This window comes from Paraperlucidibaca sp., from assembly GCF_982810325.1.
The window spans coordinates 1-57,671 of the sequence record NZ_CEYEMI010000013.1; the positions used below are offsets into that span (position 1 = coordinate 1).

Genomic DNA, 57,671 nt, shown 5'->3' on the forward strand with positions numbered 1-57,671 from the left:
TTTTTCAGCAAGACATAGGCATCTGTCAGGTTACATTTACCTGCGCGCAGCGATTTTACTTCCCATCCCAAAAGCACTAAGCCTGCCTCGAAGCGTTCTTCAACGAAGAATTCGTGGCGGGCGCGGCGGTTGAGGGCGATGGTGGACGATTTAGTTTGGCTCATAGGCGGCAATTATAGGCACAATGGTGGCCTTGTGTATCAGCGCGGCTATCCTGAAAATAGTCTTTTCGGCTAGAGCCGCCTTTTAGTGATTAAAAAAGAGAGTAATTCATGACCTCGGTGACCACTCCCCACTCAACTTCGATTGTCGCCAGCGAGTCTGCTGTCAGCAGCATTATCGTGGCAATGGCCGTACTCGCATGGGCAGGTCTTGTCGGCGCCGGCGTGCTTTGGGGCGAATTGCCCTATATGGCGCTGTCGGCAGTGTTCGCGGCATGGCCATTAGCCCTGGCCGAGCGCGCATTGGCAGTGCGCAGCAAGCGTTCATTGGTCGACGGCATGCAGCACCTAACCCGCGAAAGCGATGCCGCTCGCGGCTGGCGATTTATTGCCTATAGCGGCTTGTTTGCGGGCTTGTTAGCCATGGTGCTAACGGCTACATGGGCAGGAGTATTTACTACTGTCGCCGTGCAAAGCCTGATGCATGACCAGTCGGGCTGGCTGTCTTCAGCAATGTTGGTGCCGGCGCTAACAACCTTTGCCGTATTTCTTGGCCTATTGCGCTATGTCGGCCGCGCTAATCTCACGCATTGGCTACTGCCCATGTTGCTGTTAGCCGGCGTTAGCGCTTATAGCCTGAGTCATGAGCAGGTGTGGCCGCTAGATTCTAGCTTGGCGCTGCCAGGCGGTATCGGCTGGTCTGCGGCGCTACTCATCGGCGCGCTGCTTGGTGGCGCTGGCCTGATGGTGCGTTGGCCATGGCAACAGCATGTAACGCCGCAGCCGCTATTGCAGGGCGCTAGCGTAGTCTTCTCGATGGCCATGCTGATTTCCCTGATGTTGCCCGGCTTAGCAGCAGTGCTACTTGCCGCTGTCGCATGCTTGTTGATGCTGCTCGCTTTGGCGCGGCCATGGTTGGCGGTATTAAGTGCCCGCGGTTTAGCGATGTGGCCTGCACTATTTGTGGTGCTAGTCGTCGTCATTGGTTTGGCTGAAATCTTATGGTACACCGCAGGGCTAATTCGCCTGCAGCAGCTGAGCTTGGTGCTGTTGTTGTGGATGACCGTGAATGCGCTGGTGCTGGCGATATACGCTGGCTGGATAATGAAAATGAGCCATGCTCGCAAAGCCTTAAACCTGCCTAGTGAGGCGGCCTACAATGTCTGGCGAATAGCGATTCGCTGGGTGGCGCCCATTACACTGTTGGCCGGCGTGGGCTCATTAGTTGGGCTGATCTAATGCGTATCGAAATTGCTTATGCCGAAGTTGAGCGGCAGTGGCTGTGGCAGCGCGATGTGCCTGAGGGCAGCACACTGGCGCAGGCACTAAATGACGACGAAGTGCGAGCTGCCTGTCCGGCGCTGCAAAGTGCCGAGCTGCCTGTTGTGGGTGTGTGGAGCAAGGTGGTGGCTGAGCCGAGCACGCATATTTTGCAGGAAGGTGATCGCGTGGAGATTTATCGACCGTTGATCATCGACCCGAAAGCGGCACGAAAAGCCCGCGCTGAAAAAGCAAAACTCACGCGCTAAGAACTTATTGAAGTCGCCAATACGAAGCAAAAAAAGCGCCAACAGAAGGCGCTTTTTTTGTTTTCAACGTTATTTATTCTTCGGGGCGCTGAGACTCTAGGCCTGACTGCGTGGTGCGCACAGCGCCATCCTTGCTGCCAGGTAATGCAGGCGCTGAGCTTGGTAGCTGACCTTCGCGATCAATGCGCGCAACCACGCCATCGCTAAAGAATACGCTTAGGCGGCGATGCGGGACTTTATCAATGCCGGCTTCTTTAGCGTAGGTGCCAGGAATAAAGCGATATGCGTAATCCCAGCGAGTGGGGTTAAGCGTATCGGTGATCAGAGGCGAGCCCAGCACATAGCGAACTTGCGCAGGCGTCATGCCATTTTTGACTTTATCAGCCTGTTCGCTAGTGACTGCTTGCCCTTGCACCACATCGATGCGGTAGGCGCTAAATACATTTTTACAGCCCGCGGTGCTCAATACGGCAGCGGTGAGTGCGATTGCCAGCAGCTTCTTTTGCATGACCCGAGTGATCCTTGTAGCTTAATGGGTAACTTAATGATTCGATGGGCGCACCCAGCGACTCTTCGGGCTATCATACGGCAAACTATAGCTAAGAGACGAACCATGTCAGGAACTAGTTATGAGCTTCGCAAAGCGGGCTTAAAAGTAACCATGCCGCGAGTGAAGATTTTAGAGCTACTAGAAAGCTCTGATGTGCATCACATGAGCGCTGAAGATGTCTACAAAGCGTTATTGGCATCTGGGGAAGATGTTGGGCTTGCCACTGTTTATCGTGTACTGACGCAGTTTGAGTCAGCAGGCATGGTGGAGCGTCACAATTTCGAGGGTGGCCATTCGGTTTTTGAGCTGAGTCAGGGCGACCATCACGACCATATGGTGTGCGTCGATACTGGCGATGTAATCGAGTTTTTTGATCAAGAAATCGAGCGTCGCCAACGCGAGGTGGTGAAAGCTCGCGGCTACGAGATGGTTGATCATAGCCTCGTGCTTTATGTCCGCCGTATTAAGGAAGAGAAGGCCGATTAAGCGCCGATATGGCTGCTTAGTCGGCCATTAAGGTTCTGGCGTGCTCGCGTGTTTCCTCAGTAATGGTCACGCCGCCAGACATCCTCGCAATCTCCTCCACGCGCTCTTCTTGGTTTAACGCCACCACAGTGCTGTGCGTCGTGCCGTCGATAACGCGCTTTTCTACGCGTAAATGATGGTGTCCGCGCGCGGCAACTTGTGGCTGGTGTGTAATGCTGAAAACTTGAGCATGCTCACCGAGTGCGCGTAAAAGTCGGCCGACGACTTCAGCAATGCCACCACCAATGCCAACGTCGACTTCGTCAAAGACCATGACGGGAACGGGCGAATGGCGCGCGTGCACCACTTGTATGCCTAGTGAAAGCCGTGAAAGCTCGCCACCTGATGCGACCTTTGCCAATGCACGCAGTGGCTGACCTGGGTTGGCGCTAAATTGAAACTCGATGTCATCGAGGCCATAAGCGGCAGGTTTGGCTAGCGGCGTTAAGGTGAGCTCAAGGCGTGCGTTACTCATGCCAAGGCCGGCAAGAAATTGCTGAATATCTTCACAAAATTTTGTCGCGGCTTTGCTGCGCGCTAGTCGTAAGGCTTGTGCATGACTTCGATACGTCTCTTCAGCAGCCTGAGCCTGCTCGGCAAGCTGAGCCAAGTCTGCTGCTTCCAGCAGGGCGTCGCGCTCAGTGGCGAGTGTCTCTGCAATAGTCGGTAGTTCTTCAGGATTGGCGCGATGCTTTCGGGCTAGCTGATGACATTGGCTGAGGCGCTGCTCGAGCTCAGCAAGTTCATTTGGGCTGGCCTCTAGGTCATCTAAGAAATGCCGTAGCGACGGGCTAGCCTCTTCAATCTGAATCTGTGCACTGCGTAATAGATCGATGGCTTCCGCAAGTGCCGTAGCGCGCTGGGCGTGTGGCTCTAGGCTGCGAATGGCGCGCTGTAAGTAGCGGCTGGCGGTATCGTTCTCGCCCTCACTAATTAACGCTAAAGCCTGCTCGCCGTCGAGCTGCAAGGTGCCTATATGCGCGAGCGTGTCGTGGCGTTGCTCTAAGCGCGGATACTCATCTTTGCCAAGATTAAGTTGCGCCAGCTCAGTTAGTAAATGCTCAACAATCTCAAGTCTCGCCGCTTGTTCGGCGCCAGCGCGCTCGGCCTTGGCCAGCTTCGCGGCACTATTTTGCCAATGCGAAAAGTGACCTGCCAGCGCCTTCGACTCGGTCTGTAGCTTGGCGAAGCTATCGAGCATGCTGCGATGACTATCTTTGCGTAAAAGCGTTTGGTGCTCGTGTTGGCTATGAATATCAATCAGGCATTCGCCAATGGCGCGCAAGTCGCTGAGGTTGGCGGGCCGGCCATTAATATAGGCGCGCGAACGGCCATCGCGGCTGAAGGTGCGACGTAGCGTGCATTCGTCGCCTTCGTCGAGTTCGCGCTCCGCCAGCCAAGCCGATGCTTCAGGCAGGTAGCCGACTTGAAATAAGGCGCTGACATCGGCGCGCTCGGCGCCAGCGCGAACCACTGAGCCATCGGCGCGATCGCCCAAGCACAGGCCCAGGGCATCCATAAGGATGGATTTGCCCGCGCCGGTCTCACCTGTAATGACACTAAAGCCCGAGTTGAATTCCAGCTCGAGGTTTTCCACGATGGCAAATTGGCTGATTTTAAGCAGGCTCAGCATGGCGAGAAACTCTTGAGTCGATGACTTAATGATAGGCCAGCCATGCGCGACTTGCGATGCGGCGATGGTGAATTTTCACGCAGCCCTTGAAAAAAACAATACGTGACACCACTAGAGTAAGCATTCACGAAGTTGCCTAAGTAGGAGTTTTTATGAGCGAGCAAACGCCCCCAGAGCACGACGACATTCCAGAGCAGGCAGTAGATGCTCAGCCGCAAGCTATGGATATCCCTGAATTTGCCGACGACAGCGTAGATTTTCAAACTGCGCGCATAGCCGAACTGGAAGGCCAGCTGAAAGACTTGCAGCTGCGCACTCAGGCCGAAGTGCAAAACATTCAGCGTCGATCAGAGCGCGATGTCACTGCTGCGCATAAGTTTGCCTTAGAAAAGTTTGCCGGCAGCCTGCTCGATGTTGCCGATAATTTGGAGCGTGCGCTGCAAGCTACACCATCGGAAGAGTCAGCTCTAAAAGCCTTGCATGAAGGCGTAACGCTAACGCACAAGCTTTTTGTCGACACCATGAAACGCTTTGGTGTTGAGGCCGTTGATCCACTTGGCGAGCCGTTCAATCCCGAGCTGCATCAGGCGGTATCGACTCAGCCATCGACCACAGCGGAACCGAACTCGGTGACTGCGGTATTCCAAAAAGGCTACACCTTGTCGGGGCGTTTATTGCGGCCGGCCATGGTTGTTGTCGCGAGTGCTGGCTAAAACATATTTTTTGTCTGGGAATAGGTTCTGGGGCTTGAAAAAGTTTTCAGCAGCCTCATATCAGTAAACAGGGCGCGAGTAAGCGCAATCATTTTTGTCACAGCTCAGGCGACGCCGCCGGGCTAGTAGGAGAGCATCATGGGTAGAATTATTGGTATCGATTTGGGCACCACCAACAGCTGCGTAGCTATTTTGGATGGCGACAAAGTTAAAGTTATTGAGAACTCGGAAGGCGCGCGCACTACGCCATCGATTGTTGCTTACACAGACAACGAAGTGTTGGTTGGCGCCGGCGCAAAACGCCAAGCCGTGACGAACCCAAAAAACACGCTGTTCGCTGTTAAGCGTTTGATTGGTCGTAAGTTTAAAGATGACGTTGTGCAAAAAGACATCAAAATGGTGCCTTACAGCATCGTTGCTGCGGATAACGGCGATGCCTGGATTGATGTCAAAGGCGACAAAAAGGCGCCGCCACAAATCTCCGCCGAAGTGCTGAAGAAAATGAAGAAAACCGCTGAGGATTATCTCGGCGAAGCTGTGACTGAAGCGGTTATTACTGTGCCTGCTTACTTCAACGATTCGCAGCGCCAAGCAACCAAAGACGCTGGCCGTATTGCGGGCTTGGAAGTTAAGCGCATCATCAACGAACCTACTGCTGCGGCATTGGCGTTCGGCATGGACAAGAAAGAAGGCGATCGTAAAATTGCTGTTTATGACTTGGGCGGCGGCACATTCGACGTTTCAATCATTGAGATTGCCGAAGTAGACGGCGAGCATCAGTTTGAAGTGCTGTCGACCAACGGCGACACCTTCTTGGGTGGCGAAGATTTCGATTTGCGCTTGATCGATTACTTGTCTGATGAGTTCAAGAAAGAGACAGGCATCGATCTGCACAACGATCCATTGGCTTTGCAGCGTCTGAAAGAAGGTGCTGAAAAGGCAAAAATCGAGTTGTCATCGAGCACGCAAACCGATGTGAACTTGCCTTACATCACCGCCGATGCCACTGGCCCTAAGCATTTAAACGTGAAGGTCACGCGCGCTAAATTAGAAGCGCTAGTGGAAGACTTAGTGGCACGCACCATTGAGCCATGCCGTGTGGCTTTGGCTGATGCAGGCCTGAAAATTAGCGAAATCGGCGATGTGATTTTAGTCGGCGGCCAAACACGTATGCCTTTGGTGTTGGAGCGCGTCAAAGCCTTCTTCGGCCAAGACCCACGCCGTGATGTGAACCCCGATGAGGCAGTTGCCATTGGCGCGGCTTACCAAGGTGCCGTGTTGTCTGGTGATGTTAAAGATGTGTTATTGCTCGACGTAACGCCACTTAGCCTTGGTATTGAAACCATGGGCGGCGTGATGACAGCGTTGATCGAGAAAAACACCACCATCCCAACGAAAAAGCAGCAAGTGTTCTCGACTGCCGACGATAACCAAGCAGCTGTGACTATCCATGTTGTGCAGGGTGAGCGTAAGCAAGCCTCGCAAAACAAATCGCTGGGCCGTTTCGACTTGAGCGATATTCCACCCGCACCGCGTGGCATGCCGCAAATTGAAGTGACTTTTGATATCGATGCCAACGGTATTTTGAATGTCGGCGCTAAAGATAAAGCCACCGGTAAAGAGCAAAGCATCATCATTAAAGCCAACTCCGGTTTGAATGATGAGGAAATCGAGAAAATGGTGCGTGACGCCGAGGCCAACGCTGAGGAAGATAAAAAGTTCACTGAGCTTGTTGAGTCGCGCAACCAAGCTGACCAGTTAGTGCACTCAACGAAAAAAGCGCTGACTGATCTGGGTGATAAAGTAACGGCTGAAGAGAAAGCTACTGTCGATGCTGAAATCGAGAAAGTCGAAGCCGCGATTAAGGCCAACGACAAAGAGCAGATCGATACTGCGGTAGAAGCGTTGAGCAATGCTTCGATGCCGATCATGCAGAAAATGTATGCTGATCAAGCCGGTGCTGAAGGCGCTGCGGGCGGTGCTAGCGATGAGCCAGCAGCCGAGCCAAAGCGTGATGATGGCGCTGTCGATGCCGAATTTGAAGAAGTGAAAGACGAGAAAAAATAAGCTCTATTGATGAGTAGTGACGCACACGCGGGGATATCCCCGCGTTTGCATTTATAAGATGAAAGCGGCAGAGCTTGAGGGTTAACAAATGGCCAAGCGTGATTTTTACGAAGTATTGGGTGTACAAAAAAATGCTCCGGCAGATGAGCTGAAAAAAGCCTATCGGCGACTGGCAATGAAGCATCACCCAGACCGTAACCCTGATAGCGTCGAGGCCGAAGATAAGTTCAAAGAGGCCAACGAGGCCTATGAAGTGCTCTCCGATGCTGACAAGCGTGCGGCCTACGATCGTTATGGTCATGCCGGCATCGACCCGAATATGGGTGGCGGTGGCGGTGGTGCAGGCGGAGCTGGTTTTGGTGACATCTTTGGCGATGTCTTTGGCGATATTTTTGGTGGTGGCGGGCGTGGCGGTCAGCAGCGCAGCAATCGCGGCTCAGACTTGGGCTATACCTTAGAGCTGGATTTGGAAGAAGCTGTGCGCGGCGCGAAAGTAAAAATTAGCGTGCCAACCATGACTGAATGTGAGCCTTGCGATGGCTCAGGTGCGAAAAAAGGTACAAGTGCCAGTCAGTGCCGCAGCTGTAATGGCAGCGGCCAAGTGCGTGTGCAACAAGGCTTCTTTGTCATGAGCCAGACCTGCCCAAGCTGTCATGGTCGTGGCACAGTGATTACTGATCCTTGCGGCAGCTGTCGCGGTGAAGGTCGTGTGCGCAAGCAAAAAACATTGGAAGTGAAAATCCCGGCCGGTGTTGATACTGGCGACCGTATTCGTCTGACTGGCGAAGGCGAAGCCGGTGCGCAAGGCGGTCCAGCGGGCGATCTCTATGTGCAAATATCGGTGCGCGAGCATCGTATTTTCAAGCGTGATGGCGCCGATCTTTATTGCGAAGTGCCAATCGACTTTGCTGATGCCGCACTCGGTGGTGAGTTGGAAGTGCCAACGCTCGATGGCCGCGTGAAGCTGCGCATCCCTGAAGGTGCTCAAACGGGTAAGCTATTCCGTCTCAAGGGCAAGGGTGTGAAGCCGATTCGCTCGCATGCGCAAGGTGACATGCTGTGCCGCGTAGTCGTGGAAACGCCGGTGCATTTAAGTAGCGAGCAGAAAGAGTTGCTGCGTCAGTTCAAGCAATCAATGAGTGACGATGGCAATAAGCAGTCGCCTAATAAAGACTCATTCTTTAGCGCGGTGCGTAACTTTTTTGATGGGATGACAAAATGACACGTATTGCTATCTGTGGTGCTGCCGGCCGTATGGGTCGCGCCCTAATCGCTGCTGTGCAGGCCGCTGATGGCGCAGAGCTGAGCGCTGCGATTGAGCGCTCGGGCTCTGAGTTTCTTGGTCAGGATGCCGGCGAGCTTGCCGGCGTAGGTCGACTCAATATCGCCATTACTGATGATCTTGCTAAGGCCGATTTCGATGTCGCCATCGACTTCACTGCGCCAGCAGCAACGCTGATTCATGCCGGCATTTGCCAGCGCCTGGGGCGTGGTTTGGTTATTGGCACTACCGGGCTAAGTGCTGAACAAAAGGCTGAGCTGCAAGCATTAAGTGCGCAACAGGCTATGGTCTATTCGGGCAACTATTCAGTAGGCGTGAATGTCAGCTTGAAGATGCTTGAGCTGGCGGCGAAAGCCTTTGGCGACACTGTCGATATCGACGTGCTAGAAGCGCATCACCGCCACAAAGTAGATGCGCCCTCGGGCACAGCATTGATGATGGGTGAGGCCGTAGCTAGCGCATTGGGCCGTGATCTTAATGAGGTTGCGGTCTATGCTCGCCATGGCCACACCGGCGCACGCGAACGCCAGCAAATTGGCTTTCAAACTTTGCGTGGCGGCGACACTGTCGGTGATCACACGGTGTTTTTCTTTGGCGAAGGTGAGCGCGTTGAAGTTCGCCACGTTGCCACCAATCGCGCCAATTTCGCCACCGGTGCTGTGCGCTCTGCGCGCTGGCTTGCTTCAGATAAGGATGCGCAAGTGCCGGCGCTTTATTCCATGCAAGACGTGCTTGGCTTAGCGTAACTTGCCGCAACAGCCCACTGTATTCACACCCTAATTACGCAGTTTAAGGATGTGTTTGGTTGGACAGCGGGCATGCATCTGCGTAGAATGCCGCTTCAAATCGTGCCAGCGTGCAACCCCTATATGGATAGAACGAGAAGGATTGTCATCGCTTCTCGCTTTTTTGCACGCGCGCTTAACTAAAATCGCTGTGTGGAGGTCGGTTTGAGCAAAGTTGCCATTCTCGCGCTAGAAGACGGAAGTGTTTTCAAGGGCGTATCAATCGGAGCAGATGGTCAATCATCTGGCGAAGTCGTTTTTAATACCGCCATGACTGGTTATCAGGAAATTCTGACCGACCCATCGTATTGCCAGCAAATGGTCACCTTGACCTATCCGCACATTGGCAACACCGGCGTAAACAACGAAGACAACGAATCAACTCAGGTTTGGGCTGCGGGCTTAATCATCCGTGATAGCTCGATGATCGCTAGCAACTGGCGAATGACTGAGACGCTGCCAGACTATTTGGTGCGCAACAATGTTGTCGCTATTGCTGAAATCGACACGCGCCGCTTAACGCGCATCTTGCGCGAAAGCGGTACGCAAAATGGCGTTATTGTCGCCGGCGCCGCTGCAGAAGTAGAAGGTGCGGTTGAAGCGGCCATTGCTAGCGCGAAAAAAGTGCCTAGCTTGAAGGGCGCGGACTTAGCCAAAGTCGTCAGCACAAAAGAAGTTTATCGCTGGACAGAAGGTAGCTGGGATCTGGCGAAAGGTTATGTCACGCCAACTGAAGCGCCGCGCTTTAAAGTCGTGGCCTATGACTTCGGTGTTAAGCACAACATTCTGCGCCTGCTGGTTGATCGTGGTTGCGAGCTGATTGTGGTGCCGGCTCAAACTTCGGCGGCTGATGTACTGGCAATGAACCCCGATGGCGTCTTTCTCTCCAATGGTCCAGGCGATCCTGAGCCTTGCGACTACGCCATTGCGGCGATTAAGACCTTTTTAGATAAAGACTTACCAATTTTCGGCATCTGCTTAGGGCATCAGCTGTTAGCGCTCGCCTCAGGTGCGAAAACGCTGAAAATGAAATTTGGCCATCATGGTGCCAACCATCCAGTGCAGAATTTAGACACCGGCCGCGTCATGATTACCAGTCAGAACCACGGCTTCTCTGTAGATGGAGCGACACTGCCCGCGACATTGCGTGCAACTCACAAGTCACTATTCGATGATTCGTTGCAAGGCCTGCACCATACCGATAAGCCAGCGTTTAGTTTCCAGGGGCACCCTGAAGCTAGCCCTGGGCCAACAGATGTGCAGCCCTTGTTCGACCACTTTTTTGAATTGATGCAGGCTCGGAAGTAAGACATGCCAAAGCGTACTGATATCCAAAGCATTCTCATCATCGGCGCAGGTCCGATTGTCATTGGTCAAGCCTGCGAGTTCGATTACTCCGGCGCGCAAGCGTGTAAGGCGCTGCGTGAAGAGGGTTATCGCGTCATTCTGGTGAACTCGAACCCAGCCACCATCATGACCGACCCGTCGATGGCCGACTCGACTTATATCGAGCCGATCACGTGGCAAACCGTTGCGCAAATTATCGAGAAAGAGCGCCCCGATGCGCTGCTGCCGACCATGGGCGGCCAGACCGCGCTGAACTGCGCGCTCGAGTTAGATGCGAAAGGCGTGTTGGCGAAATTCAATGTTGAGCTGATTGGCGCTTCGAAAGAAGCTATCCGCATGGCGGAAGACCGCAAGCTGTTTGACCAGGCTATGCGCCGTATTGGCCTCGAATGCCCACGCGCTGGCATCGCCACCAATATGGACGAAGCCTTTGCTGTGCTCGAAACCACTGGCTTTCCATCGATTATTCGCCCGTCGTTCACCATGGGCGGCTCCGGCGGTGGTATTGCCTACAACCGTGAAGAATTCATCGAGATTTGCGAGCGCGGCCTAGACTTATCGCCAACCAATGAATTGCTCATCGATGAGTCATTAATTGGTTGGAAAGAATATGAGATGGAAGTCGTGCGCGATCGCAACGACAACTGCATCATCGTCTGCGCCATCGAAAACTTCGACGCCATGGGCGTGCACACCGGCGATTCGATCACGGTAGCACCTGCGCAAACGCTGACCGATAAAGAATATCAAATCATGCGCGACGCTTCTTGCGCCGTGCTGCGTGAAATCGGTGTTGAAACCGGCGGCTCCAACGTACAGTTTGGTATCAGTCCAGATGATGGCCGCATGGTCGTTATCGAGATGAACCCGCGTGTGTCGCGTTCATCGGCGCTGGCGTCAAAAGCCACTGGCTTCCCGATTGCTAAAGTCGCGGCCAAATTGGCAGTTGGTTACACCCTTGATGAGTTGAAAAATGACATCACCGGTGGTTTAACCCCGGCGTCATTTGAGCCTTCAATCGACTATATCGTCACTAAGATTCCTCGTTTCAACTTCGAGAAATTTGCCCAAGCAGAGCCACGCTTAACGACGCAGATGAAGTCGGTTGGCGAAGTCATGGCCATCGGCCGTACTTTCCAAGAGTCTTTACAGAAGGCTCTGCGCGGCCTTGAAGTTGGTGTCGATGGCTTCACGCCAATTCTCGATCCCAGCGCACCAAATGCCGAAGCCAAGCTTCGCAATGAATTGTCGAACCCAGGCCCCGAGCGTATTTGGTATATCGGTGATGCTTTCCGCATGGGGCTAAGCGTTAACGAAGTATTCCGCTTAACCGGTGTCGATCCTTGGTTCTTAGTGCAGATCGAAGATCTGATTAAAACTGAAGCCGGTGTGACTCAGCTCGGCTTTGCCAATCTTGACCGCGATGCCATGTGGAAACTCAAGCGCAAAGGCTTTGCCGACAGCCGCTTAGCCACGCTTATCGGTGTGTCAGAGCAAGAGCTGCGTAAGCGCCGCTGGAGCCAAGGCATTCGCCCGGTTTATAAGCGCGTCGATACCTGTGCTGCCGAGTTTGCGACTAGCACCGCCTATATGTACTCGACCTACGAAGAGACTTGCGAAGCTGAGCCAAGCAATCGCAACAAAATTATGGTGCTGGGCGGTGGTCCAAACCGTATCGGCCAGGGCATTGAGTTCGATTATTGCTGCGTCCACGCGGCATTGGCGATGCGCGAAGATGGTTATGAAACCATCATGATCAACTGCAACCCAGAAACAGTTTCTACCGACTACGATACTTCCGATCGCCTGTATTTCGAGCCGGTCACGCTAGAAGATGTGCTTGAGATTGCTGCGCTAGAAAAGCCCAAAGGTGTGATCGTGCAATACGGTGGCCAAACGCCACTAAAATTAGCGCGCGCACTCGAGGCTGCCGGCGTACCTATCATCGGCACATCGCCAGATGCTATTGATCGTGCTGAAGACCGTGAGCGCTTCCAGCAAATGGTTGAGCGTTTAAATCTTTTGCAGCCACCAAACCGTCTAGCGCGCTCGACAGAAGAGGGCTTGTTGCTAGCTTCGGAAGTTGGCTATCCCTTGGTTGTGCGCCCGAGCTATGTGCTTGGTGGCCGCGCCATGGAAATCGTTTTTAACGATGCTGAGCTGGCGCGTTATCTGCGCGAAGCTGTTAGCGCCTCAAATGAATCGCCGGTGCTGCTCGATCGCTTCTTAGATGATGCCATTGAGATCGATGTTGACTGCGTCAGCGACGGCACCACCGTGGTGATCGGCGGCATCATGCAGCACATCGAACAAGCCGGTATTCACTCCGGTGACTCGGCCTGTTCATTGCCGCCATATAACTTATCGGCTGAGCTACAAGATGTGATGCGTGAGCAAACCGTCGCTATGGCACGCGAGCTGGGTGTTATTGGCCTGATGAACGTGCAGTTTGCCGTCAAAGGCAGCGATGTCTATGTGCTGGAGGTTAACCCACGTGCATCGCGCACCGTGCCTTTTGTGTCGAAATGCATCGGTGTTTCGCTAGCCAAAGTAGCCGCGCGTTGCATGGCCGGTATGTCCTTGCAGGATCAAGGCTTTACCAAGGAAATCATTCCGAACTATTACAGCGTGAAAGAAGCGGTGTTCCCGTTCGCGAAGTTCCCTGGCGTCGATCCTATTCTTGGCCCAGAAATGAAATCCACCGGTGAGGTTATGGGCTCCGGCGCAACCTTCGCCGAAGCTTTCCACAAAGCGGTATTGGGCTCGAATGAGCGCCTGCCGACCGGTGGCCGTGTATTTTTATCAGTACGTGAATCTGACAAGCCGCATGTCTCGCGCGTCGCTGGCGAATTGGCTGAGCTGGGCTTCTCGCTCGTTGCCACCAGCGGAACACAAGCAATACTTGCTGCGGCAGGCATTGCTTGTGAGCGTGTGAATAAAGTGACCGAAGGTCGCCCACACATCGTCGACATGTTGAAGAATGGCGAAATCAACTTCATCATTAACACCACGGAAGGCAAGCAGGCGCAGGAAGACTCATTCTCCATTCGCCGTAGCGCATTGCAGGGTAAGGTCTACTACACGACCACGCTCAGCGGCGCCGAAGCGGTTAGCCAGTCACTGCGCTCCAAAGATGCATTGACGGTGCGTCGCTTGCAGGATCTCCACGAGGGACTTTGATATGCAACGTTATCCGATGACGGTTCAAGGCGCAGACGCGCTAAAGGCTGAGCTCAATAAGCTGAAATTCATCGATCGCCCTGCGGTTATTGCGGCGATCGCTGAGGCACGCGCCCACGGCGACTTGAAAGAGAACGCTGAGTATCACGCTGCGCGCGAGCAGCAGGGTTTCATTGAAGGTCGCCTGCAAGATATCGAGGGTAAGCTGTCAAATGCGCAAATTATCGATATTTTGCAGATGCCGAAAACTGGCAAGGTGATTTTTGGTGCGACAGTCGATATCGAAAACATCGATACCGGCGAAACCAAGACTTATCACATTGTTGGCGATGACGAAGCCGATTTTAAAATCGGTAAAATTTCAGTCAATTCACCCATTGCGCGTGGCTTGATTGGTAAGACTGAAGGCGATGAAGCGCTCATCGAGACGCCCGGCGGCACCGTCGAGTTTGAAGTCATGGCAGTTCGCTACGAATAACGAGTAACACTCCATGGCTGTTAAACGCGCACATATTCTGCAGCATGTAGTTTTTGAGGGGCCCGGCTATATTGCTGATTGGCTTTCTGCGCACGGCGCCGAAGTCAGCACAACCGCTTGGTATGACGGCAATCCTGAGCTGCCAGCACTGGACGGCATAGACTTGTTGGTCTGTCTCGGCGGGCCAATGAGTGTGCATGACAACGAACAGTATCCATGGCTTGCCGACGAGCGTGCTTTTTTGCGCGAAGCCATCACGCGTGGTGTGCCGACATTGGGCATCTGCTTAGGCGCTCAGCAAATGAGCTTGTGCTTGGGCGGTGAGGTTAACCCTAACCCTGTGCGCGAGATTGGCTGGTTTGGTCTGTCTGGGCATGCGTCGACATCATCAATACCCAATGTGCTCGATGAATTATGCGTGCTGCATTGGCATGGCGAATGCTTTTCGCTACCTGAAGGTGCTGAGCTGTTGGCAAGCAGCAAGGCGTGCGGCGTACAAGCTGCGTTGCTTGGCGATCGCGCGTTGGCTCTGCAGTGCCATTTGGAAATAAAGCCAGATGGGCTCGAAGACTTAGTTGCTCATTGTGGCGCTGAACTTGCTGCCGGTCCTGCCGTACAGTCAACGGAGACACTTCTGCAGTGGCCTAAGACGACATATGAAGAAATGCATAAGACGTTAACCAAGTTGCTCTCATGGCTAACTACCACGCGTACTAGCGGCAAATAAGCTCGCACTTAAAGTTTAAATGCGAGCTTATGGGCTCTTAGGTTAACGCGCGTAGCAAGTTCGAAAGTTTTGGGTCTGGACGCTTCGATGGGCGATAAAGCAAAACCAGCTTGCCAATGCTTTGAGCAATCTGCGACTGCGTAGCGCTAGCGATCTCGGTAATGACTTCGGTACGTGCTGCGCGGTCTTCACCGCCAACGCGAACTTTAATCAGCTCATGGTCTTCCAGGCGAGCATCAATCTCTGCAAGCACCGCCTCAGTTAAACCATTGCCGCCAAGTTGTACTAGCGGGTTTAGGTGATGGCCAATTTGGCGCAAACGTTTTTTCTCAGCGGTGGACAAGCTCACGATAACCTCAGCTCTAGGGCGGTTGCCTGCATTTAGCAGGGCAAAACTCGCCGAATTCTGGTAAAAAGAGTGCCTATTCTAGCGGGTTGTCGGCGCTAGTTCCTGTTTTTCTCGCATTGTCTGTAGTGTTGTCGGTGTTATGGCCACAAAAATCACAAATCGTAAGCTCTCTGGCCGTAGCAAAATCTGGATGCAAGAGCATCTCGACGACCATTATGTGCAAAAAGCTTGGCAGGATGGCTACCGTTCGCGCGCAAGCTATAAGCTTCTTGAGCTGCAGGAAAAAGATAAGCTAATTCGCCCGGGCATGAATATTTTAGACTTGGGTTCGGCGCCAGGAAGCTGGTGTCAGGTTGCGGGTCGGCTGATGGATGGTCGCGGTAAAGTAGTTGCTACTGACATTTTGCCGATGGATGCTTTGCCAGATGTAACCTTTGTTCAGGGCGATTTTCGTGAGCAAGAAGTTAACGATGCCATCATGGCTGAGCTTAATGGCGAGCTTATGGACCTTGTAATTTGTGATATGGCCCCCAATATGTCTGGTAACACTTCGGTGGACTTGCCGCGAGCCATGTACTTATGCGAATTGGCATTAGATATGGCAGTACAAGTTCTGCGCCCGAAAGGCACTTTTGTTGTAAAGGCCTTTCATGGCGAAGGTTACGAAGAATATCGGCGAGCGATCTTGCAACACTTTGCGGTGTTGAAAGCGCGTAAGCCAGACGCCTCGCGAGCGCGTTCGCGAGAAGTATATTTAGTGGCGAGCGGACTCCGCGAGCCTAAGTGATGGAATGTCCATCGCTCTCGGCAGCTTTAAGCTGCCACAACAAGGTCGGCTGACCTGGAGGTTGTCGCGTGAATGATTTCGGCAAAAACATCGTGGTGTGGTTACTGGTTGCAGGGGCACTAGCCTACGTTTTCGGTAGCTTCAATCAAAAAGCGCCTAGCGCCGCGATGAATTACAGTGACTTTGTCGCTGCAGTTGATGCAGGCGAGATTAAAAGCGTGCGCATCCAGCCTGACCTGATCACTGGGCAGCGTTCGGGTGGTGCCAAATTTGAAACTGTGCGCCCTCCCGCTGAAGACAAAGATCTGATTAATCAGCTACTACGTCAAAAAGTGACCGTAGAAGGCGCCGCTCCTGAACAGCAGGGCATGTTGTCGCAACTATTAGTTGCTGCATTCCCGATCTTGCTGATGGTCGCTTTATTTATTTTTCTATCTCGGAAAATGAGTGGCGGCATGGGTGGCGGCGGCGGTCGCGGTAACCCAATGAGCTTTGGTAAGTCACGCGCACGTCAGCTCACCGAAGATCAAATCAAAGTCACTTTTGCCGATGTTGCCGGCTGTGACGAAGCCAAAGAAGAAGTCAGCGAAGTAGTTGAGTTCTTACGCGATCCGGGCAAATTCCAAAACCTCGGTGGCCGTATTCCTCGCGGCATTCTCATGGTAGGTCAGCCGGGCACCGGTAAAACGCTGTTAGCGAAAGCTATTGCTGGCGAAGCGAAAGTGCCATTTTTCAGCATCTCAGGTTCAGATTTTGTCGAGATGTTTGTCGGCGTTGGCGCTAGCCGCGTGCGCGATATGTTTGAGCAGGCTAAAAAGCAGGCGCCATGCATTATTTTCATCGATGAAATCGATGCGGTCGGCCGCCATCGCGGCGCCGGCATGGGCGGTGGTCACGATGAGCGCGAACAAACCTTGAACCAGTTATTGGTTGAAATGGATGGTTTTGAGGGCAATGAAGGTGTCATCGTCATCGCCGCTACTAACCGCCCCGATGTGCTCGATACAGCCTTGCTGCGCCCCGGTCGTTTTGACCGTCAAGTGGTTGTTGGTTTGCCGGATGTACGTGGTCGTGAGCAAATTTTGGTTGTGCACATGCGCAAAATCCCGATGGGCAATGATGTCGTGCCCAACACATTGGCGCGCAGCACGCCGGGCTTCTCTGGCGCCGACTTGGCAAACTTAGTTAACGAGGCGGCGTTATTCGCCGCTCGTAGCAACCTCAAGCAAGTCAGCATGAATGAGTTTGAGAAAGCCAAAGATAAAATCATGATGGGCGCTGAGCGCAAATCCATGGTGATGTCAGAGAAAGAAAAACTGAACACGGCGTTTCACGAAGCGGGGCATGCCATTGTCGGGCGCCTCGTTCCTGAGCATGACCCGGTTTATAAAGTCTCAATTATTCCTCGTGGCCGCGCACTCGGCGTGACCATGTTCTTGCCGGAAGAAGACCGCTACTCGATGTCTAAGCGTGGCATTGAAGGCAATATCTGCTCCTTGTTTGGCGGGCGTATTGCCGAAGAGTTGACGCTAGGCTTTGAAGGTGTGACCACTGGCGCGAGCAACGATATTCAGCGCGCAACCGAGCTTGCTCGCAATATGGTCACAAAATGGGGCTTGTCGGAGAAGCTCGGCCCATTGCTCTATGAGGAAGATGAGGGCGAGGTGTTTTTGGGTCGCTCGGTTACTCAGCACAAAAGTGTTTCCAGCCAAACAGCCATCGACATTGATATTGAAGTGCGCTCGGTGATTGATCGCTGCTATGCCAGAGCACGCGAAATGCTCGTTGAAAATCGCGACATTCTCGACTCCATGTCTGAGGCTCTGATGAAGTACGAAACCATCGATGCGCCGCAAATCGATGACTTGATGGCGCGTCGCGAAGTGCGTCCACCAAAAGGTTGGACAGATGATGGCTCGACTGGTGGCGGCAATGCCACAGCGCCAACTGAAGCTAAAGATGACGTTGCCGACAGCGCTACACCTGCTCCGGATGCCGTCTGATTTAACGAGCGTAGCGCAGTGACGCAACTACACTGCGGCGGCCGTGACCTTGATCTGTCTCGGCCTGTGGTCATGGGGGTGCTCAATGTCACCCCCGATTCATTTTCAGATGGTGGTCGTTACGTCGCTATCGATGCCGCTTTACGTCTAGCTGAGAAAATGTGCCAAGACGGTGCCGGCATTATTGATGTCGGTGGTGAAAGTACACGCCCTGGCGCTGCCCCAGTCTCCAGCAATGAAGAGTTAGATCGGGTGATGCCAGTAGTTGAGGCCATCCATCAGCGCTTCGATGTCATTATCTCTCTCGATACCTCTACGCCGGCATTAATCACCGCAGGTGCATCTGCAGGCGCAGGCCTGATCAATGACGTGCGCGCATTGCAGCGACCTGGCGCACTGGCGGCAGCTGCAGCAACGTCACTACCTATCTGTCTTATGCATATGCAGGGCGAGCCCGACACCATGCAGCTAAGACCGCATTACGACAGTGTTTGTGATGAGGTCATGGCGTTTTTGCGGGAACGTGCAGAGGCATGCATAAATGCCGGTATAGCCGCTGAGCGCTTGCTATACGATCCCGGCTTTGGCTTCGGCAAAACATTAAGTCACAACCTCAGTCTGCTAAGGCATTTCGAGCGCTTGCATGCGCTGGGTGGGCCATTGCTTGTGGGCATGTCTCGCAAATCTATGCTTGGCCAGGTTCTTGGTGGCGCAGCAGTCGATGCGCGCGCCGCAGCTGGTTTAGCCGCAGCTGTATTGGCGGTTGAGCGTGGCGCCCGTATTATTCGTACACATGATGTTCGTGAAACAGCCGATGCCTTAGCGCTCTGGCAAGCACAATCACAGGAATGACAAGGAAAATCATGAGCAGAAAATATTTCGGCACCGATGGTGTGCGCGGCTTGGTAGGTCAATATCCAATCACTCCTGAGTTTGCCCTGAAGCTAGGCTGGGCTGCTGGTCGTGCCATGACTGCAAATGCCGCAGGCGCATCGGTCGTAGTGGGTAAAGACACACGACTAAGCGGTTATTTATTTGAAGCGGCATTAGAAGCAGGCCTTTCAGCGGCTGGTGTTAGCGTGCGTTTGCTCGGGCCAATCCCAACGCCGGCAGTAGCGCATTTAACGCGCGCTTTTCATGCCAGCGCAGGCATTGTGATTTCAGCGTCACACAATCCCTATCATGACAATGGCATCAAATTTTTCGGCCCCGATGGCCGCAAGCTAGACGACGCGGTTGAGCTCAGCATTGAGTCTTGGCTCGATAAAGAAATGACCATCGATAATCCTGACTTGCTCGGCAAGGTGACGCGCCAAGAAGATGCGCGCGGTCGCTACATCGAGTTTTGCAAATCCACATTTCCCTATCATTTAACGCTGCGTGGATTAAAAATCGTCATCGATGGTGCGCACGGCGCAACCTATCACGTCGGGCCGGCCGTTTTTGATGAGCTCGGCGCGACGGTGATTCGTCATGCCTGTGAGCCCAACGGTCAAAACATCAATGACGGTGTTGGCTCTACTCATCCTGAGTCGCTACAGCAGCGCGTATTGGCCGAAAAAGCCGATCTCGGCATTGCCTTTGATGGCGATGGCGATCGCATTGTCATGGTCGATCATCGCGGCGAAGTCATTGATGGCGATGAGTTGCTCTACATCATGGCTTGCGAGCGCCAGCGCAGCGGGCAAGATCTTGGCGGCGTTGTTGGCACTTTGATGAGTAATTTTGGACTTGAGAAAGCCATTACCGCCCTGGGCGTTGAGTTTGTTCGCGCCAATGTTGGCGACCGTTATGTCATGGCTGCTCTCAATGAGCGCGGCTGGACTTTGGGCGGCGAGGCATCTGGGCATATTGTCTGTCTCGATAAGACGAGCACCGGCGATGCGATCGTCGCCGCGCTGCAGGTGCTGAAAGCGATAGTTGAGAGTGGTAAGTCGTTGGCTGACTTGAAGTCTGGCATGAGCAAGTTTCCGCATCAGCTCATCAATGTGCGCTTGGCAGAGCGTGTTGATGTGATGAGCAAGGAGAGCGTGCAAAAAGCCATCGCCGATGCTGAGCAGCAGTTGGCTGGTCAGGGGCGTGTGTTGCTGCGCGCATCTGGCACCGAGCCGGTAATTCGGGTCATGGTGGAAGGCCAAAATGCACCATTAGTGCAGGCGCTTGCAGAATCTCTTGCTGAGACCGTGCGCAACTGCTTGTAAGCCGTCGTCGGCTTCGCTAGTATTGCCGACCTCGCGAGGCCGGCCTGCCAAGGAATATGTTTATGCGTCAGCCCTGGGTTGGTGGTAACTGGAAAATGAATGGTCTGCGCGAGTCCAATGCAGCATTGTTAGGCGCTTTAAAAGGCGCGGAGCAGTTAGCTGGTGTGGATGTTGCGATTGCTGTGCCTGCGCCTTATTGGCAGCAAGCTAGCGAGGCGATGAACGATTGCGCGATTAATGTCATGGCGCAAACCATCTCGCCACACGCCTCTGGCGCTTACACCGGCGATTGCTCGGTGGCCATGATGCAAGATTTCAAGCTCTCGGGTGCCTTAGTTGGTCACTCAGAGCGACGCCAAGGTGCCGGTGAATCCGATGCCTTGGTGGCGGCGCAGTTTGCTGCACTGCGTGGCGCAGGCTTGTCTGCGGTGCTTTGTGTGGGTGAGACGCTGGCTGAGCGCGAGGCAGGTGAAACGCTAGCAGTGGTATCGCGACAGTTAGTTGCAGTGCTAGAGCAGTACGGTGCCGAAGCATTGGCCACTGGCGTTTTGGCCTATGAGCCTGTGTGGGCAATTGGCACTGGCTTAACTGCCACGCCAGAGCAGGCGCAAGCTGTGCACGCTTCATTGCGGGCTGTAGTGGCTGCTTTCGATATTAATGCAGCAAATGCGTTGCGCATTGTTTACGGTGGCAGCGTAAAAGCAGATAATGCGGCCGGCTTATTTAGCATGCCGGATATTGATGGGGCGTTGGTCGGGGGGGCATCCTTGTCGGCGTCAGAATTTTTAGCGATTTGCCAAGCGGCTGGGCAGATCGCGCTATAGGATGAATGGTCATGGAAACACTGGTGTTGGTTGCGCACATCATCGTGGCAGTGGTCATGATAGGCCTGATTCTAGTTCAGCAAGGTAAGGGTGCCGAAATGGGCGCCTCCTTTGGCTCGGGCGCATCAGGTACAGTATTTGGCGGCTCAGGTTCGACTGGTTTTCTGACGAAGATGACCGCAGTTTTGGCTTTGGTTTTCTTCCTAACCAGCCTTGGCTTGGCAATTTATGCTAAAAACCATTCGCGTGCGTTGACTTCATCGCTCGCTCCAAATTCACAAGCAATTCCTGGCTTGCCAGAACTGCCCGTGAGAAAAGCGCCAGCAGCGCCGGCAAACCCTGATTTGCCAGTCGCACCAGCGCAGTAAAACGATCGCACTAATGTGCGTCCCGGTGGCGGGATTAAACACCAATGCGGGAGTGGTGAAATTGGTATACACGCAGCCTTGAGGTGGCTGTGCCTTCGGGTGTGGGGGTTCAAGTCCCCCCTTCCGCACCAATTTAGCTGAATTTCTGAGCAATCAGTGAATTCAGTGTAAATACTGGCAATGCCAGTAGCGAAAGGGTTTGACAAGTCCGTGTCATGTCCCTACAGTTCGCAACCTCTGATGCGGGGTGGAGCAGTCAGGTAGCTCGTCGGGCTCATAACCCGAAGGTCGTTGGTTCAAATCCAGCCCCCGCTACCACATTCGGACTTTGTAAAAAAGCCCACTTATAGTGGGCTTTTTTATAGGTCTCGCGGCAGGTGATACCCGGTGTCACCGGGCTGCCGTCAACGTGGGCATTGAGGCCCATTTTTTGTTTCTGAAATTTGTAAATCGCCAGAGTTAGGCGCTGGGAGAGACGGGCACAATGGCCATCTCGAAGAAGATTGAAGAGTTAACGCAACTGCTGCAGCCCGTAGTGGAGTCATGTGACTTCCAGCTTTGGGGTGTCGAGTTTTTTCAGCAGGGCAGGCATTCGGTATTACGCGTTTTTATCGATACCGATCGTGAAGCCGGTGTCGGCATTGATGACTGCTCAAGCATTAGTCATCAAATCAGCGGTGTGATGGATGTTGAAGATCCTATTGCCGGAGAGTACACGCTGGAAGTATCGTCGCCAGGCTGGGATCGGGGCTTATTCCATCCCGACCAATACGCCGCCTACGTTGGCGAAGAAATGAATATACGTCTTACTGCTCCGCTACAGGGTCGCCGCCGCTTCAAAGGCGCCATGCAGCGCTGCACAGAGGCTACGGTGACATTGTTGGTTGATGGCATCGAGTTTGATATTCCGTTTGTCAGTATCGATAAGGCAAATATCGTTCCGACCTTTTGATAGAACACGAAGAAGCAGGGCCCACATCATGAGCAAAGAAATCCTGTTGGTTGTGGATTCAGTCAGCAACGAAAAAGGCGTTAGCCGCGAAGTCATCTTCCAAGCACTGGAGGAGGCGCTAGCCGCTGCCACCGTTAAGCGCTTCGAAAACGACGAGATCAATATTCGCGTCGCTATCGATCGTCGTACCGGCGAGTACGAAACCTTCCGTTTTTGGGAAGTCGTTGCTGATGAAGATCACGAAATCCCCGCGATGCAGCTGGCAATTAGCGACGTAGAAGAAAAAGGCTTGAAGCTTGGCGATATCGTCGAAGAAAAAATTGAGTCCGAAGCTTTTGGTCGTATTGCAGCGCAAACCGCTAAGCAAGTTATCGTGCAACGAGTTCGTGAAGCTGAGCGTGCCTTGGTGGTCGATGCTTACCGTGACCGTGTCGGCGAAATTCTCTCCGGCATCGTTAAGAAAACTACGCGTGATGGCCTGATCGTTGATCTCGGCGGTAACGCCGAAGCGTATTTGGCGCGCGAAGAGATGTTGCCGCGCGAAAACTTCCGCATGGGTGATCGTCTGCGGGCCGTCTTGTTTGACGTCAATGCCGAAGGCCGTGGCGCACAACTGCTGATGTCGCGCTCACGCCCAGAAATGATCATTGAGCTATTCCGCATTGAAGTGCCGGAAATTGGCGAAGAAATTATCTCTATTCGTGCTGCTGCTCGCGACCCTGGTGTACGCGCCAAGCTCGCAGTGAAAAGCAATGATCACCGCATTGATCCGCAAGGCGCCTGTATCGGTATGCGCGGTTCGCGTGTGCAGGCCGTCTCTGGTGAGCTCGGCGGTGAGCGTGTCGATATCGTGCTTTGGGACGATAACCCCGCTCAGTTCGTTATTAACGCGCTGCAGCCAGCTGAAGTTGCCTCCATCGTTGTCGATGAAGACAGCCACACCATGGATGTAGCGGTAGAAGAAGATCAACTAGCCATGGCCATTGGTCGTGGTGGTCAAAACGTGCGACTAGCCTCTGAGCTTAGCGGCTGGCGCTTAAACGTGATGACCGTTGCTGATGCCCAAACCAAGCAAGAAGGTGAAGCACAGCACTTTGTCGACGCCTTTATGAAAGACTTGGGCATCGATGAAGACATCGCGATTATCTTGGTAAATGAAGGTTTCAGCTCACTTGAAGAAGTGGCTTATGTGCCGCTGGAAGAGCTGCAGGCTATCGAAGATTTTGATGATGAATTAGTAGACGCATTACGTCAGCGCGCAAAAGATGTGTTGCTGACCAAAGCGCTGGTGTCTGAAGAAGGCGCCAGTGAGCCAGCAGAAGATCTGCTTGGCATGGAAGGGATGGATCGCAAAGTGGCCTTTGCCTTGGCTGCACGCGGCATTGTCACCATGGAAGATTTGGCTGAGCAAGCCATTGATGACATTAATGATATCGACGGCATTAACGACGATATCGCAGCCCAATTGATCATGAAGGCGCGTGAGCCCTGGTTTCAATAAGCCGGGCCACCTTCTCAGAAGCGGAGTAAACGCCCCATGGCTGAAGTTACAGTTAAAGAATTAGCCGACACGGTCGGTCGTCCTGTTGAGAATCTGCTTGCGCAAATGAGCGAAGCCGGTCTCAGTCATAAAAGTGCCACAGATGCTGTTTCTGATAGCGAGAAGCAGCAGCTGTTGGCACACCTCAAGCGCGCTCATGGCGAGCAAGCGGGCGCGCCTCAAAAAATTACCTTGCAGCGCAAAACAGTAAGCACGCTGAAGGCGTCGCCGGCTGCAGGTGGCCGCGCCAAAACCGTCAACGTAGAAGTGCGCAAAACTCGCACCTATGTGAAGCGTTCTGATCTCGAAGTGCAGGAAGACCAGAGTCGCGAAGCCGAAGAAGCTTTGCGTTTGGCTATTGAAGCTGCTGCTCGTCAAGTTGAAGAAGCTAAGCAAGCCATTATTGATGCCGAGAAGCGTGCCACTGAAGACGCTCGTATTGCCGCTGCTGAAGAAGAGGCTCGTAAGGCCGCTGAAGATGCGCGCAAGCAATTAGGCAACGAATCAAAAGATGCGCGCAAACTGAGTGTGCCGAAAGTCGATATTAAGCGACTGGAAACCCCAGAAGAGAAAGCGCGTCGCGAAGAAGAGGCAGCGAAAACACGCGTTGCTGATGAAGCACGCAAGCGCCAAGAAGATATTGTCCGCCGCGAAGCTGAAGATAAAGCTCGTGAAAAAACCCTAGAGCAAGCGCGCTTAATCGCCGCTGATTTAGCTGGTCGTAAAGAGGTAGCGGCGCCTGCCGTAGATGCCCCATTGGCAAAAGGCTTGGTAGGCGTGGCCTATGAAGACTCATTTGCACGTGAAGACCGCGCAATTAAGCGAGGCAGTGCAACGCCATCGCGCGGTGGTAAAAGAGGCCCGAAAAAACGCGAAGAGCAGGCGTTCCGTCCTGTTAATCGCACCTTAACCAGCGCTCTGTCGAAAAAACATGGCTTTGAGAAGCCTGTGGAGAAGCAGGTGTACGAAGTTGCTATTGGTGAACAAATTGTCGTCAGTGATTTAGCACAAAAAATGGCTCGCAAATCGCGCGATGTCATTCGTGTGCTGATGAAAATGGGCGAAATGGTCACTGAGAGCCAAGCTATTGATCAAGCAACAGCGGCATTGGTTGTTGAAGAAATGGGCCATACGGCTGTATTCGTCAGCGACACAGCGCTAGAAGATTCGTTGATGGATTCAATCGTCGATCATGGTGATGACGCGCCACGTGCGCCAGTTGTAACCATCATGGGCCACGTTGATCACGGCAAAACCTCTTTGCTCGACTCGATTCGTCGCGCCAAAGTAGCTGCCGGTGAAGTTGGCGGCATTACTCAGCATATCGGTGCTTACCACGTGGAAACAGCACGCGGCATGATTACCTTCTTGGATACTCCGGGTCACGCGGCATTTACTGCCATGCGTTCACGCGGTGCCAAGGCTACCGATATCGTGGTTTTGGTTGTTGCTGCCGATGACGGTGTGATGCCACAAACGGCTGAAGCTATCGATCATGCGCGCGCTGCTAATGTGCCGCTGATTGTTGCCATCAACAAAATGGATAAAGAGTCTGCCGATCCTGATCGTGTGCAGAATGAACTGTCCGCGAAAGGCGTTGTGCCGGAAGAGTGGGGCGGCGATGCACAGATCATCAAGCTCTCCGCACACTCAGGTGAAGGCATAGATGATTTGCTCGATGCCATCCTGCTGCAAGCCGAAGTATTGGAGCTGCGCGCTTCGACTGAAGGCGCTGCGCAAGGTGTGGTCATTGAGTCGCGTATCGATAAGGGTCGCGGTGCTGTAGCCACGTTATTGGTACAAAAAGGCACGTTGAAAAAAGGCGACCTGGTTTTGGCCGGCACAATGTATGGCCGTGCCCGTGCGTTGACTGATGAAAATGGCAAACTGGTGAAATCCGTGGGTCCATCGATGCCGATTGAGATCTTGGGTCTGCCAGATGCACCAGCTGCTGGTGATGAGTTCTTAGTGGTTACCGACGAGCGTAAAGCCCGCGAAGTTGCTGAGTTCCGTATCGCTCGCGATCGCCAAGTGCGCATGGACTTACAGCAAGCCATGAAGCTGGAAAACGTTTTTGCCAATATGGGCAAAAAAGAAGCTGCCAGCGTCAATATCGTATTGAAAACCGATGTTCGTGGTTCGCTCGAAGCTCTCACCGCTGCGCTGCATGATTTGGGCACAGAAGAGGTGGTGGTGAAAATCGTCAGCTCAGGTGTTGGCGCGATTGCAGAATCTGATGTCAACTTGGCGGAATCGACTGGATCAGTCGTGCTTGGCTTCAACGTGCGTGCCGATAACGCCGCTCGCGCTAAGTGCCAAAATGATGGTATCGATCTGCGTTACTACAGCATCATTTATGAATTAATCGATGATGTAAAAGCGGCAATGTCTGGTCTATTGTCACCTGAGCGTCGTGAAAATATCGTGGGTATGGCTGAAGTTCGTGAAGTTTTCCACTCCTCGAAATTTGGTCATGCTGCCGGCTGTATGGTGCTCGAAGGTAGCCTGTTCCGTAACAAACCCATCCGCATTTTGCGTCAGGATGTGGTGGTGTTCCAGGGTGAGCTCGAGTCATTACGCCGCTTCAAAGATGACGTTGCTGACGTCCGCAATGGCATGGAATGTGGCCTAGCTATTAAAGGCTACAAAGACATCCAGGCGGGCGACAAAATCGAAGTCTATGAAGTTCAAATCATCAAGCGTAGCTTGTAAGGCGGGATGGATTAGTGAGTCAACGCACGCAACGCTTAGGCGACCAAATTCAGCGCGATATTTCGGGCCTGATCCGTCAGCGCTTGCGTGACCCTCGCTTAGGCATGGTCACCATATCGGCTGTTAAAGTTAGTCCCGATATGGGCTATGCCGACATCTACGTGACCATCTTGGGCAAAACCCTAGATGAGTCGCCAGATGAAGGTATCGCCATTCTCAATGCTGCCTCTGGCATTTTGCGTGGTGAATTAGGCCGTGGTCTGCGCACGCGCATCGTGCCGCATTTGCGCTTTCACCATGATGTGGTGACATCGCGCGGTAATCGCATGGCTGATCTCATCACGCAGGCAGTTGCTGCCGATGTGAAAAATGCTGAAGCGAATAATAGCGCTGAAGTTGATGCCACAAACCCCGATTCAACGCCTGCCGACGACAGTCGCGACTAAGCTCAGTAATAGATGAGTAAGCCGCGCCGTCCACGTCGCCCTATCGATGGCATTTTGCTGCTCGATAAGCCAATTGGTGTCACCTCCAATCAAATTCTGCAATGGGTTAAGCACCGTTATCAGGCTGATAAAGCTGGTCATACCGGTAGTCTTGACCCGCTTGCGACAGGCGTTTTACCTATTTGCTTAGGCGAAGCGACGAAGTACTCACACTACTTGCTCGATGCCGATAAAACCTATGTCACGCGGCTAAAGCTGGGTGAAAAAACCAACACCTCCGATGCCGAAGGCGAAGTCATTGCTCGTGCTGCTGTGCCAAACATTAGCGCCGATGAGCTTGAGCATGTGTTGGCACAATTTCGCGGTGACATCATGCAGGTGCCCTCGATGTTTTCAGCATTAAAACGCGATGGTCGTCCGCTCTATGAGCTGGCCCGCGCCGGCATCGAAGTTGAGCGCGCCGCACGACCCGTCACAATTTACGAACTCAGCTGCGTGTCCATAGATTTGCCATTTGTTGAGCTTAAAGTATCGTGCTCAAAAGGCACCTATGTGCGCAATCTGGTCGAAGATATTGGTGATGTCATCGGCTGTGGCGCGCATGTGGTGGCACTGCGACGCACTCAGGCAGGCCCCTTCAATTTATCGCAAAGCTTCACCCGCGAGCATGTAGCCGAAGCCGAGCCTTTGGGCTTTCCAGCGCTCGATGAAATGCTGCTGCCGAGCTGGGCAGGATTGGCCGATTGGCCGCGTGTGGAGTTGAGTGAGACTTCAGCGTATTATCTGCGCCACGGTAATCCGGTGCAGGCTAGTGGTCTGCCGCGAGATGGTCAGTCAGTGCTCATTTTTGAGTTACAAGATGACGGCCAACCGGCTCTTTTTTTAGGGATAGGCAGCCAAAATGATGATGGCTTGCTTGCCCCCAAACGCTTAGTGCGCGTAGCTGATAGCTCGCTCAACTAAGTCATCAAACATGCCCATTGGGCGTGTCAGCGCGGACTGTAGAAAGGCACGGTCTGTCGTTGTTTTATGGCCTTTCAAAGGAGAAAACCCATGGCCCTGACAGTTCAGGACAAGGCTGCCATCGTTGCGCAGCATGCTCGTGCCCCCGGCGACACCGGTTCATGCGAAGTCCAAGTGGCTTTGCTGTCCGCACAGATCAATGATCTGCAGCCGCACTTTAAAGAACACAAGCATGATCACCATTCGCGCCGCGGTCTCATCCGCATGGTGAACCAACGCCGTACACTGCTCGATTACCTAAAACGTAAAGACAGCAGCCGCTACGTTGCGTTGATCCAAGTACTGGGTCTACGCCGCTAAGCGAGTAAGAGATAGAGAGCGGTCCGCCGCTCTTTATTTTTATCTGAGCAAATAGCATCGTGCTACTCGCTCAGGCTACAAGGATGTGGCGTATTGGATGCCATCGGAGAGGCTTCTAACACCTGCGATGCCTACAGGCATGGCAACTGTTAGGGGCCTCCAATGGCGAATAAGTCGGAACGATGCGCATAGGGCGTATCGATTGGAGAATCTATGTTTAATATCGTCAGTAAAACCTTTCAGTTCGGCGCCCAAAGCGTCACTTTAGAAACTGGTCGCATTGCTCGCCAGGCCTCGTCAGTTGTCGTTACCATGGGTGGCGTGCAGGTGCTGGTTGCTGTTGTTGGCAATAAGAAAGCCAAATCCGGCCAGGATTTTTTCCCACTGACCGTGAACTACCAAGAAAAAACCTATGCTGCCGGTAAAATCCCCGGTGGTTACTTTAAGCGCGAAGGCCGTCCAACTGAAAAAGAAACGCTAACGTCGCGTTTGATCGACCGCCCAATCCGCCCATTATTTCCAGAAGGTTTTGTTAACGAAGTGCAGGTAACGGCTACCGTTATTTCTTCGGACAAACAGCAAGACTCAGACATTGCAGCATTGATCGGCACATCAGCGGCGCTAGCTATTTCAGGCCTGCCATTCAATGGCCCCATCGGTGCGGCTCGCGTTGGTTACATCAACGACGAATACGTACTGAACCCCAGCTTCGAGCAAATGAAAGTATCTGATCTTGACCTCGTGGTAGCCGGCACCAAAGCCGCTGTCTTGATGGTTGAGTCTGAAGCCAAAGAGCTTAGCGAAGACCAAATGCTTGGTGCCGTCTTGTTTGGCCATGATGAGCTACAAGCTGTTGTTGAAGCCATTACAGCTTTTGCAGCTGAAGTCGCCACTCCGAAGTGGGAAGTTGCTGCAGCCGTGGTGAACACAGAACTGAAAGCCGCAATGAAGGCAGCATTTGGCGCGCAAGTGTCTGAAGCCTATGCCATCAGCGTTAAGCAAGATCGCTACACGCGTTTGGGCGAAATTAAGCAAGCTGTATTGGCTCAGTTTGCGCCAGAAGGCAGTGAGCAGTGCGCCAGCGAAGTTGAAGATCTGTTTGAAGATCTGAAATATCGCTCCGTGCGCGACAACATCCTCAGTGGCAAGCCACGTATCGATGGTCGTGACACGAAAACAGTTCGCGCCTTGGATATCCAAGTTGACGTGCTTGCGCGTGCTCACGGTTCGGCATTGTTTACACGTGGCGAAACTCAGGCTTTGGTTACTACTACGCTCGGCGGCACGCGCGATTGCATGATGGTTGATGCGCTGGAAGGCACATATACCGATAACTTCATGCTGCATTACAACTTCCCATCCTACTCGGTGGGCGAAACTGGTCGTGAGTCTGGCCCTAAGCGTCGCGAAATCGGCCATGGCCGTTTGGCACGTCGCGGTGTGCACCCAATGCTGCCGTCAGCTGACAAGTTCCCGTACGCCATTCGTGTCGTATCGGATATCACTGAGTCAAATGGTTCGTCATCTATGGCGTCAATCTGCGGTGCCTCATTAGCACTGATGGCTGCTGGTGTACCAATGAAAGCGCCAGTGGCCGGCATCGCCATGGGCTTGGTAAAAGAGGGCGATCGTTTCGCCGTGCTTACCGACATCTTGGGCGACGAAGATCATCTCGGCGACATGGACTTTAAAGTAGCTGGTTCTGCCAAAGGCGTGACCGCACTGCAAATGGACATCAAGATCGAAGGCATTACTGAAGAGATCATGGAAGTGGCTTTAGGCCAGGCCCACGAAGCTCGCCAGATCATCTTGGATCAGATGAACCAAGTGTTGTCAGCCTCGCGCGCTGAAGTCAGCCTATATGCGCCGACTTACACGACGATCCAAATCAGCACCGACAAAATCCGTGATGTTATCGGTAAAGGCGGCGCCACCATTCGCGGCATTTGTGAGCAAACCAAAGCCACCATCGATATTGATGACTCTGGCCTAGTGCGCATCTACGGCGAAACTAAAGCGGCAACGCAAGCGGCATTAGCCCGCGTGCAAGAAGTTACTGCTGAAGTAGAAGTTGGTACTGTTTATGAAGGTACGGTTGCTCGTATCGTCGATTTCGGCGCTTTCGTAAATATCCTGCCAGGTACCGATGGCCTTGTGCACATCTCGCAAATTGCGCATGAGCGTGTTGAAAATGTTGGTGACCATTTGACCGAAGGCCAAGTGGTCAAAGTCAAAGTGTTGGATGTTGATCAGCGCGGTCGCATTAAGCTGTCGATTAAGGAATTGATCGAAGTTTAAGGAAGATATGGCCGTCGGGTGCCTAAACCCGACGGCCGTAGGTTTGTGTGGCGATGTAAGGTGAAAAAAACGATCAGAGGCCACATTCTGGGCTTTAACGCTAACAGCCCATAGTGTTATCTTCTCTGAGCCTTGCTGGCTTGGGCCAGTACACCCGTGTTGCACTACAACAATAATGCGCGCGCGTGATAATAATAATCTTCATAAGGAGAATGACATGGGTGGCTTCCGCCAACTCCGTCTTGGTTTTGTAAGTGTTATCCTTGGTTCCTCAGTGCTACTTTCGGCCTGTGACCCAATCGCTTTCATTAGCAACCAATCACTTCGCTTCGTTGAGCGAAATCTAGTTCCCCCTCTGCTGCGCGATAACGACGTACTTATGGCTTGTAAGTCCGGAGTAGCTCTTGCGCCACTAATCGTTGCAACTGAAAATATTGGTGCCGACGCTAATCAGCTTGGGACTTTGCTTTATACGACAGCAGGCCTATGCGCTGAAGTCGATGCCACCGAAGCAGAGCTTCGCTACTTACGTGCCGCTCGTGCGGGTAATGTTGAGGAAGCGCAGGATGCTCGCATTCAGCAAAAACGCTTTGCTGAGCTTGCCGCACGTCGTCAGTTAATATCGTACCAGCGCTTCGTGACTTACTACGAAAAACGCTACGACATCAAGATTGGCGAGCAATGCACAGACTTCCATAAAGATTTTGACGAATTCGTCTACATGCTGGGCCTTATAACTGGCTTGCAAGCAGTTTTAAACGATATCGTTGCTGGTCAAACAGTAGGTGTTCCACTTGATATCGCGGCAAAAGCTGAACGCGCATTTAGCTGCCTAGATAACAAAAAATGGTGGGGCGTACCATTGGCCGCTCGTGCTGTCGTGTGGAACGTGCTGCCTGGCGCTGATGAAGGTAAAGACCCATGGGGTGCAATGAACGCATCGATGGCTATTGGTGAAGCCGCAGGTGTGCGCTTGCCATTTGCTATGTATGCCTTGTCGGCATCGGGTAAAGATGATCAGGTGCGTCTGCGTGACGCAATTCGCCGCTTCGCTGATGTGAAACAGGGCTTCAAGCAAAACCCAGACTACCGTCTGGCGGATAGCATGGCAGGCTTGATCATAACTACTCTCTCAGACCGCCTGTGGACTGAGGGTGCTGGCACTCGCACACCCCTTGGCATGCTGGGTAAATTCTGGGATGAGAAGGCAGAGCGCGCTGAAGGCGTCGACATCTCCGACCTCCTGTGAACTTTGTAGGCAGCCAAACGTTATTCGTTTGGCTGCCTAGTCAATCTATTTCTTCTTACAATTTGAGGTTTTTTCATGAGAAAAATTAAAACTTTAGCCGTGGCGGCAGTGACGGTACTGGCTGCATCAGTATCGGTTCAAGCTAATGCTGCGAACAAAATTTGCGTATTCGATATTCTTGGTGCACAAGGCGATGCCTATGGTCTGATGAAGGACTACGCATTGGCTGCAACCAAAATGGGTGCTGCGGTTGAGCTGAAAGCCTATACCGATGAGCGCACCGCCGCTGAAGACTTCAAAGCTGGCCAGTGTGATGGCGTTTTGCTGACAGGTCTGCGTGGTCGTCAGTTTAACAACTTCACCGGATCTTTAGATTCCATTGGCGCTATTCCTTCATATGCGGTGATGGCAAAAGCAATTTCAACGTTAGCTAACCCAGCCTTGGCTTCCAAGATGGTTGAAGGCAAGTTTGAGGTTGCGGGCGTGGCGCCAGCGGGTGCTGCCTATTTATTCGTTAAAAGCCGCTCAATCAATCATGTCGACAAGCTGGCAGGTAAGAAAATTGCCATTTTTGACTACGACAAATCACAAGCCAAAATGGTGCAAAAGATTGGTGCTCAGCCTGTCTCTTCTGACATCAGTAACTTTGGTGCCAAGTTCAATAATGGCGCTGTCGATATCATCGCTGCTCCAGCCATGGCCTATAAGCCACTCGAGCTTTACAAAGGCTTAGGAAAAGACGGTGCTATTGTTCGCTTCCCTATCATTCAGCTGACCTTCCAGCTATTTATCGACAAAACCAAGTTTCCTGCTGGTTTTGGTCAGGCATCGCGCAAATACTGGGATTCGCAGTATAACCGCTCGATTAGCATGATTAATAAAGCTGAGAAAGGTGTTCCAGCTGCTACTTGGTTGGATCTGCCTCCCGATGATAAAGAAGGCTATGTAGTGCTATTGCGAGATGCGCGTATTAGCCTGACCAAAGACGGTATTTACGACGCGTTCATGATGAAAATGTTGAAGAAAATTCGCTGCTCGGTCGAAAGCGCCAATGCTGAATGCTCCACAAACTTAGAATAAGTTACTCGTAAGAAATGAATGGCGGCGAGCATTGGTGCTCGCCGCCATTTTCTACCAAGGAAGTATAAAATGAATAATAAGCCTGTCTTCCTGAACCGCAGCTTATCGGAATGGTTTTCCAGTCTGCCGGTTTTAGCTCTACTGTTGCTGACGTTGGTGATTGGTACGGGCGAAATGCTCCATGGCCAGTTACTGCGTATGGGCGAGCGCATGTTCGGCGACCCCACAACAAACGTCCAATATTTCATGTTGCGTGCAGACCCAGTACGTCCTGCATGTGACCCTAATCGAGATGTTGATGCCGCGGTCCAGGCAAAGTTAAACGCTCCCGTATCTGATGATCCATTGGATATGCTGTTTGCTGATGCGGTTCAAGATCCCGAAGCAATTCGTTCGTCTCTAGAAGCTGCGAAAGCGCTGTGTGTTGAGAAAAACGACATTTATGAGCGTGTGGTTGATCACATCACACCTAAGCTAAAGGCGTTCCGAGCGGTTGAGACGGGCTTCTTTGGTATCTTTAAGTTCGGAACCGAAAACCGTTCGTTGATTTTGCTGGCTATGTTTTCCATTGCTGCAATTACTACAACGTTAAGCATTCATCACATTAACTTGCGGCCACCAAAAACGCAGCGCGACTTCTTCGTCTACAACATGGCGATGGTCATTGCGAACAGTATTTTGGCGTTCACTTCTTGGTTCTACTACAACAAAGTATTGCTCGCGTCGGGCATACCAGTAGACAAACCACTAGTTAACTATATTTTTATCGGTCTATTCTCGGTGCTGGCAATAATCAGCGCTGTTCGTGTAGTTCGTCCGCCGAAAGATGCGCCTGCTGGCGGCAACTTTGGTATGAGTCTGCTGACTATTCCGTTGTTTGCTTTCATGGCAATGACATCGGCTAGTGTGTTCTTTGCCGAACAGCATTGGGCTGGTATTGCCATTTACTTAGGCCAGCTGCTGGAATACTCCGGCATCTTCTTGAACCTCGCGCTGTATATTTGGGCCGGTATGTTGCTCAAGCAAACACGCGTAGTGACTTTGTTCTTAGACATTGTGCGCCCTTGGAAGCTAAGCCCTGAGGCATTGACCTGGGTTATCTTGCTAGCTGCCGCGGTTCCAACGGCTTATACCGGCGCTTCAGGTATTTTCGTTATCGCTGCAGGTGCCATCGTTTATAAAGAAGTCTACTCGGCCGGCGGTCGTCGCCAAATGGCATTGGCAGCAGCTGCAATGTCAGGCTCGATGGGTGTTGTGTTACGCCCATGCTTGCTGATCGTGCTGATTGCCGCATTGAACAAGCAAGTTACTACCAACGAGCTGTACGGTTGGGGTGTTGGCGTGTTTATGGTCACATCGACGCTGTTCTTGCTTTTTGCCATGATGGTGAAAGAAGACTCAACAGGTCGCGAGCGGGCTGTGTTCTCAACAGCATTACGTGACTCTGCACGTGCCTTGGTGCCTGTATCGCCTTATATCGTTATCACCTTGTTGGTGGTCTACGGTTATAAGTACCTACTTGATGCACAGCTCGATGAGTTCACTGCACCTGTGATGCTGCCGGTCATCATGTTGTTTATCGTGATTTTCGATAAAATTCGTCGCGAGCCCAAAGCTCAGGCTGTGCAGGTTAATCCAGAAGCCGAACGTCGCTTAAGTCTTGAGCAAGCTGTCCGCTTTGCCACTAATGAAACGATTGGCCACATTGGTGCGTTGATTATGCTGATGGCATTGTCTGTGTCGGTCGGTGGTGTGATCGAGCATTCTGGCATCATGGCAAGCGTCCCAGCCGATCTTGGAAACATATGGCTAACGTTGACTATTCTCATGTTTATGATGGTATTCATCGGCATGATTATGGATCCGTTCGGTGCGGTGATCTTGGTGTCCGCGACAGTCGCTCCAATTGCCTACTCAAATGGCATCAACCCGGTCCACTTCTGGATGGTTGTGTTGGCTGCTTTCGAGCTTGGTTATCTGTCTCCTCCAGTGGCACTGAACCAGTTACTTACTCGTATGGTGGTTGGTGAGGAAGAAATGGATGCAGCGGATGCTGAGGTCCGTCATAAGTCCTTCTACTACCGCTACGAGCGCTGGATTTTGCCAGTTGTCGTGATGTTCACAGGTCTACTCATCGTTGTGTATGGCGGTCAGAACCTCGTGATGCATGGTACTGAATGGCAAGAGTCACTTAACGGGATGTTGCTAAGCCTGTTCGGCTAAGCAGCACCCACAAAAAAGCCGGCGATTGCCGGCTTTTTTGTATCTGCGATTTAATGAATTAAACGCTACAGATTGAAGTTTTCTAGTGTGTTAAGCGACTTGCACTGGAATAGCGTTAGCGCTGTGACTAACGGTGTTGTCGATATTGCAATACACCAAGCGAGGCTTAAAAGCAGCAAGCTCTTCTTCAGCAAATTGGGCGTATGTGCAAATAATGACACGATCACCAGGCTGTGCTTTGTGTGCCGCAGCGCCATTAACCGAAATCATGCCTGAGCCAGATTCGGCACGAATAGCATAGGTCGTGAAGCGTTGGCCGTTACCGACGTTATAAATCTGAATTTGTTCGTATTCGCGAATGCCAGAAAGGTCAAGCAAGTCGCCATCGATAGCGCAGGAGCCTTCGTAGTCTAATTCGGCATGTGTGACACAGGCACGATGTAACTTGGCTTTCAGCATGATGCATTGCATGGGCGTTTACCTCCGCTCAGCAGCAAAAAAACAAGCACAGGGCGGTTTTGGGACCGACCTACATGTTGGGCGCGCCATTTTGCCGCAAGATGCGCGCGCGATCAATCACTCTTCGCTGTCAAATAAGGGATATCTATCAGTTTTACTGTAGGTCAAAAACAAGGTTATCAATAAGTCTGGTCTTACCTAAATGCGCAGCGACTAAAACAACCGCCTGAGGCTGGCTGGCATCAAAGTCATTCAGGTCTAAGCTATGAACGCTGAGATAGTCAATCTTGAAGCCACCTTGCTTAAGCGTGGATTTCGCTCGCGCAATGATCTCATCAGCGACGCTATCTGGCTTCTGCAGGGCGTCTCGAATATTGCACAGCGTTTGATAGAGCAATGGGGCTTTGCTGCGCTGTAGCTCAGTCATGTATTGATTGCGTGAGCTAAGCGCCAAGCCGTCAGTATCGCGCACTGTGGCAATACCAATAATATTGACGGGCAAGAATAAGTCGTGAACCAACTGCTTAATGACAGCGAGCTGCTGATAGTCTTTTTGGCCAAATAGGGCCATATCAGGCGAGACAATATTGAGTAGCTTGGTGACGATGGTGGCCACGCCGGTAAAATGGCCAGGGCGTGAGGCGCCACAGAGCTGTTCGGTCACTTCGCTGACATGAATGCTGGTTAACTGATTCAGGCCGTTGCTATAGATCTCGGTAGCCGCAGGAGCAAACAGCAAGTCACAGTCGGCTTCAGCCAACAGCGTGCCATCACGATCGAGTGTGCGCGGATAGCTGCCGAAATCTTCATTGGCGCCGAACTGCGTTGGATTGACAAAAATGCTGCAAACGACAAAGTCGGCACGGCGCTTTGCCTCATTAATTAGATGAATATGGCCAGCGTGCAAATTGCCCATTGTTGGTACGAAAGCAATGGATTTGCCGCTAGCTTTGGCCGAACGTAAAGCAGCGCGAACGCCTTGGATAGTGTGTTCAATCTTCATGGTGGCTCTACTTATTCCGCAAACGCATGTTCAGGTGCGGGGTATTCGCCAGACTTAACCTGTTCAATATAGCTGCGGAAAGCACCTTCAATTGAGCCATCGCCGCAACTAAGGAAGTTTTTCACAAATCGTGCGGGTTTGCCGCTATGAATGCCTAGCATATCGTGAACGACCAAAACTTGGCCGTCACAATGCGGACCTGCACCAATGCCAATGACTGGAACATCTACAGTTTCTTGTACGCGCTTGGCGAGATCAGTTGGGACGCATTCAAGCAGTATCATGGCGGCACCAGCAGCCACGACATTGCGCGCATCTTCTAATAGTTTAGTGCTGCTCGCCTCGTCACGGCCCTGTACTCGATAGCCGCCAAAGACATTGACCGACTGTGGGGTTAGGCCTAAATGTACGCAGCATGGAATGCCGCCTTGAGTCATTAGGCGAACGCTTTCACTTAACCACGAGCCACCCTCGAGCTTGACCATGTGTGCGCCAGCTCGCATCAGTGCTGCGGCATTGGCTAGAGTGTCCTCAATAGTCGCGTAGGACATAAACGGTAAGTCAGCCATGATTAACGATTGCTGATTTCCGCGCGCGACCGCTGTCGTGTGATAGGCCATGTCGGCAACCGTGACTGGCAGCGTTGAGTTATGACCTTGCAGAACCATGCCTAAAGAATCGCCAATTAATAAGACTTCGACGCCTGCGCGTGCCATTGCCGCTGAAAAACTAGCGTCGTAGCAGGTTAGGCAGCTGATGGCTTCGCCGCGTGCTTTCATGTCGCGCAAGGTGCGTAGCGTGATGGGTTTCATGGGCTTACTCCGCGCAATCGATAGTGCCAATCATGGCTGCGCATATTCACTTGAGGGAGGGTCAAGGTCAAGACTGCTGTGGCGTTATTCTACTGTGCTAGGCCAGCGTAAATCTGGCCATAGCGCTAAGCCGTCTCGGCTACAGCTTGCCGCTAATTCATCGGCTCGATGGCCATTGGGTAGAACACGCGCGGCGGCAATATCAGCCAGTGGAACTAAAACGAATGGCCGATGATATAGCTCAATGTGCGGAATGGTTAATCGCTCACTCTGCATTGCTATCTCGCCATATAGCAATATGTCGAGGTCAAGCGTGCGCGCACCCCAGCGTAGTAGGCGCTCGCGCCCGGCCATAAGCTCGATAGCTTGCAGGGCATCGAGCAAGGCGATAGGCGATAGGCTGGTGCTAATGCTGATAACGGCATTAGCGTAGTCGGGCTGGCCCTCAGGGCCTATGGCTGCGCTGCGGTATAGGTGAGAGATGGCAATAATGTGTATCTGCGCATGCGCTGCAAGTTGCTCTAGCGCAAAGCATAAGGTTTTAGGCGCATCGCCCAAATTGCCACCAAGGCCTATCGCAGCAAATTGCGACTCTACGTCAGTGTTAATGCTCATGGTTATTGCGACGGCGAAGCAGCTTTTTTAGGGCGACGGCGACGCTTTTTCGGCGCTGCGGCAGCTTCAGGTTTTGCTAATGCGCGTTGCATTTCGGCTTGTAAGCCTGGGTCGGCAGCTTGCCAACGTGTCCACCACGCCGCCATCTTGCCTGTGGCTTCACCAACGCTTTCGCGCATCAGCAGGAAGTCGTAGCCAGCACGAAAGCGCTCATTTGTGGCCATGATCTCGACTTGGCGTGGGCGTGGCGATTCGAGGCGCATCTGCATTTCCCAGATATCGCGCATGACTTGTGAGACGTGTTTGGGAATGGCTGTACGCGCTAATTGGCGGCTAACGGCATGTGTGCCAGCTTGTTGCCATGCGGGCACTGGTGGCACGCCATCATTGATTAGTGCTTGTGCTCGCGCCTGCACATCACCCCAGAGCAGGGCGGCAAAGAAGAATGCAGGATTGATGTGCTTGCCTTCCGCTAAACGCGCATCGGTACTTTGTGCAGTTTTCAGCCACAGTTGCTCGCAGGGATGCTCAGCGGGGCCAGGAAATAGCGGAGCGAATAAGCCATAGCCTTGCATTAGTGGCAGTAGTGGTGCGGCATGACCACTGGCAAATAGTTTTTGGCACTCGTCGTAGAGGCGATGCGACGACATTTCTTCAAGCAAGTGCGCCAAAGCTGGAATCGGCTTGGCGGTCGCCGGAGCAATAGTGAAGTTGAGCTTGGCGGCGAAGCGCACGGCACGCAGCATGCGCACAGGGTCTTCGCGATAACGTGTTTCAGGATCGCCTATGAGGCGAATAACGCGCTGCTTCAGGTCGGCTGCACCATTGGCGAAATCCCACAATGAGAAATCGGCAATGCGGTAATAAACAGCGTTGATAGTGAAGTCACGGCGGGCGGCATCTTCTTCGATGCTGCCCCAGACGTTATCGCGCAAGATGCGACCATCGGCATTGGTGCGAGCGCTTTGATCATCGCCATCGGCATGATTGGCGCGAAACGTGGCAACTTCAATGACTTCGCGGCCCCAGCGGACATGGGCTAAGCGAAAGCGGCGACCAATAATCTGACACTGGCTGCCAAACACTTGCTTCACATCTTCCGGCTTAGCGTTGGTGGCAATATCGAAATCTTTAGGAGATAAGCCAAGCAAAACGTCGCGTACGCCGCCACCAATAAGATAGGCATCGAAGCCACAATCTTGTAGGCGATACAGTGTTTTGACTGCTGCGGGACTGAGGTTCTTTCGAGAGATTGAGTGCTGGTCGCGTGGGATTACTACCGGCTTGAGCCGTGTCAGGTGTTTGCCCTGATTTCGCCAGCGATTTAGCCACTTCAACATACTTGCATCTCGAGCCTTGTAAATAAGGTGCGCATGATAGCAGGTTGATATCCGACTGTATGTTAGGGCTTGGTTTAGAACGCAAGGCGGGAGGGGTTACCTCCCGCGTACGCTGAACGGTGTGCGGTTTATGACCGTCTTATTATTTGGGCTTCTTTTATTATTTTTGCCCGAGCATCCTTGGCTTTTGCAGTCTCACATCCTGGCGAGCGCTTTTTTTATAGTGCCGGTTACCCGACAAGCGGCTTATTTTTATTGTTCCGCAATTACATAAAGCAGGTACTGTGCCAACTTTCAATAATTCTAGTTATTTCAGATAAATCATCGACTTGTAAATTTGTTGGATATGATTGTGTGTGTGGCATCAGACTAAAGTGTTACTTACTGACTTAGTTTGTGTAGATAGGTAACGTAACATGCGCGACTATTTTGTGATCAACGGCGTCGAGGAATGCCTAAGCGCTGGCGTCGTTCCCAGAGCGTCTTGCGACTAATGCCAAGCTTTTGTGCTAACTCTGTTTCAGACATTTGGTCCTGATGTTCTAAGACGAAGTGCTGAAAATAGTCCTCGAGGGATAGCCCTGTAGGTGGGTCATCATCGACCTGTACTGTTTGAGTTTGCCGGGTGGGATAAGCGGACTCAATGGCTAGTAAGCTGGGCGTAATAACCTCAGTTTCGGTCAAAATAACGGCTCGCTCGATGGCATTTTCCAGCTCACGAATATTGCCTGGCCAATGATAATGCGCCATTGCCTCCCGAGCCTCAGGGGTGAACGTTAGGGGTTTCGAGCCAACTCGCTCAATGGTTCTCACTAATAACTGATCAGCAATGGTGAGAATGTCGTCGCCCCGATCGCGCAGCGGAGGCAGTGACAGCTCCATCACATTGAGGCGAAAAAATAAGTCTTCGCGAAACAGGCCTTCGCTGGCGAGCTGCTTTAGGTTGCGATGCGTGGCGGCAATCAGGCGCACATCGACCTTGCGCGTTTGTGTAGCACCAAGGCGGCGGACTTCTTTCTCTTGCAGCAGGCGCAATAAGCGCGCTTGTGCTTCTAATGGCAATTCGCCGATTTCATCGAGAAATAACGAGCCACCATCAGCGGCCTCGACCAAGCCTTTGCGTAAGCCTTGAGCGCCGGTGAACGCGCCTTTTTCATGGCCAAATAATTCAGACTCAATCAATGACTCTGGAATGGCCGCGCAGTTTACCGAGATCAACGGTGCATCACGACGTGGACTTTGCTCATGCAATGCGCGCGCGACTAGCTCTTTACCGGTGCCAGACTCGCCTAAAATTAATACAGTGGTGTTAAGCGGGGCGACACGACTGATGCGTCGATGCATTTCTATCATCCCAGGGCAGTTGCCAATGATGCCGCTATCGGGCTTGGCTAACGCTTGCTCGGCACGCAGGGCGCGATTTTGTCGGCGCAAACGCTGCTCGCGCAAAATGCGATCGATAGTGATCAGCATGTCATCGTGATCAAACGGCTTGGCAATGTAGTCAGCTGCGCCCGCTTTCACGGCATCGACGGCTGAGCGAATGCTGGCGAAGCTAGTCATGATCAGCACGGGCGTTTCACCTGCACGCTCGATTAGTGCTGTGCCTGGCAGGCCAGGCAGCCGTAAATCAGAAATGATCAGGTCGTATAAATCCGGAGAAGACTGCGCCAAGGCCTCGTCGACACTGCCGGCTTCGGCAACTTCGTAGCCATTACGCTGCAATAGGCGCTTCAGGCCGCTGCGAATTACCTGTTCATCATCGACGACTAAAATACTGCTCACGCGTTCATATCCTCATTGCGTTTGGCGGCCGGTAGCGTGATTTGCACAATCACACCGGTGCCTTGATCGTAATCGCGCTTATCGATTAATTGGATGCGACCATCATGTGCCTCAATGATGCCATGAACTAGCGCTAAACCTAGCCCTGTGCCGTCACCGAGCGCCTTAGTTGTTACAAAGGGCTCAAATAAGCGTTCGCGCAAATCGCCATCGGGCAGGCCGTGCCCGAAGTCTTCAATCTCAATACGCAGTGATGGCCCGTGCTGACGAGCGCGAACCAAGATTCGGCCTGACTGCGTGCTGGCATCGCGGGCATTGCCGAGAAGATTGATGAAGACTTGGCACAGGCGCTGGGCATCACCATAGACGCCTAGGCTGCTATCGATATGCACTCGAAAATCAACTTGGCGCGCTTCCGGTGCGAGTTTTAGTAGATGCAGCGATTCATTGACCACGGCGAGCAAGGGCACATTGTCGAACTCGCCGCCGACATGATGCTCAGTGCGAGCAAAGCCCACTAAAGACTGCACAATGCTGGTGACGCGCTTGGTTTGATCGAGAATGTCTTGCGCGGTCGCATGCACTTCATGGTCGATCGCATGCTCAGCTTTAAGGTTTTGCGCTAAGCAGGCAATGCCCGTAATTGGGTTGCCGATTTCATGGGCGACACCAGCCGCTAGGCGACCAACTGCTGCTAAGCGCTCGCTATGGTGCAGGCGTGACTCAAGCTGTTGCAGGGCGGTTATTTCCTCCATAACCAGCACTACACTGCCATCGGCGTCGCCAATCATGGCGCGATGAAGGTTAATCCAGCGAGTTTGGCCATCGACATTTAGGCGGTGGCGCGATTCTAGCGCGCCTGGCTGGTTAAGAAATTGCGTCAGCGTGTGGTTCCATGGCTCGGGAAGGCTACTTAGTCGCGAGCCAATAACTTCGATATCGGCGCAGCCAGTAATATCCATGATGGCGCGATTCCAGCTCAGCACTTCAAGATCGCCCGCCAGCGTACATACGCCTAATGGCAGGTCGTGCAGAGTTTGGCGATGAAAACGGCGCAAGGTATCAAGCTCAGCAGCCAGCCCTGAAAGTTTGTCGCGATATTCCTCCAGGCGTGACTCAATAAAGTGAATATCTTCGCCGGGGCTTTGCGGCACGATTTGTTGAGGTAGATGTTTGTCGAGCAACTCCATGGCCAAGCTTGGCCCCAATAAGCCAGACAGGTTGGCGCCGAGCTGATCGCGTAGGCGGCGCAGTGCATAGGGGCGGCGTTCAGTGCTGGCCATATTGAGATCATTGCGCGCCATGCCAACTTCGCGCTCAGCGGTTAGCGGTCCGAGCGCTGGCGTTAGTGCTTTGACAAAAGCGTCCACTGAGTCGGCGGCCAAGCTCCAACGCACGGGGCTGCTGAGGTTATCGACTGAGCAGGCTTCGGCAACTTCACGATCGGCAGCAGATTGAGGCTGTAATAGCGAGACAACGACGAGGACGATGCCATTGCCCAGGGTGGCGATGATGCCCATGGCCTGCCAATGATCGAGTCGCGATGTGGTGATAATGCCGAGTAGCTTGCCGCTATCAAAGTTGGCTAAAAATAGTGACGGAATCGCCAGCATGACTATCCAAATTGCCATGCCAAAGCTCAAGCCTGTGAGCATGCCCGAGCGTGTCGCGCGCGGCCAAAACAGTAGAGCCAGCACACTAGGTGCTAACTGCAAAATGGCAACGAATGACAGCATCGACATTTCAGTGCTGTCGGGACGTAAACCAGGCAGCCAAGACAGCATAAAGGCTGCGAGCAAAATGAAGCCGATGAGAAAGCGGCGCTGGCGCTGAGTTTCTAGATAAAGTGCGTCGTCGGTAGGCCAGCCGCGTAAAGGCAAGATGACATGGTTTAGCGTCATATTGGCCAGTGCCAGTGTGGTGACAATTAAGATGCCGCTTGATGATGCTAGTGCGCCAATAAACAGCAGCAAAACTAGGGCGGGTGAGCGCGATTCGATAGCAACGCCGAGGCTGTAGAACTCGGGTAAGTCTGCTAGGCCGATGGCCTGTCCGGCCCATAAAATAATGGGAATGCCCAATGCCATCACCAGCAGATACAGCGGAAAGGCCCAGGTGGCGGTGAGCAAGTTGCGCGGCTCGCGGTTTTCCGTAAAAGCCATGTGATAGAGGCAGGGCATAACCACTGAGGCGAAGAAAAATACCAACAGAAGGCTGTGCCAGTAACCTGCCTTTAACGGTTGAAATAGGTTGCGCAAGGCTTCGGGGTGATGACTCAGCCAATCATTAACGCCTGCGCTGCCACCAAGCACGCCGAAGTAGGCGTAGAGGCCAACGGCCGAAATGGCAATGAGCTTAATCACGGACTCGAGCGCGATCGCCACCACAAGGCCATCATTTTCCTGATGGCGACTCGACTTTGCTCCAGCGCCAAACAGCGACGTAAAGCCGATGAGCATCACGCAAAATACTAAGCCCATGAGCTTGGTATTTGTGCCGCCGGTGAGTATGCGTGCGACCTCGCCGACGGTTTGCATTTGCGTGGTGAGCAATGGCATGACGCCAATTAACATGGCGATAGTTGCTAGCGTGCCGGCGGCTTGGCTGCGGTAGCGGAATGCGAGCAAGTCCGGTAAGGAGGTGAGCTGATGACTACGTGCAAGCCGAAAAAGTGGCTGCAAAAATACCGGAGCTAAGAGAAATGCGCCGGCTAGACCAATATAAAAAGTGAGAAAGTTGAAGCCGCTTTCGCGCGCGAATTGCACGGCACCAAATAGGCCCCAGGTGCTGACAAAAACGCCCAATGACAAAACAAACACTGCCGGATGGCGCACCCAGCGTAAAGGAATCCAGCCGTGCTCACTGGCGTAAGCGGCAAAAAATAAGAGCCCCAAATACGCGGTGGTTAGCGCAAATAGCAGGGTAGGACTAAAGATCATTTAAATCGCGGCTCCGTGCTACCCAATAGCCCAAGGCAATCAGTAGTGCCCAAATAGTGTAGGGGCGATACCACGCACTGCCGCCCTCACTCCACCAATCAATGATCACGGGTGAGAGTAAATAAGCGCCAGCAACAAATAGCAAAATTAGGCGGTCAATATACACGCGAGGGCTCCGAAACGCAGCGATTGTGCGTGTTGGCACGGTATCAGCTTTAGCTCATTGGGCAAAGTCAGGGCTGCTTAATGTCGCCTATTGGCAGCGCTGACTCACTCCAATGCGCCACGGCCCAGGTGATGATTTCGTCGATAAAGGCTTGGCGAAGCTCAGCTGGCGGCTGCTGCGCCAATAGTTGCAGCGCTAAAAAGACATTCTCTGCGGCATGATTATTGTTTAACGCGAGTGCATGGCTTTGCTTCGATAGCTTTTGGCCAGTGCTGTTAATAAGCATCGGGATGTGTAAAAACTGCGGTCGTGCCCAGCCTAGGCTATCGGCGAGATGACACTGGCGTGCCGTGTTGTCGAGCAAGTCAGTGCCGCGAACCACTTCGCTAATGCTCATGTCATGATCATCAACAACGGTGGCGAGCTGATAAGCCGGTAAGTCATCGCGCCGCCAAAGTATGGCATCGCCGCAGCTGCGGCTTAGTAGCTCAGACAGTTCACCGTGTAGGCGGTCATGATAGGTGCTTGCAGTGGCAGGCGATCGCAGACGCCAAGCGGCATCGCTAGCATTAGGGTGATGCTCGCCATGCCGGCACGGGCCTAAGCAGTCGAGCACGCCGGCTTCAGCGCGAGCGCTACGTGAGCAATCGCAGGCATAGACTAAGTTTTTGGCAATGAGCTCGGCCAATACTTCTCGGTAGCGCGCAATGCGTTGATGCTGCCAAACGATATCGCCGTCCCAGTGCAGGCCATGCGCCTCGAGCGTGCTAATAAAACTGTCAGCTGCGCCAGCTTGTTCACGAGGTGGGTCGATGGTGTCGATGCGAAGTCGCCAGAGGCCGCCCTGATGTTTGGCGCTGGCATAGCTGCTGATTGCAGCAAGAAGAGATCCGAAGTGTAGCGGGCCGGTTGGCGAGGGCGCGAACCGGCCGATAACGCGGTTAACCACCAACCAGCTGCTTTTCCTTGATTTCTTGCAGGCTCTTACAGTCGATGCACAGGGTTGCAGTAGGGCGGGCTTCTAGGCGGCGAATGCCGATTTCGATGCCGCAATCATCGCAGTAGCCGTAGTCATCTTTTTCGATGCGATCGAGCATTTGATCGATTTTCTTGATCAGTTTGCGCTCACGATCACGCGTGCGGAGCTCAAGAGAGAACTCTTCTTCTTGCGTGGCGCGATCGTTGGGGTCGGGCAGGCTGCCAGACTCATCCTTCATGTGGTGCACAGTACGGTCCACTTCCTGCATTAACTCGCGTTTCCATGAAATTAAAATTTCACGAAAATGCTTACGCTGAGGCGCACCTAAATAATCTTCACCTTTGGTTTCTTTATACGGTTCAACACCGTGAATGAGGACGATACCAATTGGTTTTTTCTTAGTTTTGGTGGCCGCAGTAGCCTTTTTTTCAGTAGTGCGGGTAGGCATTGTTCTTTCTCACGCAGATAATCGCTCTCTATAGCAGAGCATTGACAGGGGCGCAAACAAAACAGCGTTATTTGCGCGTTAACAAACTATTGTTCGATTAATTCGATGAATCCGTCCTGTATTTGGATGGGAACGCTGAGTAAGGACTCTCCTTGGCAGGGGCCGCTAACACAGAGGCCATCTTCAACTTGAAACAACGCGCCATGGTTGCTGCAAATGAGAAAATAGTTCTCGCTGTCCATGAATTCGTCGGGATTAAACTCGAGATTAATCCCTAAGTGTGGGCAGCTATTTTGATAAGCGTAGGTTTGGCCATCGCGGTTTACCACGATGACTTCACCAGCTGGAGAACGAAAGGCGCGGGCCTCATTTTCAACTAAATCGGCGTTGGCGCATAAACGAAAACCCATTGCTCCTCCTAATCAGCGCTGAGCAGCGCGCGATATTGTTCAATACTCAAGCGTGGGCCAAACTGCGACACCACTTGAGCGGCAGTGCGCATGGCTAAGCGTGCGCAATCTTCAAACGTCCAGCGTTGGCTTAAACCATACAGCACCGCACCAGCAAAGCTATCGCCAGCGCCTAGTGTATCCACCGGCGTGGCGGGACAGGCAGGCAGTTCTAGCACGCTAGTTTGGGTCCAGACCCAAGCGCCGTTTTTGCCACAGGTGATGATGCCGCGCTCAGCCACGCCGCGCAGGGTAATGAGGGCTTGATCAAGGTCATCGCAACCGGCAAAGCCACGAGCTTCATCTTCGTTGCAAAATAGTAAATCGACGCCATCGGCTAGCAGTGTCTTAAGCTGAGGCAGGAAGTATTGCACCATGGCGGGGTCAGAAAACGTCAGTGCGCGTTTAACGCCGGCCGCTTTCGCCAGCTCGTGTGCGTGCGCGACGGCATCGCGAGCCGAATCTGAGGTGCACAGATAGCCTTCGATATACAGCCATTTGCTGTCTTGCAGCGCTTCTGGGTCGAGCTCGGCGCGCGAGACTTCGGCGGTAATGCCCAAGTAAGTATTCATGGTGCGATCGGTGTCTGGCGTGACCATGACTACGCAGGTGCCGGTGACGCCTTCGGGACGTACTTCCTTCAGATTGGTGCTGACATCGGCGGCGAGTAGATCATCGCGATAGAGTGTGCCGAGCGCGTCATTTGCGACTTTGCAGTGATAGAAGCAGCGAGCACCCATGGCGCTGGCGGCAATGATGCTATTGGCGGCCGAGCCACCGCTGGCCTGCTTTAGGCGCGGTGCATTAGCATCAAGTGCGTTCAATAGCGCGGCTTGAGCATCGGCTTCAGCCAAGGTCATCACGCCCTTTTCAATGCCGTGCTGGCTCAAGAAGTCTTCATCAACAGCGTATTCGAGGTCGACTAGGGCGTTGCCAATGGCATAAATATCGAAGCGGCGGCTCATGGCGATCTCATTAGTTCAGTGAATTTCAGCGCGCATTATAGAGATGCTCACGCTTTCTGCCAGATGACAGTGTTTCCGCTACCGCATTGGCATGAGTACAATGCGACCTATTCTCTTTTTGTGGATGTTCTGCGTGGCCAAAACTCCAGCTTCTAGCGGTCGTTTAAAAACAGCGGCTGTCTTAGTTTTTATGTTGATCGCCTTGATCGGTGTCGTTGGTGGCGGCGCCTATATCATGCATTTAGATAGCATCGTGCGTGAGAAGTTTGAAGGCAAGCGCTGGGCGATTCCGGCCCGCGTTTATGCGCGGCCATTGGTGCTTACTAAGGGTGAGCAGCTGTCACAGCAAAGCGTTGAGGATGAGCTGCGCCTGTTGAATTATAGGCGCCTCGCCGGTGCGCCTTCTTCTGGCACTTACGATGTTGATGGCAATACGCTGTTTATTCATAGCCGTGGCTTTGCCTTTGGCGACGGTCGCGAACCTAGTCAGTTATTACGTATTCGTTTTCAGCAAAATCGTTTGGTGGAGCTGGCCAGCACACGCGTTGGTCAGCGCGGCAGTGTGCGTCTGGAGCCTTTAGTGATTGGCGGTATTTATCCTAGCCAAAACGAAGACCGCATTCTGATTCAGTTAAAAGAAGCGCCGCCGCATCTAGTCGATTCATTATTGGCCACTGAAGATCAGCGCTTTTATCAGCATATTGGCATTTCGCTGCGCGGTATTATGCGCGCAGTCTGGGTCAACATTACTAGCGGTCAGGTACGCCAAGGTGGCAGTACGCTGACGCAGCAGCTGGTGAAAAACTTCTACCTAAGCGATGAGCGTTCACTCACACGTAAAGTCAATGAAGCCCTGATGGCGTTGCTGCTTGAGGCGCATTACAGCAAGTCTGAAATTTTAGAAACCTATCTCAATGAAGTGAATCTTGGTCAGCAAGGCACTCGCTCAATTAATGGTTTTGGCTTGGCTGCGGAGTTTTATTTTGGCCAGCCATTGTCTGAGTTGTCTTTGCCGCAAGTGGCGTTACTCGTTGGCATGGTAAAAGGCCCCTCGTATTACAATCCGCGCCGTAACCAAGAGCGTGCCCTGCAGCGCCGCAACATCGTGCTCGATAACTTATATCGTGAAGATAAGCTCAGTGCGCCCGATCGTGATGTCGCGATGAATAAGCCCTTGGGCGTAATCGCTAAGCCATCGGCATCGAACAATCTTTATCCCGACTTTCTCGATGTTGTGCGCCGACAGCTGCGCGAAAGCTATAAATCAGATGATCTCACCAGCCAAGGGCTGAGCATTTACACCACGCTCGATCCACGGGTGCAAAATGCCGCTGATGCTGCCCTGCGCGATACCGTCGCACGTCTTCGCAAGCAAGGCCGCAAGCTAGATAAACTCGAAGGTGCTGTGCTAGCGGCTGATCTGCGCAGCGGCGAACTGCGTGCCTTAATTGGCGGTACGGGTGTTTTTACTGGCTATAACCGCGCCATCGATGCCTCGCGCCAAGTTGGCTCACTACTGAAGCCGGCTATATATTTAACAGCATTGAGCACGGGTCAATACACCTGGCAAACCCCGATTAGTGACGACCCAGTAGAAGTTGTGAGTGACTCAGGTAAGCGCTGGGAGCCGCAAAACTACGATAAGCAAAGCCACGGCTCGGTACCATTACGAACGGCTTTGGCTAGCTCGTATAACCAAGCCGCTGTGCGCTTGGGCATGACCGTTGGCTTGCCTGCTTTCATCAATACATTGCGTCAGCTCGGTGTTGAGGGTGACCTGCAAAGCTACCCATCGTTACTACTAGGTGCTTTGAATCAATCGCCAATACAGGTTTTACATTTGTATCAGGTCTTGTTAACTGGTGTGCGCTCACCGATTCAGAGCATTCGTGAAGTCGTTGATTCTGACGGCCAGACTTTGCAACGCTTTGCCGGTGAGCGTCGACAAGTCGTTGACCCCGCCGATACCTATGTTCTGCATTATGGCCTTGAGCAGGTCGCGCGCGCTGGTACAGCCGCGTCGGCGTATCGGCGCTTGCCGAGCAGCACAGTAGTTGCCGGCAAGACAGGCACAACGAATGATTTGCGCGATAGCTGGTTTGCTGGCTCGGCTGGCGACCTGTTAGGTGTGGTCTGGTTGGGTCGTGATGACAATAGCTCCACTGGCCTGTCAGGTGGCACAGGCGCATTGCCGGTATGGACCGATATGATGGCGCGTTTATCGCCAAGTTATCATGCGCCTGATATGCCTGCCGATGTGGCGTGGGAATGGCTAGATCCATCAACAGGTCGTCTAAGTAATGCTGAGTGTGGCGGTGTGCGCATCCCCGTGGCGGCTAAATCGCGGCCACAAGAAATGACGCCATGTGCCACTGGCGGCATCCCCGGCTTCATCGACTCCATGGTCGATGGCGTGATGAATCTATTCCGCTGAGTCGTCGCTAGCTGCGGGCGTCTTATTGCCTATTAAGGCGTCCTCTGCAGTGGGTTCGGGCACTGGTGGCGACTCGGTAGTGCTTGGTTCCGGCAGTGCATTAGTGTTGCCAATGATCTCAGGCAACATACTCTCCGGCAGCGCATCCTCGCTTGCCGAGGTGGGTTCAAACACTACATCTTTGCCAAACACGGCCTTGCCATCGAACATCAGAGTCATCACTGCCATTTCTAGGATATTGCCCTTGCTATCGGGGCCGCGAAACTTCACTGGGAAATTACGCAGGCCTGGCGCTAGCCAGATGTCGTAACCGCTTTGGCGTGTGCCATCGCTGCGAATGCGTGAACCAGTGAGATGAATGGTGCGCAGTACGCCGCCAGGCAGCTTAAGTTGATCTTCAGAAATGATATTAAGTGCAATTTCATACACGGAGCTACCCGTGGTGACCATGAGGCGTTTTTCAGCCTCGCCGCTATAGCTCACAGCCACGTGGTAGGGCAGGCTTGCCATGTCTTGAAAGTCGGGAGTTATTGGCGCCGTCTCTCGATGTCCAGCCTTGCCATGTATTACCACACCGGCGTCGCGATCAAAGTCTGCGTACTGCTTCAGGTCGTTATTCAGTAGGAGGCGGTAATGCTCGGGGTGTAAACCTTCTGGCGAAACCTGACCCTCACTGCTGAGCGTAGCGGTGAAGCCGAATTTGCTAGCATTGTTGATGATGGCGTAGCGAAAGCCTTCCATAAACCATTGCTGGGTGAGCTTGAGTTGGAAGCCGTAATAGCTCGCACGCTGCAGAGCGGTGACTTGCACTGGAAAGCTTGGTGCTGGCTCAATGATTTCAGGCGCCGGAGCATCAGCAACGATCTCATTGAGTAAGTCGTCACTGATGGTGGGCTCGGTAGCTTTGACGATAATTTCAGGCTTGGGAGTCGTCTTTGGCTTGGCCGCTACAGGCTTGGCTTGCTCAACGATTACCGGCGCATCTGGCTTGAGTAAATACACCACCGGCCATTCGCTTTCTGGCTTAGGTTTGGCGAAGGCAAGTTTGACGCGCTTGAGCTCTTCGGCAGGTTTTTTCGACAATACTTCATCGCTGCTTTCGTCCTGCCACGGCCATGACCATTCGATATCGGTGAATGTCAGCACATGCGCCAGCGCCGATAGCACAATAGCTATGCAGAGACGCTGGCGGCCTGTCATGACTTAGCGACGAGTCGCCATCAGCGCGCGTTCAGCTGCGGCGATGGTATTGCTAATGTCAGACTCGGTGTGCGCGATAGAGACAAAACCCGCCTCGAAAGCCGACGGTGCCAAATACACGCCCTCAGCCAACATGGCGTGGAAGAATGCCTTGAAATACTCGGTGTCGCCCTGCGTTGCCTCGGCAAATGACCACGCCGGCGTTTCGCTGAAAAAGAAGCCAAACATGCCGCCAATATGATGCGTGCTGATGGGTACGCCAGCCTTACGACCTGCAGCCTCGAGACCTTCGCAAAGCGCTTTCGTGCGCGCGCTTAGTTGCTCATGAAAGCCGGGCTGGCGTATGAGCGACAGTGTTTTTAAGCCAGCACGCATGGCAATTGGGTTGCCCGAGAGCGTGCCAGCTTGATAAACCGGGCCTAATGGCGCGATACATTCCATGATGTCGCGACGGCCACCGAAAGCGCCTACTGGCATGCCGCCACCAATGATTTTGCCCAGCGTGGTGATGTCGGGTTTAACGCCATAAAGCGCTTGCGCACCGCCGAGAGCAACGCGGAAACCAGTCATCACTTCATCAAAAATAAGCACGCTGCCGGATTGATCGCAGACTTCGCGCAGGCCTTGCAAGAAGCCAGGACGCGGCGGAATCAAATTCATATTGCCGGCGACAGGTTCAACGATGATGCAGGCAACCTTGTCGCCATGCTCGCGGAAATAATCACGCACGGCATCGAGGTCGTTGTAGGGCAGAGTAATGGTGTGTTGCGCAATGCTGGCGGGCACGCCGGCAGAGCTTGGCACGCCTAAAGTTAGTGCGCCTGAGCCGGCCTTCACCAGCAGCGAGTCGGAGTGGCCGTGATAGCAGCCTTCAAATTTCACCAAGACATCGCGGCCGGTAAAGCCGCGCGCTAGGCGAATGGCGCTCATGGTGGCCTCGGTGCCAGAGCTGACCATGCGCACTAAATCCATCGATGGCATGAGTTCACAGACGATGTCCGCCATTTCCACTTCAACTTCCGTTGGCGCGCCAAACGATAAACCTAATGTTGCCGCTTCTTGAACTTCGCGAATCACATCGGGATGAGCATGACCCAAAATCGCTGGACCCCATGAGCAGATATAGTCGATATAGCAATTGTCATCGGCGTCAAAAAGGTAGGCACCTTGAGCGCGCGAGAAAAATATCGGGTTACCGCCGACGCCACGAAAAGCGCGCACGGGCGAATTCACGCCACCGGGAATGTGTTTGCAGGCGGCGGCAAAAAGCGCTTCGGATCGATTGCTGCTCATTGGGTGTAAATCTCCTGGGTCAGGCGCTGGCTGCGCGTGATGGTGTCATCGCTGCGCCAGAGCTCGCTAATAACTGCGATGGCATCGGCGCCAGCATTGCGGATAGGCGCGATAGTATCGACGCTAATGCCGCCAATCGCTACCAGCGGCAGGGAAAATTCTGCGCGTGCGGCGCGTAAAATATCGAGGCTGCAAAGTTGCGCCTGAGGCTTCGTGGGTGATGCGAACATGGCGCCAAACGCAAGATAGTCTGCGCCGGCGGCGACAGCATTTCGGGCAAGGCTTAAATCATTGTGGCAAGTAACGCCGATAATGGCGGCTCGCCCCAATACAGCACGCGCATGCGCCACTTGGCCATCACTTTGGCCAAGATGGACACCGTCGGCGGCGGTAGCTTGAGCTAGCGCAATGTCATCATTGACGATAAACATAGCGCCGAATTCGCGACATATCACGGCCAATGCCGAAGCTTCGCGCAAGCGCTTAGCCTGATCTGAGCTTTTATCGCGATATTGCAGCACACGAACGCCGCCGATCAGCGCTAAACGCGCCTTCGTCAGCAGCTCATCGCCAAGGCTGGCATCGGTAATGGCATAGATGCCGTGAATACGCATAGGTTTTTGCGTTAGAGCAGCCAAGCGGTTTGGAATGAATTGGCCAGTATCGCGAGGCCGGTCGGCGTGCAGCAGAGCTTGGCGCACAAAGCTTTCGGTCAATGGTACGGCGTCGCGCACAGAAAGCCCGCGTGCCATCGCCGCACTTAATGTTGCCGCCAGTGTGCAGCCCGAGCCGTGAAACTCACCATCGAGCCGAGCTTGTGATGTCTCTAGTGTCAGCTCACCATCTATATAAAGTCGATTGACTAGCTGATTGCCGGGCTCGTGACCGCCAGTTACCCAAATAGCCGATGCGCCAGCTTGGCTTAATACACGGATCGCCTCGGCATCATCTTCGCAGGCAGCGAGGCGGCGTAGCTCCAATGTATTCGGCGTGATCACCGCTGTTTGTGGCAGCACGGCGACCAATGCGGCGCGTAAATCATCGTGCGCTAAGTTGCCGCCGGCGTTGGCTGAGAGCACAGGGTCGAGCACCACCGGAATGTGCGGATGCTTGGTCAGAAGCGCGAAAATAGCCTCAACCACAGCTCGCGAGCCCAGCATGCCAATTTTTACCGACACCACATTCAGGTCAGCCAGCACCGCTTCAGCTTGAGCAATGAGTAGCTTGGTATCGACCAATGAGAAGTCATAAACGCTTTGGCTGTCCTGCACAGTGAGTGCGGTGCACACCACGGCCGCATGGCCACCAAGGCCAGCAATCGCTTCAATGTCTGCTTGCAGGCCGGCGCCGCCGGAAGGGTCTAGGCCAGAAAAGCATAAAGTCACTGGGCGCATGGAATTCATATGGGTTTCACCACCACCAAGATCACAATGACGACCAAGGCCAGCACCGGCAATTCATTGAAAATACGAAAATAGCGACTGCTGTGCTGGCTACGCCGCTCCGCCAAAGCAATGCGCAAGCGGTTGCAATAGAGGTGATAGGCCAAGAGCAGGAGCACCAACGCAAGCTTTGCGTGCAGCCAAGCTTGATGGCCATATGCCGGCCATACCAACACCAATAGCCAGAGGCCGAGCACGACGCTGGCAATCATCGAGGGCATCATAATGCCGTTGTATAGACGCCGCGCCATGATGACGAAACGATCATGGCTGATCTCATCCTGACTTTCGCTGTGATAGACAAATAGTCGCGGCAAATAAAATAGGCCAGCAAACCAGCACACCACAGCGATGATATGAAAGGCTTTAATCCACAGCATGAACGTCTCCTAGCAAGGCCCGCAGTCTGCCAATAATGGCGGCGCTAGGCTAGTTGGCAAGAAAAAACACTAGGAACGTTTGCCCTATGGCCGTGGTTTCCCGATAATCCTTGGCCTGTCTGAAGTTTTTCAAGCCAGCAAGCGAGGAGCAGTCGTGATAAAGGTCGGAATTGTAGGTGGCACGGGTTATACCGGTGTTGAATTACTGCGCTTATTAGCGCTGCATCCTGAAGTTGAGCTGACGGCGATTACGTCGCGTGGCGAGGCGGGTCAGGCTGTATCGGCGCTTTATCCGAACCTACGCGGCTATGTCGACATCGCTTTCTCGGAACCATCCACTGCTGTTTTGTCGACATGCGACGTAGTCTTTTTTGCCACGCCCAATGGCATTGCCATGAAGCAAGTGCCCGAGTTGCTGGCCGCCGGCGTGCGTGTCATCGACTTGGCCGCCGACTTTCGCATTAAAGATCCTGTGGAATGGGCGAAATGGTATGGCATGGAGCACAGCTGCCCACACCTGCTCACCGAGGCCGTCTACGGTCTGCCTGAAGTCAATCGCGAGGCCATTAAAGGTGCGCGCCTGGTTGCGAACCCTGGCTGCTACCCAACGTCAGTGCAACTTGGTTTTCTGCCTTTGATCAATGCTGGTGTCATTGCTACAGATGCGCTCGTGGCCGATGTGAAGTCGGGTGCTTCCGGCGCTGGCCGTAAAGCTGAGATTGGCACGCTGATGGCCGAGGCCGGCGAGAGCTTCAAGGCTTATGGCGTTGCTGGTCACCGCCACTTGCCCGAAATTAAGCAAGGCTTGGCGCTAGCACATGGTGCTCCGGTTGGCTTGACGTTTGTGCCACATTTATTACCAATGATTCGCGGAATTCACTCTACGCTTTATGCGCGCTTGATCAAGCCTGTGGACGACTTGCAGGCACTGTTTGAGGCGGCCTATGCAGATGAGCCTTTTGTCGATGTCATGCCAGCCGGCAGCCTGCCAGAAACTCGTAGCGTTCGTGGCGCCAATACTTGCCGTTTGGCGGTCTATCAGCCTCAAGGTGGCGACACCGTCGTCATACTTTCGGTCATCGACAACCTAGTTAAAGGTGCTGCCGGCCAAGCCGTACAAAACATGAACCTGATGTTTGGCTTTGATGAACGTATGGGCCTAGCGCACATTGGCTTGTTACCCTGATGGCTAAGCGAGATGCCATCAGGCGTTATATGCCAACAGTACGCGGGCCAGTCATTGCTTTTTTCACTAGTGCTTGGGGTATGCTCACTATTGCTATAGTTGCGGCGGCCGTTGGTTTTTTTGCCAGCCAGTTAGTGAATCAATCACTAGGCGCCGATCATGAGAGCAGTTTGCAGAAGCTGCGCGACAGTTACGAGAAGCGCTTGTCTAATGAGCGTGAGCGCGTCGCTGTAAAGGCCAAAGAGTACGATATTATCGATGCCGCTTCGCAACGCTTGCAGGAAGATAACCAAGAGTTGCTGGCTGGCATGTCAGCGCTGGAGAGTCGCGTTACGTTTTATAAGCGCATGACATCGCAGAAAGCTGCCAATGTGCCGCTGGCCATCGAGCTGTTTGAGTTGCTGCCGACCAAAGATCCGAAGGTCGTGCGCTACCGATTATTGATTGTGCGTAGCAACGCATCCGGCAATGCGACTGAAGGGCGTGTTAAGGTGAAAGTCAGTGCCGGCAGCCGTCAAATTGAGCTGCCTGTCGATCAGCCGCGATTTACATTGCGTTATTACCAGCAATTTAGTGGCGAATGGCGTCTACCCGATGGCTTCAACCCGGAGCGTGTAGACGTACAAGTTCGCAGTGGCGCCAACAGTTTAGATCGGCGCTACAAATGGGAAATTAAGACTCGTTAAGGTGTGAGCTATGTTTAAGAAGAGTAAAAATGATCCAGCTGCCTATAAAGACCATAGCTTTATTAGCAGCCAATCAACCATCCAAGGAAATATTAGCTTTGTTGGCGGCCTTCATGTTGAAGGGCGTATAGAGGGCAATATCAACTCTAAAGAAGGTTGCTTAATGGTTCATGGCCATGTCGCAGGCGACATCGACGTGCCTAATGCCATTATTAGCGGTACGGTACATGGCAATATTACTTGCTCGGGCCATCTTGAATTGGCCAAAGGCGCCCGTGTTCATGGCGTAGTAACGTATCAGAATATGGAAATGCAATTGGGTGCAGAGGTGGTTGGTCGCCTTTGCGTGCTATCTGCTGAGCAGTCCTCGCCGAAAAATGCATCATCTAAGGCTGAGTCAAAAGCTGATGCAGAGCAGGCTCGCCCAGTGACAAATGTTCGCGCAGTATAATGCGCAGCCTGCAACAGGCTTTTTTGCACTATCTAGGTGAAAGTCATGAGTGAACAAACTGCCGCTTTAGCGCTTTCTGACAAAGCAGCGGACAAGGTACGTAAATTACGCGAGGGCGAAAATAACCCAGCGTTGCGACTTCGCGTCTATATCACGGGCGGTGGCTGCGCGGGCTTCTCTTACGGCTTCACTTTCGATGACGAAGTAAAAGACGGCGACTCCAGCTTTGCCAATGGTGATGTCGAGATGCTCGTCGATCCTATGAGTTATCAATATCTCGTGGGGTCTGAAGTTGACTATGTCGAGGGCTTGAATGGCTCGCAATTTGTCATCCACAATCCCAACGCGCAATCGACTTGCGGTTGCGGCTCGTCGTTTTCAATCTAGCGATAGCTCCAGCCTAGTGTCTGTCTAGGCTGGAAAGTATCCGCCCAGCACGCGAGCGCCTCGTGCGCCGGTTACTTCGGGCACATTGCCGCTTAAGCCTTGGGTAAAGCGCATCGCCAACCACGCAAAAGCCATCGCCTCAATAGCTTGCGCCGGATAGCCATAAGCCTCGCTGCGTTTGCACTGCCAGTGTGTAAGTTTTGCCGCAATGGCTTGGCAGAGCGCGGTGTTATTGGCGCCGCCACCACATAAAATGAGCTCGCCACTTGGCGCTTCCCGCAAAATCGCATCCGCAACTGTCGTCGCTGTTAGGGCGAGCAGTGTTGCTTGCACATCTTCGGGTTTGATGTCTGTGCCTACTAGTACCAACTGCTGCTCTAGCCAGCTCATGCCAAAGCTCTCGCGGCCGGTACTTTTCGGCGCCGGTGCCGAAAAGTAGGGCATCGCTAGTAGCGCATCAAGTAGCCCCTGATGGCAGGTGCCGCTAGCGGCCCAGCGCCCATCTTCGTCATAAGCCTTGCTGGTATGACGCTGACACCAGCCATCGAGCAGCATGCTGGCGGGCCCTGTGTCGTAGCCGCGCACGCCACGACCTGGCTGCATGACACTTATATTAGCAATGCCGCCTAAATTAAGTGCCACCACGCAGCGCTCGCTTTGGGCAAAAATTGCTTGATGAAACGCGGGCACTAAAGGTGCGCCTTGGCCGCCTGCCGCCATATCGCGCTGACGAAATTGTGCCACCACAGATATGCCGCTTAGTTCTGCTAATAAGCAAGGGTCGCCAATTTGTAGCGTATATGGGTGGTCGCCGTGAGGGCGATGGCGCAGTGTTTGACCGTGGCTGCCAATGGCGCGCACATCGCTAGGACTTAACTGATGCTCTGCAAGCAGCTCATTAATCAGCGCGGCTGCTCGCT

General features: G+C 53.1%; 53 protein-coding genes, 2 tRNA genes and 1 pseudogene (1 of these 56 running past the window's edge). 34 read left to right on the plus strand and 22 right to left on the minus strand.

The features are described from left to right. Positions 1-164, minus strand: a 164-nt coding sequence (locus AC3DKE_RS06130; RefSeq protein WP_487990245.1) for an SsrA-binding protein, incomplete at its 3' end; no start/stop codon positions are given. Between the two features lie 108 nt (positions 165-272). Between AC3DKE_RS06130 and AC3DKE_RS06135 the strand changes: the two genes are divergently transcribed. Continuing rightward, positions 273-1,400 (plus strand): hypothetical protein, encoded by a 1,128-nt coding sequence (locus AC3DKE_RS06135; RefSeq protein ID WP_379071950.1) that lies wholly within the window; start codon positions 273-275, stop codon positions 1,398-1,400. Beyond that, positions 1,400-1,690 carry an RnfH family protein gene (locus AC3DKE_RS06140; RefSeq protein ID WP_340675688.1) on the plus strand — a complete coding sequence of 97 codons (291 nt, stop codon included), beginning with the start codon at positions 1,400-1,402 and terminating at the stop codon, positions 1,688-1,690. The genes AC3DKE_RS06135 and AC3DKE_RS06140 overlap by 1 nt, the downstream gene beginning before the upstream one ends. 73 nt (positions 1,691-1,763) lie before the next feature. Here the strand turns inward: AC3DKE_RS06140 and AC3DKE_RS06145 are convergent, their stop codons facing one another. Next, a complete protein-coding gene (locus AC3DKE_RS06145) occupies positions 1,764-2,198 on the minus strand; it encodes an outer membrane protein assembly factor BamE (RefSeq protein WP_340675687.1) in 435 nt (144 codons plus the stop codon). A 105-nt stretch (positions 2,199-2,303) separates the two neighbouring features. Here AC3DKE_RS06145 and fur point away from each other — a divergent pair, with 105 nt between their 5' ends. Continuing rightward, positions 2,304-2,726, plus strand: coding sequence for a ferric iron uptake transcriptional regulator (gene fur, locus AC3DKE_RS06150; protein ID WP_487990239.1), 423 nt, complete (start codon positions 2,304-2,306; stop codon positions 2,724-2,726). A 16-nt stretch (positions 2,727-2,742) separates the two neighbouring features. Here fur and recN read toward each other — a convergent pair whose 3' ends face one another. Next, positions 2,743-4,398 (minus strand): DNA repair protein RecN, encoded by a 1,656-nt coding sequence (gene recN, locus AC3DKE_RS06155; protein WP_340675685.1) that lies wholly within the window; start codon positions 4,396-4,398, stop codon positions 2,743-2,745. A 152-nt stretch (positions 4,399-4,550) separates the two neighbouring features. Between recN and grpE the strand changes: the two genes are divergently transcribed. From grpE to AC3DKE_RS06195, 8 genes are all read left to right on the plus strand, one after another. Continuing rightward, on the plus strand, positions 4,551-5,111 hold the full coding sequence (grpE, locus tag AC3DKE_RS06160; RefSeq protein ID WP_379071962.1) for a nucleotide exchange factor GrpE: 561 nt from the start codon (positions 4,551-4,553) through the stop codon (positions 5,109-5,111). A gap of 138 nt (positions 5,112-5,249) precedes the next feature. Beyond that, positions 5,250-7,178, plus strand: a complete 1,929-nt coding sequence (gene dnaK / locus AC3DKE_RS06165; protein ID WP_340675683.1) for a molecular chaperone DnaK — start codon at positions 5,250-5,252, stop codon at positions 7,176-7,178. A gap of 88 nt (positions 7,179-7,266) precedes the next feature. Then, positions 7,267-8,400: a molecular chaperone DnaJ gene (dnaJ, locus tag AC3DKE_RS06170; RefSeq protein ID WP_340675682.1), complete on the plus strand. Its 1,134-nt coding sequence runs from the start codon at positions 7,267-7,269 to the stop codon at positions 8,398-8,400. Beyond that, positions 8,397-9,206, plus strand: a complete 810-nt coding sequence (dapB, locus tag AC3DKE_RS06175; RefSeq protein WP_340675681.1) for a 4-hydroxy-tetrahydrodipicolinate reductase — start codon at positions 8,397-8,399, stop codon at positions 9,204-9,206. Before dnaJ ends, dapB begins: the two co-directional genes overlap by 4 nt. A 204-nt stretch (positions 9,207-9,410) precedes the next feature. Beyond that, positions 9,411-10,553 (plus strand): glutamine-hydrolyzing carbamoyl-phosphate synthase small subunit, encoded by a 1,143-nt coding sequence (gene carA, locus AC3DKE_RS06180; RefSeq protein WP_340675680.1) that lies wholly within the window; start codon positions 9,411-9,413, stop codon positions 10,551-10,553. Between the two features lie 3 nt (positions 10,554-10,556). Continuing rightward, positions 10,557-13,772: a carbamoyl-phosphate synthase large subunit gene (carB, locus tag AC3DKE_RS06185; protein WP_340675679.1), complete on the plus strand. Its 3,216-nt coding sequence runs from the start codon at positions 10,557-10,559 to the stop codon at positions 13,770-13,772. A 1-nt stretch (position 13,773) separates the two neighbouring features. Beyond that, positions 13,774-14,250 (plus strand): transcription elongation factor GreA, encoded by a 477-nt coding sequence (greA, locus tag AC3DKE_RS06190; protein ID WP_379071970.1) that lies wholly within the window; start codon positions 13,774-13,776, stop codon positions 14,248-14,250. A 13-nt stretch (positions 14,251-14,263) separates the two neighbouring features. Beyond that, positions 14,264-14,977 (plus strand): type 1 glutamine amidotransferase, encoded by a 714-nt coding sequence (locus tag AC3DKE_RS06195; RefSeq protein ID WP_487990240.1) that lies wholly within the window; start codon positions 14,264-14,266, stop codon positions 14,975-14,977. A gap of 37 nt (positions 14,978-15,014) precedes the next feature. On the opposite strand, the gene yhbY is transcribed toward AC3DKE_RS06195, so the two are convergent. Next, positions 15,015-15,329 carry a ribosome assembly RNA-binding protein YhbY gene (gene yhbY, locus AC3DKE_RS06200; RefSeq protein WP_340676133.1) on the minus strand — a complete coding sequence of 105 codons (315 nt, stop codon included), beginning with the start codon at positions 15,327-15,329 and terminating at the stop codon, positions 15,015-15,017. Positions 15,330-15,465: 136 nt separating this feature from the next. On the opposite strand from yhbY, the gene rlmE reads away from it, so the two are divergent. The 18 genes from rlmE to AC3DKE_RS06290 all read left to right on the plus strand — a co-directional run bounded on the left by rlmE (position 15,466) and on the right by AC3DKE_RS06290 (position 35,332). Next, complete coding sequence (rlmE, locus tag AC3DKE_RS06205; RefSeq protein ID WP_340675676.1) at positions 15,466-16,113, plus strand: 23S rRNA (uridine(2552)-2'-O)-methyltransferase RlmE; 648 nt, start codon at positions 15,466-15,468, stop codon at positions 16,111-16,113. Between the two features lie 68 nt (positions 16,114-16,181). Then, complete coding sequence (gene ftsH, locus AC3DKE_RS06210) at positions 16,182-18,116, plus strand: ATP-dependent zinc metalloprotease FtsH (protein WP_340675675.1); 1,935 nt, start codon at positions 16,182-16,184, stop codon at positions 18,114-18,116. 72 nt (positions 18,117-18,188) lie between these two features. After that, positions 18,189-18,968, plus strand: a complete 780-nt coding sequence (gene folP, locus AC3DKE_RS06215; RefSeq protein ID WP_411729699.1) for a dihydropteroate synthase — start codon at positions 18,189-18,191, stop codon at positions 18,966-18,968. A gap of 11 nt (positions 18,969-18,979) precedes the next feature. Further along, positions 18,980-20,317 (plus strand): phosphoglucosamine mutase, encoded by a 1,338-nt coding sequence (gene glmM, locus AC3DKE_RS06220; RefSeq protein ID WP_340675674.1) that lies wholly within the window; start codon positions 18,980-18,982, stop codon positions 20,315-20,317. A gap of 62 nt (positions 20,318-20,379) precedes the next feature. After that, positions 20,380-21,141, plus strand: coding sequence for a triose-phosphate isomerase (gene tpiA, locus AC3DKE_RS06225; protein ID WP_379071978.1), 762 nt, complete (start codon positions 20,380-20,382; stop codon positions 21,139-21,141). 11 nt (positions 21,142-21,152) lie between these two features. Beyond that, positions 21,153-21,509 carry a preprotein translocase subunit SecG gene (gene secG, locus AC3DKE_RS06230; RefSeq protein ID WP_340675672.1) on the plus strand — a complete coding sequence of 119 codons (357 nt, stop codon included), beginning with the start codon at positions 21,153-21,155 and terminating at the stop codon, positions 21,507-21,509. 46 nt (positions 21,510-21,555) lie between these two features. After that, positions 21,556-21,640: transfer RNA gene (locus tag AC3DKE_RS06235), tRNA-Leu, on the plus strand. A 110-nt stretch (positions 21,641-21,750) separates the two neighbouring features. Beyond that, positions 21,751-21,827: transfer RNA gene (locus AC3DKE_RS06240), tRNA-Met, on the plus strand. A 166-nt stretch (positions 21,828-21,993) separates the two neighbouring features. Continuing rightward, a complete protein-coding gene (gene rimP / locus AC3DKE_RS06245) occupies positions 21,994-22,461 on the plus strand; it encodes a ribosome maturation factor RimP (RefSeq protein WP_487990241.1) in 468 nt (155 codons plus the stop codon). 28 nt (positions 22,462-22,489) lie between these two features. Next, positions 22,490-23,962 (plus strand): transcription termination factor NusA, encoded by a 1,473-nt coding sequence (gene nusA, locus AC3DKE_RS06250; RefSeq protein WP_340675671.1) that lies wholly within the window; start codon positions 22,490-22,492, stop codon positions 23,960-23,962. A gap of 36 nt (positions 23,963-23,998) precedes the next feature. Further along, positions 23,999-26,713, plus strand: coding sequence for a translation initiation factor IF-2 (gene infB / locus AC3DKE_RS06255; protein ID WP_379071985.1), 2,715 nt, complete (start codon positions 23,999-24,001; stop codon positions 26,711-26,713). A 14-nt stretch (positions 26,714-26,727) separates the two neighbouring features. Then, positions 26,728-27,159 carry a 30S ribosome-binding factor RbfA gene (gene rbfA, locus AC3DKE_RS06260; RefSeq protein ID WP_340675669.1) on the plus strand — a complete coding sequence of 144 codons (432 nt, stop codon included), beginning with the start codon at positions 26,728-26,730 and terminating at the stop codon, positions 27,157-27,159. Between the two features lie 12 nt (positions 27,160-27,171). Next, a complete protein-coding gene (gene truB, locus AC3DKE_RS06265) occupies positions 27,172-28,122 on the plus strand; it encodes a tRNA pseudouridine(55) synthase TruB (RefSeq protein ID WP_379071988.1) in 951 nt (316 codons plus the stop codon). Between the two features lie 90 nt (positions 28,123-28,212). After that, a complete protein-coding gene (rpsO, locus tag AC3DKE_RS06270) occupies positions 28,213-28,482 on the plus strand; it encodes a 30S ribosomal protein S15 (RefSeq protein ID WP_340675667.1) in 270 nt (89 codons plus the stop codon). A 213-nt stretch (positions 28,483-28,695) separates the two neighbouring features. Continuing rightward, positions 28,696-30,780 (plus strand): polyribonucleotide nucleotidyltransferase, encoded by a 2,085-nt coding sequence (pnp, locus tag AC3DKE_RS06275; RefSeq protein WP_379071993.1) that lies wholly within the window; start codon positions 28,696-28,698, stop codon positions 30,778-30,780. A 217-nt stretch (positions 30,781-30,997) separates the two neighbouring features. Then, positions 30,998-32,029: a hypothetical protein gene (locus AC3DKE_RS06280; protein WP_487990242.1), complete on the plus strand. Its 1,032-nt coding sequence runs from the start codon at positions 30,998-31,000 to the stop codon at positions 32,027-32,029. A 75-nt stretch (positions 32,030-32,104) separates the two neighbouring features. Further along, a complete protein-coding gene (locus AC3DKE_RS06285; RefSeq protein ID WP_379071999.1) occupies positions 32,105-33,109 on the plus strand; it encodes a putative solute-binding protein in 1,005 nt (334 codons plus the stop codon). Positions 33,110-33,178: 69 nt separating this feature from the next. Next, on the plus strand, positions 33,179-35,332 hold the full coding sequence (locus AC3DKE_RS06290) for a TRAP transporter large permease subunit (RefSeq protein WP_340675663.1): 2,154 nt from the start codon (positions 33,179-33,181) through the stop codon (positions 35,330-35,332). A 90-nt stretch (positions 35,333-35,422) separates the two neighbouring features. Here AC3DKE_RS06290 and panD read toward each other — a convergent pair whose 3' ends face one another. The 12 genes from panD to AC3DKE_RS06350 form a co-directional block, all read right to left on the minus strand. Beyond that, on the minus strand, positions 35,423-35,803 hold the full coding sequence (panD, locus tag AC3DKE_RS06295; RefSeq protein ID WP_340675662.1) for an aspartate 1-decarboxylase: 381 nt from the start codon (positions 35,801-35,803) through the stop codon (positions 35,423-35,425). A 142-nt stretch (positions 35,804-35,945) separates the two neighbouring features. Beyond that, a complete protein-coding gene (panC, locus tag AC3DKE_RS06300) occupies positions 35,946-36,794 on the minus strand; it encodes a pantoate--beta-alanine ligase (protein ID WP_340675661.1) in 849 nt (282 codons plus the stop codon). Between the two features lie 11 nt (positions 36,795-36,805). Further along, positions 36,806-37,606 (minus strand): 3-methyl-2-oxobutanoate hydroxymethyltransferase, encoded by an 801-nt coding sequence (gene panB / locus AC3DKE_RS06305; protein WP_487990243.1) that lies wholly within the window; start codon positions 37,604-37,606, stop codon positions 36,806-36,808. Positions 37,607-37,690: 84 nt separating this feature from the next. Beyond that, the gene (gene folK, locus AC3DKE_RS06310; RefSeq protein WP_340675659.1) at positions 37,691-38,221 is read right to left on the minus strand and encodes a 2-amino-4-hydroxy-6-hydroxymethyldihydropteridine diphosphokinase; all 531 of its coding nucleotides are present in this window, start codon (positions 38,219-38,221) and stop codon (positions 37,691-37,693) included. Between the two features lie 2 nt (positions 38,222-38,223). Continuing rightward, complete coding sequence (gene pcnB, locus AC3DKE_RS06315; RefSeq protein ID WP_340675658.1) at positions 38,224-39,561, minus strand: polynucleotide adenylyltransferase PcnB; 1,338 nt, start codon at positions 39,559-39,561, stop codon at positions 38,224-38,226. A gap of 435 nt (positions 39,562-39,996) precedes the next feature. Then, entirely contained in the window at positions 39,997-41,346 is a 1,350-nt protein-coding gene (locus AC3DKE_RS06320) for a sigma-54-dependent transcriptional regulator (RefSeq protein ID WP_487990244.1), read from the minus strand. Continuing rightward, positions 41,343-44,285, minus strand: coding sequence for an ATP-binding protein (locus AC3DKE_RS06325; RefSeq protein ID WP_340675656.1), 2,943 nt, complete (start codon positions 44,283-44,285; stop codon positions 41,343-41,345). The genes AC3DKE_RS06320 and AC3DKE_RS06325 overlap by 4 nt, the downstream gene beginning before the upstream one ends. Further along, positions 44,275-44,451, minus strand: a complete 177-nt coding sequence (locus AC3DKE_RS06330; protein ID WP_340675655.1) for a hypothetical protein — start codon at positions 44,449-44,451, stop codon at positions 44,275-44,277. Before AC3DKE_RS06330 ends, AC3DKE_RS06325 begins: the two co-directional genes overlap by 11 nt. 67 nt (positions 44,452-44,518) lie before the next feature. Beyond that, positions 44,519-45,400, minus strand: coding sequence for a tRNA glutamyl-Q(34) synthetase GluQRS (gene gluQRS, locus AC3DKE_RS06335; RefSeq protein WP_340675654.1), 882 nt, complete (start codon positions 45,398-45,400; stop codon positions 44,519-44,521). Continuing rightward, positions 45,393-45,878: an RNA polymerase-binding protein DksA gene (gene dksA / locus AC3DKE_RS06340; RefSeq protein WP_340675653.1), complete on the minus strand. Its 486-nt coding sequence runs from the start codon at positions 45,876-45,878 to the stop codon at positions 45,393-45,395. Before dksA ends, gluQRS begins: the two co-directional genes overlap by 8 nt. Before the next feature lie 86 nt (positions 45,879-45,964). Then, the gene (locus AC3DKE_RS06345; protein WP_340675652.1) at positions 45,965-46,288 is read right to left on the minus strand and encodes a Rieske (2Fe-2S) protein; all 324 of its coding nucleotides are present in this window, start codon (positions 46,286-46,288) and stop codon (positions 45,965-45,967) included. 8 nt (positions 46,289-46,296) lie between these two features. Next, complete coding sequence (locus AC3DKE_RS06350) at positions 46,297-47,292, minus strand: adenosine kinase (protein ID WP_379072023.1); 996 nt, start codon at positions 47,290-47,292, stop codon at positions 46,297-46,299. Between the two features lie 133 nt (positions 47,293-47,425). Between AC3DKE_RS06350 and mrcB the strand changes: the two genes are divergently transcribed. Next, on the plus strand, positions 47,426-49,726 hold the full coding sequence (gene mrcB, locus AC3DKE_RS06355; RefSeq protein ID WP_340675650.1) for a penicillin-binding protein 1B: 2,301 nt from the start codon (positions 47,426-47,428) through the stop codon (positions 49,724-49,726). On the opposite strand, the gene AC3DKE_RS06360 is transcribed toward mrcB, so the two are convergent. The 5 genes and pseudogenes from AC3DKE_RS06360 to hemJ form a co-directional block, all read right to left on the minus strand. Next, entirely contained in the window at positions 49,715-50,926 is a 1,212-nt protein-coding gene (locus tag AC3DKE_RS06360; RefSeq protein ID WP_411730167.1) for a DUF3108 domain-containing protein, read from the minus strand. The two genes, mrcB and AC3DKE_RS06360, sit on opposite strands and share 12 nt — an antisense overlap. 3 nt (positions 50,927-50,929) lie before the next feature. Next, on the minus strand, positions 50,930-52,219 hold the full coding sequence (hemL, locus tag AC3DKE_RS06365) for a glutamate-1-semialdehyde 2,1-aminomutase (RefSeq protein WP_340675648.1): 1,290 nt from the start codon (positions 52,217-52,219) through the stop codon (positions 50,930-50,932). Then, positions 52,216-52,833 (minus strand): thiamine phosphate synthase, encoded by a 618-nt coding sequence (gene thiE, locus AC3DKE_RS06370; RefSeq protein WP_340676130.1) that lies wholly within the window; start codon positions 52,831-52,833, stop codon positions 52,216-52,218. Before thiE ends, hemL begins: the two co-directional genes overlap by 4 nt. Before the next feature lie 24 nt (positions 52,834-52,857). Further along, positions 52,858-53,613 (minus strand): annotated as a pseudogene (thiD, locus tag AC3DKE_RS06375) (bifunctional hydroxymethylpyrimidine kinase/phosphomethylpyrimidine kinase); the annotation flags it as partial. Positions 53,614-53,618: 5 nt separating this feature from the next. After that, positions 53,619-54,041 carry a protoporphyrinogen oxidase HemJ gene (gene hemJ, locus AC3DKE_RS06380; protein ID WP_340675647.1) on the minus strand — a complete coding sequence of 141 codons (423 nt, stop codon included), beginning with the start codon at positions 54,039-54,041 and terminating at the stop codon, positions 53,619-53,621. A gap of 154 nt (positions 54,042-54,195) precedes the next feature. On the opposite strand from hemJ, the gene argC reads away from it, so the two are divergent. From argC to erpA, 4 genes are read left to right on the plus strand one after another with little or no spacing between them, the layout of a single operon-like run. Beyond that, complete coding sequence (gene argC / locus AC3DKE_RS06385) at positions 54,196-55,227, plus strand: N-acetyl-gamma-glutamyl-phosphate reductase (protein ID WP_340675646.1); 1,032 nt, start codon at positions 54,196-54,198, stop codon at positions 55,225-55,227. Between the two features lie 29 nt (positions 55,228-55,256). Continuing rightward, entirely contained in the window at positions 55,257-55,913 is a 657-nt protein-coding gene (locus AC3DKE_RS06390) for a DUF6776 family protein (protein WP_340675645.1), read from the plus strand. 10 nt (positions 55,914-55,923) lie between these two features. Continuing rightward, positions 55,924-56,364 (plus strand): bactofilin family protein, encoded by a 441-nt coding sequence (locus AC3DKE_RS06395; RefSeq protein WP_379072038.1) that lies wholly within the window; start codon positions 55,924-55,926, stop codon positions 56,362-56,364. Between the two features lie 45 nt (positions 56,365-56,409). Beyond that, positions 56,410-56,751: an iron-sulfur cluster insertion protein ErpA gene (erpA, locus tag AC3DKE_RS06400; protein WP_340675643.1), complete on the plus strand. Its 342-nt coding sequence runs from the start codon at positions 56,410-56,412 to the stop codon at positions 56,749-56,751. 24 nt (positions 56,752-56,775) lie between these two features. Here erpA and AC3DKE_RS06405 read toward each other — a convergent pair whose 3' ends face one another. After that, on the minus strand, positions 56,776-57,671 hold the 3' portion of the coding sequence (locus tag AC3DKE_RS06405; RefSeq protein WP_340675642.1) for an anhydro-N-acetylmuramic acid kinase. It continues 211 nt past the right edge of the window; the window shows 896 of its 1,107 coding nt (coding positions 212-1,107); its start codon lies beyond the right edge, outside the window — the gene reads right to left on this strand; it ends in the stop codon at positions 56,776-56,778.

Bases quoted from the DNA above. Each gene is read 5' to 3' on its own strand.
- secG (WP_340675672.1), top strand. From the start codon at position 21,153: ATGGAAACACTGGTGTTGGTTGCGCACATCATCGTGGCAGTGGTCATG.
- folK (WP_340675659.1), bottom strand. From the start codon at position 38,221: ATGAGCATTAACACTGACGTAGAGTCGCAATTTGCTGCGATAGGCCTT.
- nusA (WP_340675671.1), top strand. From the start codon at position 22,490: ATGAGCAAAGAAATCCTGTTGGTTGTGGATTCAGTCAGCAACGAAAAA.
- panD (WP_340675662.1), bottom strand. From the start codon at position 35,803: ATGCAATGCATCATGCTGAAAGCCAAGTTACATCGTGCCTGTGTCACA.
- AC3DKE_RS06395 (WP_379072038.1), top strand. From the start codon at position 55,924: ATGTTTAAGAAGAGTAAAAATGATCCAGCTGCCTATAAAGACCATAGC.
- dnaJ (WP_340675682.1), top strand. From the start codon at position 7,267: ATGGCCAAGCGTGATTTTTACGAAGTATTGGGTGTACAAAAAAATGCT.
- rlmE (WP_340675676.1), top strand. From the start codon at position 15,466: ATGGCCACAAAAATCACAAATCGTAAGCTCTCTGGCCGTAGCAAAATC.
- tpiA (WP_379071978.1), top strand. From the start codon at position 20,380: ATGCGTCAGCCCTGGGTTGGTGGTAACTGGAAAATGAATGGTCTGCGC.
- AC3DKE_RS06285 (WP_379071999.1), top strand. From the start codon at position 32,105: ATGAGAAAAATTAAAACTTTAGCCGTGGCGGCAGTGACGGTACTGGCT.
- AC3DKE_RS06290 (WP_340675663.1), top strand. From the start codon at position 33,179: ATGAATAATAAGCCTGTCTTCCTGAACCGCAGCTTATCGGAATGGTTT.
- hemJ (WP_340675647.1), bottom strand. From the start codon at position 54,041: ATGCTGTGGATTAAAGCCTTTCATATCATCGCTGTGGTGTGCTGGTTT.
- grpE (WP_379071962.1), top strand. From the start codon at position 4,551: ATGAGCGAGCAAACGCCCCCAGAGCACGACGACATTCCAGAGCAGGCA.
- AC3DKE_RS06390 (WP_340675645.1), top strand. From the start codon at position 55,257: ATGCCAACAGTACGCGGGCCAGTCATTGCTTTTTTCACTAGTGCTTGG.
- AC3DKE_RS06140 (WP_340675688.1), top strand. From the start codon at position 1,400: ATGCGTATCGAAATTGCTTATGCCGAAGTTGAGCGGCAGTGGCTGTGG.
- panB (WP_487990243.1), bottom strand. From the start codon at position 37,606: ATGAAACCCATCACGCTACGCACCTTGCGCGACATGAAAGCACGCGGC.
- thiE (WP_340676130.1), bottom strand. From the start codon at position 52,833: ATGCGTATTCACGGCATCTATGCCATTACCGATGCCAGCCTTGGCGAT.
- fur (WP_487990239.1), top strand. From the start codon at position 2,304: ATGTCAGGAACTAGTTATGAGCTTCGCAAAGCGGGCTTAAAAGTAACC.
- carB (WP_340675679.1), top strand. From the start codon at position 10,557: ATGCCAAAGCGTACTGATATCCAAAGCATTCTCATCATCGGCGCAGGT.
- dnaK (WP_340675683.1), top strand. From the start codon at position 5,250: ATGGGTAGAATTATTGGTATCGATTTGGGCACCACCAACAGCTGCGTA.
- AC3DKE_RS06345 (WP_340675652.1), bottom strand. From the start codon at position 46,288: ATGGGTTTTCGTTTATGCGCCAACGCCGATTTAGTTGAAAATGAGGCC.
- rimP (WP_487990241.1), top strand. From the start codon at position 21,994: ATGGCCATCTCGAAGAAGATTGAAGAGTTAACGCAACTGCTGCAGCCC.
- AC3DKE_RS06325 (WP_340675656.1), bottom strand. From the start codon at position 44,285: ATGATCTTTAGTCCTACCCTGCTATTTGCGCTAACCACCGCGTATTTG.
- AC3DKE_RS06280 (WP_487990242.1), top strand. From the start codon at position 30,998: ATGGGTGGCTTCCGCCAACTCCGTCTTGGTTTTGTAAGTGTTATCCTT.
- dksA (WP_340675653.1), bottom strand. From the start codon at position 45,878: ATGCCTACCCGCACTACTGAAAAAAAGGCTACTGCGGCCACCAAAACT.
- glmM (WP_340675674.1), top strand. From the start codon at position 18,980: ATGAGCAGAAAATATTTCGGCACCGATGGTGTGCGCGGCTTGGTAGGT.
- AC3DKE_RS06350 (WP_379072023.1), bottom strand. From the start codon at position 47,292: ATGAGCCGCCGCTTCGATATTTATGCCATTGGCAACGCCCTAGTCGAC.
- panC (WP_340675661.1), bottom strand. From the start codon at position 36,794: ATGAAGATTGAACACACTATCCAAGGCGTTCGCGCTGCTTTACGTTCG.
- pcnB (WP_340675658.1), bottom strand. From the start codon at position 39,561: ATGTTGAAGTGGCTAAATCGCTGGCGAAATCAGGGCAAACACCTGACA.
- folP (WP_411729699.1), top strand. From the start codon at position 18,189: ATGGGGGTGCTCAATGTCACCCCCGATTCATTTTCAGATGGTGGTCGT.
- erpA (WP_340675643.1), top strand. From the start codon at position 56,410: ATGAGTGAACAAACTGCCGCTTTAGCGCTTTCTGACAAAGCAGCGGAC.
- infB (WP_379071985.1), top strand. From the start codon at position 23,999: ATGGCTGAAGTTACAGTTAAAGAATTAGCCGACACGGTCGGTCGTCCT.
- AC3DKE_RS06360 (WP_411730167.1), bottom strand. From the start codon at position 50,926: ATGACAGGCCGCCAGCGTCTCTGCATAGCTATTGTGCTATCGGCGCTG.
- hemL (WP_340675648.1), bottom strand. From the start codon at position 52,219: ATGAGCAGCAATCGATCCGAAGCGCTTTTTGCCGCCGCCTGCAAACAC.
- pnp (WP_379071993.1), top strand. From the start codon at position 28,696: ATGTTTAATATCGTCAGTAAAACCTTTCAGTTCGGCGCCCAAAGCGTC.
- truB (WP_379071988.1), top strand. From the start codon at position 27,172: ATGAGTAAGCCGCGCCGTCCACGTCGCCCTATCGATGGCATTTTGCTG.
- AC3DKE_RS06135 (WP_379071950.1), top strand. From the start codon at position 273: ATGACCTCGGTGACCACTCCCCACTCAACTTCGATTGTCGCCAGCGAG.
- rpsO (WP_340675667.1), top strand. From the start codon at position 28,213: ATGGCCCTGACAGTTCAGGACAAGGCTGCCATCGTTGCGCAGCATGCT.
- AC3DKE_RS06195 (WP_487990240.1), top strand. From the start codon at position 14,264: ATGGCTGTTAAACGCGCACATATTCTGCAGCATGTAGTTTTTGAGGGG.
- dapB (WP_340675681.1), top strand. From the start codon at position 8,397: ATGACACGTATTGCTATCTGTGGTGCTGCCGGCCGTATGGGTCGCGCC.
- recN (WP_340675685.1), bottom strand. From the start codon at position 4,398: ATGCTGAGCCTGCTTAAAATCAGCCAATTTGCCATCGTGGAAAACCTC.
- AC3DKE_RS06145 (WP_340675687.1), bottom strand. From the start codon at position 2,198: ATGCAAAAGAAGCTGCTGGCAATCGCACTCACCGCTGCCGTATTGAGC.
- greA (WP_379071970.1), top strand. From the start codon at position 13,774: ATGCAACGTTATCCGATGACGGTTCAAGGCGCAGACGCGCTAAAGGCT.